Genomic DNA, 57,671 nt, shown 5'->3' with positions numbered 1-57,671 from the left:
CGGGCGATATTAACGCACATAAAGAATTATTAAGCGAAGTGCAAGAGATTTGTGGCCGTTTAATATTTAACAATGTGCCAACAGGTGTAGAAGTTGCCTTGGCAATGCATCACGGTGGTCCTTTCCCGGCAAGTACCGATAGCAGATTTACCTCTGTTGGTGCCGATGGAATTAAGCGTTTTGCTAGACCATTATCTTTCCAAAATTGGGATAACGAATTTTTACCAGATGAGTTGAAGAATGAAAATCCTTTGAATATTTGGCGCACAGTGGATAACGAATTAACGAAGGAAAAAATTTAATGAAAAAGACTTTCAGCTGTATAGATGCGCATACTTGTGGCAATCCGGTGCGTGTTGTGGCCGGTGGCGGACCATTGTTGCAGGGCAACAGCATGATGGAGCGCAGGTTGCATTTTCTAAAAGAATACGATTGGATTCGCAAAGGCTTAATGTTCGAGCCTCGCGGACACGATATGATGAGTGGCAGTATTTTATATCCGCCAGTAGACCCAACAAATGATATTGGCGTACTTTATATAGAAACCAGTGGATGTTTGCCTATGTGCGGACACGGAACCATCGGTACGGTAACTATCGCTATCGAAGAAGGATTAATTATACCTAAAGTTCCTGGTAAACTAAGGTTAGAAACTCCAGCTGGTTTAGTGTTGGTAGAATATCAGCAAGAAGGCAAAAAGGTAAAATCGGTTAAATTGATTAACATAAAATCATATTTAGCTGCCGAATCACTTGAAGTTGATTGCCCAGATTTAGGTAAAATTACGGTTGATGTAGCTTACGGTGGTAATTTTTATGCCATAGTAGATCCGCAAGAAAACTTTAAAGGCCTAGAGCATTACACAGCAGATCAATTAATCAGTTGGAGCAGGGCTTGTCGTAAACAGATGAATGAGAAGTATACTTTCGTTCATCCAGAAGATGAAAACATTAATGGCTTAAGTCATTTTTTATGGGCTGGCGCAACGCTTTCTGAAGAAGCTACTGCCCGTAACGCTGTTTTTTATGGTGATAAGGCAATAGATCGTTCGCCTTGCGGAACCGGCACTTCAGCCCGTATGGCCCAATGGTATGCTAAAGGAAAACTAAAAAAAGGCGATAAATTTATACACGAAAGCATCATTGGTTCTAAGTTTATAGGCACTATTGAAGAAGAAACCACAATAGGAGGCAAGCCGGCAATTGTTCCAGGCATAGAAGGTTGGGCAATGGTTACAGGCTACAATACCATTTTTATTGATGATGATGATCCATATGCGCATGGCTTTCAGGTAATTTAAAAAGCTGAAAGCTTAAGAGCGCAGCCAGAAAGCACTTTTATCCTGAGCTTGTCGATGGATCAAAAAATATTAAACTTATAATCATTTTTCCGTAAGCTAAGCAAACGGAATAATTTAATGAACAAATGACTGATAAACCAGTGAACCAATCTTCATCTAAAGGCAACGTAACCATTATTGGTGGTGGTATAATTGGTCTTTGCAGTGCCTACTATTTACAAAAAGAAGGCTTTAAAGTTACTATTTTAGAGCAAGGCGATTTATTTAACAACTGCTCTTCGGGTAATGCTGGCATGATTGTTCCTAGTCACTTTGTGCCCTTGGCCGCACCGGGCATGATTAGCAAAGGCATAAAATGGATGTTCGACAGCAAAAGTCCATTTTATGTTAAACCTGCACTAAACTCCTCATTAATTTCTTGGGGATTAAAGTTTTGGAAGTATGCCAACGATAAACATGTTGATGCATCTGCACAGCCATTAAGAGATTTACATTTGCTAAGCAAGCAATTGTATGATGATTTGGCTGCACAACCCGAGTTAAATTTTGGTTTGGAGAAAAAGGGCATATTAATGCTGTACAAAACAAAACCAACAGGCGAGGAAGAAATTCATTTAGCCAAAAAGGCGCAACAATTGGGTTTAGATGTAGAACCTTTAAATGCAAAACAAACACAAGATTTAGAGCCACATACCGCTTTAGATGTTTTAGGTTCTGTGCATTATCGTTGCGATGCACACCTCTATCCAAATGATTTGGTTAAACAATTGGTAAGTTATTTAAAACAAAATGGTGCCGATATAGAAACCAATTGTAAAGTAACAGGCTTTAAAACAGAAAACGGAAAAATTACTTCCTTAACCACCGAAAAAGCAAGTTATAACGCAGATTTAGTGGTAATGACAGGTGGCGCTTGGTTGCCAGAAATTGCTAAAAAAGCCGGATTAAGTATTCCGGTAATGCCGGGTAAAGGTTATTCTTTTATGGTAGAGCCTGAAAAGAAAATCATTCATCCCTCATTACTATTAGAGGCAAGGGTTGCAGTAACACCAATGAACGGCCAAGTAAGATTTGGTGGAACAATGGAAATTGCGCCAATGAATAATAAGGTTAATATGAATAGGGTAGAAGGGATTGTAAACTCCATTCCGCAATATTATCCAGAGCATCAGGTTGCTATACCGGCAGTAGACAAAATTTGGTACGGCTTTAGGCCTTGCTCGCCAGACGGATTGCCGTATTTAGGTTACAGCCAAAAATTAAACAATTTAATTATTGCAGGTGGCCACGGAATGATGGGGGTAAGTCTTGCGCCCGCAACCGGCAAATTAGTAGCAGAGTTAGCCAACGGTCAAAACTTAAGTACCAGTATTGGCATGTACAACCCAGAAAGATTCAACTAAAATACTAATGCCGCTCTCTCCGTACATCTTTGTACGTTTTATTTGTTTCCTCCTCAATTGGCATAAGATCAATTGAAGAGGAAACATTGAAATTTTTGTGGCTGTTATACATCTTCCAAATTTTTATTAGCTTTGTTGTATATGCTATCAAAGAAAACAAAGTACGCTATCAAGGCATTGGTAATATTGGGAAAAAACATAGACCAACCCCCAATGCAAATTGCTCGTATTGCCGAAGAAGAGCATATTCCTAAAAAATTCTTAGAACAAATTCTGCTCGATTTACGTAATGCAGGTTACCTATACAGTAAAAAAGGTGCCGGTGGCGGTTATAGCTTAAATAAAAAACCAGAAGAAATTTTCTTGGTCGATATCTTACGCATTACCGATGGCCCTATTGCCATGGTACCTTGTGCTAGTATTAAGTTTTACCATAAATGTGACGAGTGCCACGACGAAGTAACGTGTGGTATTAGAAAAGCCTTTATAGATGTTAGAGATGCATCGCTTAAAGTATTAGGCGAAACCAGTATCGCAAACATAATCGAAAGAGAAAATTCCTCAGTCGACTTAAACTAAGCGCATAAATATAATTAGAAAAGCATTTTCAGTGGGGCATCGGTTACGGTAGCCCCGCTTTTCGTTAAAATCTTTTACCTTAAAATCCCCTAAAGGGGCTTGGTAAAAGTATTTCCACTCCAATCGCGTTTAGTTAAATAAAAACAGTGCAATAATCACCAACCCATCTTGGCTAGGTGGAGCGCATAGCACATTTTTAAATAGCTATAATTTTCAGTCTGGGAAAAAAATATAAAATAAAAGACTACTAAGTCTATATACTTTATATATTTGCATAATATTATTTTGGTTTCAAGGGGTTTTTGTCCTCGTTAGCAAATTAAATATGGCAAAAGTAACAGGTTTGCTCTTGCAATTTTACAAAACAAATTATTGGTATGCAGAGTTTTAGAACAGAATTGGAGAATCCGGTTGTTGAGCGGGATATAATTGATCTTGAGAAAAAGATTAATGATTTCCGTTCTGGGAAAATTCATGAAGAACGTTTTAGAAGTTTGCGTTTAGCAAGAGGGGTGTATGGACAGCGCCAGCCGGGCGTACAAATGATCCGCATAAAACTTCCCTTTGGTAAGGTAACTTTCAAACAATTGTTACGCATTGCAGATATTGCCGATGAATATGGAAGTGGCAATTTGCACTTAACCACTCGTCAGGATATTCAGCTTCACTATGTGAGTTTAGATAGAACACCAGAGCTTTGGGCAAAGCTAGAGCAAGATGATATTACCCTAAGAGAAGCCTGCGGAAATACCGTTCGCAACGTTACCTCTTCGCCAACAGCTGGCATTGACCCCGACGAGCCTTTTGATGTTTCTCCTTATGCGCATGCAGTTTTTGCATACTTTTTGCGTAATCCAATTTGCCAAGAAATGGGCAGAAAGATTAAAATCTCTTTTTCTTCGAGTACTAAAGATACGGCCTACAGTTATATACACGATTTAGGTTTTATCCCTAAAATAAAAGAGAATGGCGAACGCGGTTTCAAGGTCTTATTTGCAGGTGGACTGGGTGCGCAACCATTTCTAGCTAATGCCATTGACGATTTTCTGCCCGAAGATCAGCTAATCCCATTTACAGAATCGGTGCTTCGAGTTTTCGATCGCTATGGCGAACGCAACAATAGAAACAAGGCTCGATTGAAATATTTGGTGCAAAAATTGGGGTTAGAAGAAGTTTTAAGGCTAGTTGCCGAGGAACGAATTGCCAATAAGGTAAAAACTTATAAAATTGATTTAACTACTGTTCCGCTTCCCAGTTATCCGCTTAACCATAATTATGTTGATGTTAAGCTTGAAAATGAAAATCATTATCAACATTGGTTGGCTACCAACGTTTTTGAACAAAAGCAAAGCGGGTTATTTGGTGTTTACGTAAAAGTATTAGTGGGCGATATTAAAACCGTTAACGTAAGGGCTTTTGTTAATGCCGTGCGACCTTTTATTGCCGATGAAATCCGCATTACCCAGAACCAAGGCTTGTTGCTAAAGTTTGTTCAGGAATCGGCTTTGCCATCTTTATATAAAGCTTTATCAGACATCGGCTTTGCCAATGCAGGTTTTGATAGTTTGGCAGATATTACTACTTGCCCCGGAACCGATACTTGTAATTTGGGCATATCTAATAGCATGACCTTGGCCGAAGTTTTGGAAGAAACGATTTATCAGGATTTTCCGGAATTTATCTACGAGAAAAACATCAAAATTAAAATTTCTGGTTGTATGAATTCTTGCGGTCAGCATGGTTTGGCAGAAATTGGCTTTCATGGCAGTTCTGTAAAAGCTGAGGGCAAAGTTGTGCCAGCGGTACAGGTAATGTTAGGTGGCGGTACGGTAGGCGATGGAGTTGGCCGGGTTGCCGAACGAGTGATTAAGGTGCCTTCAAAAAGGGCAACGCAGGTTTTGCACTTCTTGTTAAACGACTTTAAGGCTAATAACTTGGCCGATGAGAATTTCCACCAATATTATGATAGAAAAGGCAAAGATCATTTTTATCAGTTATTAAAGCCATTGGGCGATTTGACTAATCTGAAAACCGAAGAATTTGTAGACTGGGGCCACGAAGAAACTTTTGTTACTGCGATTGGTGTAGGTGAGTGTGCCGGCGTAGTGATTGATTTGGTAGCCACTTTATTATTAGAGGCAGAAGAGAAATTAGGATGGGCAGATGAGGCTTTGCAAAACGGTGCTTATGCCGATTCGATTTACCATAGTTACAGTACAATGGTAAATGCTGCAAAGTCTTTATTGTTAGATAAAGGCATTAACAGTAGCACGCAAGTTGGCGTAATTAAAGAATTTGATAATCACTTTGTGGCAACTGGCGAATTTAATTTCGCCACATCTTTTGCTGATTTGGTGCTTCAAATTAATAAAAATGAACCATCTGCAGATTTCGCTAAACAATATTTTGATGAGGCAAATCAGTTTTTGAAGGAAATAAAAGTATTAAGGGCAGTAGTATAATGGCAGAGAGAAATTTACATATAGAACCAAAAATAACCTTGTTAGGTGCTGGTCCAGGTGATCCGGATTTGCTGACTTTAAAAGGAGTTAAAGCCTTGCAAACGGCAAATGTTGTGCTTTACGACGCGTTGACTAATGAAGCCTTGTTAAGCCACGCTCCAACAAACGCTATAAAAGTTTACGTGGGCAAGCGCTCTGGCGAACATTCTTTTGGACAAGATGCGATTAACAAGTTAATGGTTGATTATGCTTTAAACTATGGTCATGTAGTACGTTTAAAAGGCGGCGATCCCTTTGTTTTTGGTAGGGGATATGAAGAATTGGATTTTGCAGATTCGTACAATATTCCGGTTAGCGTAATTCCCGGTATTTCTAGTTCAATTGGCGTTCCGGGTTTACAGCAAATTCCAGTCACCCACCGTGGATTAAGTGAAAGCTTTTGGGTAATAACCGGCACGGTTTCTAGTGGCGCAATATCTGATGATATTTATCAAGCTGCAAAATCTAATGCCACCGTTATTATTTTAATGGGGTTGAAAAAACTACCAGAGATAGTTGAGGTTTTTAAGACCGAAGGCAGGTACAATCTACCTGCTGCGGTAATTCAAAACGGTTCATCAGACGATGAGCGGTTGGTAATAGGAAAAGTAGATACAATCTTAGGGCTCGCAATAAAAGAGAAAATAGAAGCGCCAGCTTTGCTAATTTTTGGAGAGGTTGTGTCACTTCATCCATCATTTAAAGCATTAATCAAATCTTATGTTGCTATCTCCTAAAATAGATGATTTAACGCCTTTAGTGAAGGAGGAGAAAGGGAACGAACTATTTCCGGTTTTTATAAAACTAAATAGTTTGCGTACGTTATTAATTGGTGGGGGAAGTGTTGCGCTCGAAAAACTTACCGCCATTTTAAATAACAGTCGCAATGCAGATGTTACCTTGCTTGCCGAAGACATTAGCCCGGAGATAGAGAAACTTGCGCTAGATTTTCCATTATTAAAGCGAAAACAAAAGTCTTTTGAAATTGATGATTTAAGCGACGTAGATATTGTTTTTGCAGCCACAAGCAATAATTTGTTAAACGAGTTTATTAGAGCCCAGGCACACGAAAAAGGACTGCTCGTTAACTTTGCAGATAAACCAGAATTGTGCGATTTCTACTTAGGTTCAATTGTGCAAAAAGGAGATTTGAAAATTGCCATTTCTACAAATGGTAAGTCGCCAACGCTAGCAAAGCGATTAAGGGAGGTTTTAAACGACGGTATTCCAGCAGAAATTGATGAATCGATAGGAAATTTGAACCTGATTAGGAACAAACTTAAAGGTGATTTTAAGCATAAAGTTTCCGCACTAAATCACCTTACAGCATCATTGGTAAAACAAGAAGACCCGCAGTGGCCAATTAAAAAAATTAGCATATATACTGTTTCTGTAATAGCGCTAATGGTTTTTGGGCACATTTTTTTTTCGTTTATCCCTTTTGAAACTTTAGGTGCTTGGGGAAGCGGAGTAATAGCTCAAGTTGATAGCACCATTATTTATTTTATTATTGGAGGGTTTTTAGCACAATTGGTTGATGGCGCACTTGGAATGGCTTATGGCGTTAGTGCTACTACTTTTCTGTTGTCTTTTGGGGTAAGCCCTGCTGCCGCAAGTGCGAGTGTACATGCTTCAGAGATTTTTACCAGTGGTGTTTCTGGTTTAATGCATTTAAAGTTCGGCAACGTTAGAACAAAGTTGTTTAAAAAATTATTACTGCCGGGAATTTTAGGGGCAATAGCCGGAGCTTACATTCTATCTTCTTTAGAAAACTACGGCCACATTATTAAACCCATTGTGTCTGCATATACTTTGTTTTTAGGGGTTAAAATACTTTTAAAAGCGGTGGCAAAAGCTAAAACTGTAAAACCTTTAAAACGGGTTGGCCCGCTGGCTTTTGTGGGCGCATTTTTAGACTCTATAGGTGGCGGTGGCTGGGGGCCGATTGTAACATCAACGCTTATTTCTCGTGGTGGAAATCCGCGTTACACCATTGGTTCGGTTAACCTTACCGAGTTTTTTGTAACGTTAGCCAGCTCTATCACTTTTATTACCATGATTGGCTTAACCCACTGGCAAATTATAGCAGGTTTGGTAATTGGAGGATGTATTGCTGCGCCTTTTGGAGCTTATATAACTAAAAAATTGAATGTAAAAACCATTATGATTATGGTGGGAACCATCGTGATTATAACCAGTTTAAGAACAATTTATGTGTTAATAACTAAATTGTAAATGGAAGAATTAGAAATTTTAAAGCAAGAGTTACTCGCATTAAGTGCAATAGATAAACTATGGTATTTGAGTAAAAAATACGCAGGGCGAATTGTGTTTAGCACAAGTTTTGGATGGGAAGATCAAGTAATAACAGATTTAATTTTTGCTAACAAAATGCCCATTAAGGTTTTTACGCTTGAAACCGGAAGGCTTTTTCCAGAAACTTACTACGTGTGGAACAGGACTTTAGAAGTTTATCAGCAAACTATTCACGCTTACTATCCGCAAGCAGATTTGTTGCAGAATATGGTTAATGAAAAAGGACCAAACAGTTTTTATGAATCTGTCGAAAATAGAAAAGAGTGTTGCTATCTACGCAAAATAGAACCGTTAAAACGGGCTTTACAAGGTAACGATATTTGGGTAACCGGAATTAGAGCAGACCAAAGCCCAAATCGGGAATATATGCACGATTTAGAATACGACGCTGGCAATCAGCTCATCAAGTTTCATCCTATTTTCGAATGGACATTGGACGAGGTGAAAAAATATATAAAGGATAATAATATAGTGTACAACACTTTGCACGATAAGGGTTTTCCTAGCATTGGCTGTGCGCCATGTACAAGAGCCGTACAGCCCGGAGAAGATTTTAGAGCAGGCAGATGGTGGTGGGAAGACCAAAGTAAAAAAGAATGTGGATTGCATAATACGGTTGAAGGTGTGATGGTTGAAGGCGGAGCGTGAACAGCCTAAAGCTAAAGGCCAAAGAAGTGCTTAGCGCTGTCATTCCAGTGAGCAGGGAATCGTAAAGCTTTGAAAATGTTTGCAGTGCGATTGCCAGTCGAGCTGGTGATATTGCAACAGCACCACTACAAAAAGTAAAATAAACCCGATAGGAGTGGAACCCGATTTTTCATCGGGAAAAACGTATAGCGGGATTGGACTAACCGAAGAGCTACTAAATGTGCTTTTCAAAAAAATATTAAAATGCGTGGAATTTGAAAGACTGATATTCCAACTTTTAAACATTAGAACATTTACAAATGAGCGAATACAATTTTGATTATTTAGATGAATTAGAGGCTGAGGCTATTCACATTTTACGTGAAGTAGCAGGGCAATTTGAAAAACCGGCATTGTTGTTTTCGGGTGGTAAAGATTCGATAACCTTAGTGCGTTTGGCCGAAAAAGCATTTAGGCCAGGTAAATTTCCGTTTCCGTTGGTGCATATAGATACTGGGCATAACTTCGAAGAAACCATTAAATATAGAGATGAAATGGTAGCCAGAATTGGCGAAAAGCTAATTATAGGTTCGGTGCAGCAATCTATTAACGAGGGAAAGGCTATTGAGCAGACTGGTAAAAATGCAAGTAGAAATGCCTTGCAAACGGTTACACTTTTAGATACTATTTTGGAGCACAAATTTGATGCTTGTATTGGCGGAGCGAGGAGAGATGAAGAGAAAGCTCGTGCTAAAGAACGCATTTTTTCTGTTAGAGACGAATTTGGGCAGTGGGATCCGAAGCGCCAACGCCCAGAATTATGGAATATTTATAACGGTAAAATACACAAGGGCGAAAACGTTAGGGTTTTTCCGATTAGCAACTGGACAGAGCTTGATGTTTGGAACTACATCCGTAGAGAGAACATTGCTTTGCCAAGCATTTACTTTGCGCACCAAAGAGATTGTATTACAAGAAATGGTCAGCTAATGGCGGCTTCGCCGTTTTTAAATATGGATGATGATGATATTGTTGTGAGCAAAAAAGTTCGTTTCCGAACGGTTGGCGATATGTCTTGTACTGCTGCGGTTGAGTCTGATGCCGATCTGATAGATGATATTATACAAGAAATAAGCGAATCTAAAATCTCAGAGCGTGGCGCCCGCATGGACGATAAAGTTTCTGAAGCAGCAATGGAGGATAGGAAAAAGGGAGGATATTTTTAAACTTGATAGTTAGTTGTTTTGTGTATAGTTGGTTAGAATCTATTCTCTACCAAACAACCAAACAACCAATTATCTAAACAACCAAAACATGAACATACTTAAATTTTTTACAGCTGGCAGTGTTGACGATGGAAAAAGCACACTCATTGGCCGTTTGTTATACGATACAGATTCCATTTTAGCAGATCAGTTAGAGGCTTTACAAACTTCTAACAGAAAAAACGACGATGGAACAATAGATTTAGCTATTTTAACTGATGGTTTACGTGCCGAACGCGAACAGGGAATTACCATTGATGTGGCCTATAAATATTTCCAAACCGAGAAACGCAAATTTATTATTGCTGATACTCCAGGGCATATTCAGTACACCAGAAATATGGTTACAGGCGCATCTACGGCAAGTTTAGCTATTATTTTAATTGATGCACGAAATGGGGTAGTAGAGCAAACTATTCGCCATTCATATCTAGTATCGCTATTGGGCATTAAACATGTTGTTGTGGCGGTAAACAAAATGGATATGATGGATTATAGCGAAACTGTTTTCGATGCGATTAAAGAAAAATACAAAGCATTGGCGCAAAACCTAAATCTAAAAGACGTAAGCTATATTCCTGTTAGTGCTTTAAAAGGCGATAATATTGTGCAAAAATCTGAGCGAATGGCGTGGTTTGAGGGCGAAAGTCTATTGCACTTTTTAGAGCAGGTTGATACCGATTTACAAGATAAAACTACCCAAGCTCGTATGCCGGTTCAATGGGTAATTAGGCCACAAACAGATCAGTTACATGATTATAGAGGTTATGCAGGAAGGGTATTAAGCGGTACTTTTAAAGTAAATGATCGTATTACGGTTTTGCCAGCTGGCACAAATTCTACCATTAGCAAAATAGAGTTCTTTGGAAATGAATTGTCGCAGGCCCAAGCCGGTCAGTCGGTAGTTATTCATTTAAAAGATAACATCGATATTAGTCGTGGTGATACAATTGTAAATTCTTCGGCTTTGCCAATTGAATCTAAACTTATAGAAGCCGATTTATGTTGGATGGACGGGCGTGCTTTGGACAGTTCCATAACCTATTTACTGCAGCATAATAGCAAAACTACCAAATGTAAAATCAGCGAAATTTTGTACAAAGTAGATATAAATACCTTAGAAAAACATGCTACAGAAGAGTTTAGGTTAAACGATATTGGTAGAGTAATTGTAAAAACCGCCGACGCTTTAGCATTCGATTTATATGGAGATAATAAAGCAAATGGTTCGGCAATTTTAATAGATGCTCGTACGAATTTAACAGTAGGAGCGCTAATGTTTAGAGCATCGGTAGAATAGGGTTAAATCAAAAGTCCTCATTAGGGGATTTAGGGGTTAAAAAAGCAAATTCAGCGGGGCATCGGTTACGGTAGCCCCGCTTTTCGTTTCTGCCGATGAAAAATCGGCATCCACTTCAATCGGGTTTATGTATTAAAGGCTTGTGCTGCAAAACAATTGTAACAAAAACACTTTCAATTAAAATAAAGTCTATAGATTAAGTAGTCTTTATTTTAATTTTGTTACTTTTGGTTACTTACATCAATTAAATTATAAATTTTCATTTTATGCAAGTACAAGTTGGCAAGCTTACCGAGCAATATATAGGGCATTGTTTAACGCAAACCCGCGATGTAATTTTACTTCATGGCTTATTTGGTAATTTAAGTAACTGGAAAGAAACCCAACAGCATTTGTCGGTAACGCACCGGGTTTTTTCTCCAGAATTACCGCTTTTCGAAACTACAATTGGTGGAAACCATTTAGGCAGGCTGGTGGGTTTTTTAGAAGGCTATATCAACCTAAATCAAATTAAAAATCCTGTTTTAATAGGTAATTCCTTAGGTGGTCATGTTGCACTGTTGTATACGTTAAAATATCCCGATAGGGTAAGCAAGTTAGTGCTAACAGGTAGCTCTGGTTTGTACGAAAATACTTTTGGTGGCACGTTTCCTAGGGTAAAAGACTATGATTACATCCGTAGCAAAGTTAGCGAGGTTTTCGACAGAAAAGAGGTGGTAGATAATGCCATGGTAGATTACGTTTTTGATATCGTAAAGCATAAACTAAAAGTTCTGTCTATCATCGGCCTTGCCAGAGATGCGCAAAAACAGAACCTAGCGAGCCATTTACCGCATATTCAGATTCCCGTTTTACTAATTTGGGGCTTGCAAGATATTGTTACGCCACCAGCGGTAGCCAATGAGTTTAATGCCTTACTGCCAAACGCTACTTTGCATTACATAAACGAATGTGGGCATGCGCCAATGATGGAACAGCCAGCTTTGTTTAACAGTTACGTAGCCGATTTTTTAGCCGCATAAAATGGAAGATATTAACTATTTAGCATTTGCCATTCCTGCTTTTTTCTTGTTTTTATATATCGAATATGCTATAGCGTTAAAGCTAAAAAAACAACATTTGTTTAAATACGAAAGTTCGGTGTCTAATATTAGTATTGGTATTGCAGAGCGATTACTAAACCTTTTTATTGCCGCAAGCTTTTTCGAATTATTCAATTACATCTATCAAAATTTTGCACTGTTTAACATTCCGAATAGCTGGTGGGTGTGGGCATTGCTAATCTTGGCAACAGATTTTGTTTGGTACTGGTACCATAGGCTTGGTCATGAAGTTAATTTCTTTTGGGCGGCGCATATTGTTCACCATCAATCTGAAGAATTTAATTTAACGGTATCTGCTCGTATTACTACGTTTCAAGCATTAATAAGGAGTATATTTTGGTGCGCCCTACCTTTGGCTGGTTTTCATCCGGTAATGGTGCTTAGCATTTTGGTGGTGCATGGGGCTTATTCTTTTTTTACGCATACCCAGCTAATACCAAGAGTTAAATGGTTAGAGCATATTTTGGTTACGCCGTCTATCCACGGTGTACACCACGCAAGCGACGAAAAATATTTGGATAAAAATTATGGAGATGTCTTTGTGTTTTGGGACAAGATTTTCGGAACTTTTCAGCGAGAGGAAGAAGCGCCTAAATATGGTTTAACACATCCAATAAAGAGTTATAGTTTTTTATGGCAACATTTTCATTATTACCTGGAAATTGCCGAAGCAGCAAAACGTGTAAAAGGTTTTGGCAACAAGCTTAAAGTTGTTTTTGGGCATCCGGCAGTGTTAGATCAGGATATTAGGCCTATGTTAGAGCGTAAATACCTACAGCACAAATCTAAAGATACTTACCGTTTTAAGTTTAAAAAATACCTTAATGTTCAAGTATTAAGTTGTGTAATCATGCTTACTTACTTAACCGCTTTTTTTACCAGCTTAACAACAATCGATCATTTATTTGTATTAGCTTTTATCATCATCACGCTGATAAACTGTGGGGCCTTAATGGAGCAAATTAGATGGATCTATTATCTGGAATGCTTGCGGTTAATACTGGTATTCGGTTTTGTTTTTTATAAGTTACAATGGATTGAACTTATTTTATTGCCAACCTTAACTTTAATTATTTTAGAAAGAGTATTTACATTAAGTAGCGTGTATAAACATTACGTTTTACGTTACGAGAAGGTAAAATCGTAATGTCTATTTGTTTTTAGTAAAGCAATTTCTGTATTTCATCGGTCCTGGGTAGCCCCGCTTTGCGTTTCAATCTTTTACCTCTAATCCCTAAAGGGAATTAGGTAAAAGGATTTTACTGCAATCGGGTTTAAAACGCAGGTTTCTTTTTGCTATTTGCGTAAGTTCCCGCATTCGTACCAAGCAATTGATGTCAGCCGTCGTGTAGTTGAAAGCCAACTTCTAATTTACGATGTTAAACTAACTTTAACTATAAGCCCGATAGTAGCGAGCACGGATCCCGATTTTTCATCGGGAGGAGTAAAGCGAATAGCGGGAGAGGTGTTTCCTAAGCGTTACAGAACCTCACACTTACAAATAGATTAAAAATGTAATTCAAGTACGAATTTCCATCTTCATGGTTGAAGGTATAAATGCTAGAAAATCCGATTATTCTAAAAAAAAATTGGCTAAATAAAATTATTTAAAATAAATTCTACTAATTCTATAGATATTATATATATTTGAACGCTACAATAATTTAATACCTAGAACTATGATTGTTAGAACCACCGAAAAAACCACCATCGAACCAAAAATCACTTTAGTAGGCGCAGGTCCGGGAGACCCGGATTTGCTAACGCTAAAAGGGGTTAAAGCGTTAAAAAGCGCAGCTGTAGTTTTGTACGATGCTTTAGTAAATGAAGCACTCTTAAACTATGCGCCAGAAAATGCAATTAAGGTTTACGTTGGTAAACGTTCTGGAGACGAATCTTTTTCTCAAGAGCTGGTTAACAAGTTAATGATCGATTACGCATTAAATTACGGCCATGTAGTGCGTTTAAAAAGTGGAGATCCGTTTGTATTTGCTCGTGGTTACGAAGAAATAGATGTAGCAGAATCTTACAGTATCCCTACTGAAATTGTACCAGGAGTATCAAGCGCTCTGGGTGTACCAGGTTTGCAAAAAATACCTATGGTTTATGGTAATTTGAGCGAAAGTTTTTGGGTAGTAACGGGTACAAATGCAAAAGGCGATATATCTCCGGATTTGTACGTGGCGGCAAAATCTAATGCAACCATCGTAGTGTTAATGGGTATTGAGAAAATAAAAGAGATAGCCCAAATATTTAAAGCAGAAGGTAAAGAGAATTTACCGGTTGCGGTTATAGAAAATGGTTCTTCTACAGACGAAAATGTTGTGGTAGGTATTGTAGATACCATTGAAGAACTTATAGAAGAGAAAAAATTGGCATCGCCGGCTCTATTGGTATTTGGAAATGTTGTTTCTCTTCATCCGCAATTTAATGCGATAAAAGACTTTTTTTACATACTATCCGAAGAGTAGATCTTAGGATTCATATTTTTTATTTTTTTGTTTGGTTGTTAGCCCCGTTCGTCGGGGCTTTCATTTTTAACTAAAAGTTAGTTTTTGTCGTTATTGGATAATGTGCTTTGGTAAAACTCTCAACATAAATTATTTTTCTTGTAAATGTTTGCAATACTCAATCTAATGCCTATTTTGAGTAAGTTTTTACAGGATACTTTTTATGGAGATTATACATTTTAGTGCCGAGTGTTACCCAGTGGCCAAAGTTGGCGGCTTGGGCGATGTTGTTGGCGCTTTACCCAAATATCAAAACAAGCTTGGACATGTTGCAAAGGTGGTTATGCCGGCGTACAATACCAAATTTTTATTCGAAAACGAATTTGAAGTTGTTTATGATGGTTGGGTACGTTTAGGCTATAATAATTTACCGGTAAGAATTTTTAGAGAGAAAACTAACAAGCTCGGTTTCGATCTTTTTCTAGTTCATATTGCTGGTTTACTAGATAGGGATAAGGTTTATGGTTATGATGATGATACCGAACGTTTTATTGCTTACCAAATTGCTTCATTAGATTGGATTGCCCAATGGGAACATAAACCCGATGTTATACACTGCCACGACCACCACACCGGATTGATACCGTTTATGGTGGCCAATTCTCATAAATACAGCCACCTAAGTTATGTGCCAACCGTTTTAACAATTCATAACGGACAATATCAAGGTCAGTTTGGTTGGGATAAACTACATTATTTACCAGCGTATGATTTAAGAAATTCGAGCAAATTAGATTGGGCAAGTGCAATAAATCCCTTAGCATCGGCAATTAAATGTGCATGGCGAGTAACAACCGTTTCTCAAAGTTATTTAGATGAAATTAGCCATAAAGCTAATGGACTAGAAAGTTTATTGGCGCAAGAAAGAGGCAAGTCTGTTGGTATTTTAAACGGCATTGATAATGAAGTTTGGAATCCGCAGAAAGATGCGATGCTTACCAAAGGATTTAACAACAGAACTGTAGAAAGTGGTAAAAAGGCGAACAAAGATCAGCTTTGCGAAATTTTCAACTTAGACAAAAGTAAGCCATTGTTCACATTTATTGGCAGATTGGTAGGCGAAAAAGGAGCGGATTTATTGCCAGACATTTTTCATAATGCATTGTATCAAAGCGATGGTGAGCTAAATATTTTGGTTTTAGGTTCTGGCGATACGCATGTTGAAGATAGACTTAATGACATTACCAATCATTATCCTGGTAAATACAACGCTTACATCGGCTATAACGAAACACTTTCTCACCAAATTTACGCAGGGGCGGATTTTTTGCTAATGCCCTCAAGAGTTGAGCCTTGTGGTTTGAACCAAATGTATGCGCTTCGATACGGAACCATTCCGATTGTTAGGCGTATAGGTGGCTTAAAAGATACCGTAATAGATATTGGCGACGGTGGCTTTGGTATTTGCCATGACCAAACTAGTGTTTGGGATGTTGGAGATGCCATTGGTAGAGCTTATCATCTTTATCAAGATCAGAAAAGAATGAAGGAGATAAAGAAATTTATAATGGGCATAGACCATTCGTGGGACAGCGCAGCCCAACAATACATCAACTTATACCAAATGTAAAACTAAATATATATGACCGATAAAGTATTGGGTGTAATCCTTGGCGGTGGCCAAGGATCTAGGTTATCTCCGCTTACACAAACACGCTCTAAACCTGCTGTTCCAATAGGTGGTAAATATCGCTTGGTCGATATTCCCATCTCAAATTGTATGAACTCAGGCATTCACCGAATGTTCGTTTTAACGCAATTTAACTCAGCTTCGCTAAACAAACACATTAAAAACACCTATCATTTTAGCCATTTTTCTAAGGCTTTTGTTGATATTTTGGCAGCAGAACAAACGCCAGAAAACCCTACTTGGTTTCAAGGTACGGCAGATGCGGTAAGGCAGTGCATGCACCACATCATGAACCACGAATTTGAGTATATTTTGATCCTTTCTGGCGATCAGCTTTATCAAATGGATTTTAGCGAAATGTTAAGCGCCCATATCGAAAAAGGTGCCGAGATTTCTATTGCTACCATTCCGGTAAATGCAAAAGACGCTACTAATTTCGGAATTCTCAAAACCGACGAGGAGAGTTTCATTTCTTCATTTATCGAAAAACCAAAATCTGATTTATTGCCAGAGTGGGTTTCTGAAACAGGTGATGAAATGAAGTCTGTTGGGAGAAACTACTTAGCTTCAATGGGTATCTATATTTTTAATAGAGAACTGTTGGTTAAAATGTTGAATGAGAACCCAGAAGAAAAGGATTTTGGTAAAGAAATTATCCCTCGTTCTTTAGCTGGAAGCAAAGTTTTGAGCTACCAATACGAAGGTTATTGGACTGATATTGGTAATATTTCTTCGTTCTTCGAAGCTAATTTAGGCTTAACGGATGATATTCCGCAGTTTAATATGTTTGATAGCGCACATACTATTTTTACAAGAGCTAGGATGTTGCCACCGTCAAAAATATCGGGTACTACTTTAGAGAAAACAATAATTGCCGAAGGTTGCATTATACAGGCAAGTAGGGTAGAAAGAGCTGTCTTAGGTATTCGTTCTAGAATTGGTAAAGGTACAACCATTGCAAACTCATACATTATGGGTAGTGATCATTATCAAACACTTGCGGATATACAGCATGAATCTAATGCCGGTAAACCGTTATTGGGAATTGGCGATAGGTGTTACATTAACAATGCAATAGTTGATAAAAATTGCCGTATTGGTAACGACGTAAGGATTAATGGCGGAAACCATTTAGCCGAAGGCGATTATGGGCTTTACGTAGTAAAAGATGGAATTGTAGTAATTAAAAAGGGTGCTACTATACCAAATGGAACTGTAATTTAAGTAATCATATAATTTATAAAAAACCGTCATTTACTCAATGAAATGACGGTTTTTTTTTATTTATCCTGCACTAACCAAGCTCCAAAGTAGTTTTCTTACCTCTTTGTAATCGTTTAAGAAGTATTTGGCTGCCGAGATATTTCCTCCAATTTTTATAGAGATGGCGTCATCTGGCAAAACCTTAAATATATCCTCATCGGTATGGTCGTCGCCAAGCGCCATAATAAAATCTGGATTTTTATCATGCAACCAATTTAAAGTTGCTTTTCCTTTGTTAACCTCCACGTTTTTAAACTCAATAACTTTATTGCCGGGCATTAATTGTAAGCCTTTATCTGCAACTAACATTCTAAGATTACTATCAATTTCGTTAGCCCTTAAATCACCCAAACCTTCTTCAACTTTTCTATAATGCCACACCAAGGAATAGCTTTTCTCCTCGATAAAAGAACCTGGAGTTCTATCAACATAAGTTTCTAATATCGATTTTATTTCCTGTTTCCATTGATCGGTAAGTAAGGGAAGAGAATTCCATTTTTTATCGCCATTACGTTGCCAAGCGCCATGTTCGGCTATTAAATCCACCTGTAAATGGCCAAACCATTTCTCTAAGGTCTCGTGCCTTCTTCCACTTACAATTACAACCTTATTCGCTTTATCAGCAATTAACTTTTGTAATAAATCATATAATTCCTCGTCAGGAGAGGCATCGTCTATATTGCCTGCAAATCCAACTAGCGTGCCGTCGTAATCTAAAAACAAGACCCTGTTTTTGGCTTGTTTATATTTTAATGGAAGCGCAGATTGTAAACTGTTTATTGCATGTTTAGTTAGCAATGAATTTTGGTGTTCTTTTACTTCGTTTAATTTTAGCATAAAATTGTTAACCCAATGTTTAACGTTAAATTTTTCGACTGTAGCCCGCATGGTTTTCATGCGTTGTTGCTGTTCTGCAATAGGCATAATTAATGCATCAACAATTGCTTGCATAATATCTCCCAAATTATTTGGGTTTACCATTACCGCATCGGTAAGTTCTTTAGATGAGCCTGCCATCTCACTTAAAATAAGTACGCCCGTATTTTCCGTTCTACTGGCAATGTATTCCTTACTTACCAGGTTCATCCCATCACGCATAGGTGTTACCAAGCAAATGTCTGATGCGCTGTAAAAAGCCGACAAAGTTTCTACCGGAAAAGAGCGATAGAAGTAGTTGATCGGATTCCAATTTACTGTTCTATATTTTGCATTAATGCTCCCTACAAGCTGGTCTATCTGTTCTTTAAGCTCTTTATACTGAGGTACAGTGTCTCGAGAGGGTACCACAATCATATTTAGCAAGATTTTTTCTATGTACTCCGGATGAGTTTCCAATAATAGCTGAAACGCCTGCAAGCGTTCAAAGATCCCTTTACTATAATCTAATCTATCTATAGAAAGGATAGCGGTTACGTCTCTATATTGCTCCTTAAATTGTGTAGTTTCTGCCAAAACAACAGGCGATTTTGCCAAATCGTTGAACTTATCAAAGTCTATGCCCATCGGAAACGCTTCTACCACAATTTTCCTATTTTCGGTTGTAATTACATTTGCACTGGTATTAACGGGTAAAAGCCTGCTGGCTGTACTCAGAAAATGTCTAACATCATCGTAGGTATGGAAACCGATTAAATCCGATCCAATCAATCCGTTAAGTAATTCTTCTCGCCAAGGTATTAGTCTAAAAATTTCGTAAGACGGAAATGGTATATGTTGGAAAAAGCCAATGGTTGATTTATCGTTATGCTTTCTTAAAATACCAGGCAGCAATAACAACTGATAATCCTGAATCCAAACTGTGTCGTCTGCCTGAATAAATTTCGATGCAGCTAATGCAAATTTTTCGTTTACTTGTTTATAACAATCCCAATAAGATTGCTCATAGTTTGCGTAAGTAACCAAGTAATGAAATACAGGCCAAAGCACTTCGTTAGAGAAGCCTTCGTAATACAAATTGATTTCAGTTTGTGTTAAAAAAACGGGGTAAAGGTTTAATTCCGCTAGTTTTTCTATTACTTCGTCTTGGCGTTCTTCCGGAATTTCCATTCCGGGCCAACCTATCCAAAGGGAGTTTCCACTTTTATATACATCTCCAAGTCCGGTGGCTAAACCGCCTTCGCTTGGCAAAAAATGGTATTCGTTGTTTTCTTCGATTATTTTAACGGGAAGTCTATTCGATATTATAATAGTTTTCATGTGTTTTTAAGAATGGGACACATTAATAAGGATTTTTACGATGTTTTTGTTTCAATTTTCCCATTTCCGTACATTAATATGATTTAATGCTAAACATTAAAAAATGATTTTTTATCTTGTGGTTTGCAATATCTATGAGCATTCCGTATCTGCTAATTCTGTTTAGATTTTTACTAGCTCCAACCATTTTATGTTTGGCTTGGGTAATGAAAGAACAGGCAACACAGCTTGTTTTAATTCTGATGTTTTTAGGGTTATTGTCTGATATTTTTGATGGAATTATTGCCAGAAAGCAAGGAGTTTCTACAGAGAGAATGAGAAGATTAGATAGTCAAACTGATTTGATTTTTTGGCTAAGCGTTGCTGTTGGTTGTTATCTTATTTATCCACATCTAATTATTGCTAGTAAATATGGTGTAATGTCATTGCTAGCAATGGAAGCGCTTTGCTATTTAGTTAGTTTGTTAAAGTTTGGAAAAGAGACTTGCACACACGCATTTCTATCTAAAATATGGGGCTTAACTTTACTGGCAACTTTTACTTCTTTATTAGGTTTCGCCTTCGGCGGATGGATTTTGGCAACTTGTATTGTTATTGGATTAATTTCTCAGTTAGATGTGGTTTTAATAGTGCTGATCTTGCCAAAATGGACACATGATGTGCCTAGTTTTTATCATGCTATTTTAATTAGAAAGGGGATAGCTTTTAGGAAGAGTAAATATTTGAATAGTTAAACCAGTTTTTTATTGCGTTATCGCCCGCTCGACCGTAAATTCGAAGCTATGTTTTTCTTATGCATTACGATTCCTGGATTCGCGGGAATGATGGATTTGATATAGCTGTAGATGTTTTATTGTACTCGGTTTTGTTTAATAAGCCCGATTGAAGTGAAAAGCCCCCGATTTTTCTTCGGGGCTTGTAACAAAAAGCGGGGCAGAATTGACCGAAAAGCTACAAACTTTCGCTTTCTAAAAAAAAACAACTAAGCTACAAATGGATTTACGCATAATTAAAAACCAGCGAAAAAGTTGTTTTAACGTTGGGCTCAGAATCGACCTCTAAATTACCGCGATGCATTTTCATAATGTTGCGAGTTATGGTTAAACCAATACCTGAACCATTTTTTCTGGTTGTGTAAAAGGGTACAAAAATCTTGTCGAGGCTTTCGCTGTCTATCCCTTTACCATTATCGGTAACATCTACATAAACTTTATTGTGGGCCAAACGGTAGCTAACTTCTATTAACGGTTTTTCGGTATCTTCTACCGCGTACATGCTGTTGGTTATCAAATTAATTAGTGCTTGTTCTACCAATTTAAAATCGAGGCTTAACGAAATTTTCGAGGCAGTTTGCAATACTTCTAACTTAATATGTTTAGCGCTAACCATGGGTTGCATTAAAATTTTAATGTGCTGCAAAATTTCTCCAACGCTATGCTGTGTAACATTTGGGGTGGGCAACTCGGCAATTAGCCGATAATCCTTTACAAAATCCAATAAGCCATCAGAGCGGCGTTTAATTGTTTGCAATGCGGGTTTTAAGTCTTCTAAATCCTCAATATTCAAACTTTCCTTGTTGCTAATCATTTGGTTTACTGTGTCGGAAAGTGAACTGATTGGCGTAATGGAATTTAAAATTTCATGAGAGATCACACCGATTAATCGGTTCCAAGCCTCGGTTTCCTTTTGCTCAATCTCATCTTTAATATTTTGGAAAGAGATGATGTTGTAATTAGCGCCGTAAAGATTTAAGGGAATAACTTCTATAGAAAGTTGCACGAATTTCTCTTGGATTTTTAACTCGAAAAAACGTTTTCCGCCATCTTGAATCTTTTCAATTTCTTTGGTGAATAATGGTAAATGATCTTGAAAACGGTGCCAATAACGATATGCAGGTACATTTAACAAGTTGCTTGCGGCATTATTAAAAAAGGAAATTTCTGATTTTTGAGCTAAATCCTTTTCGCGTTTAACTACAATTACACCAACGGGAACCTGCGCCAGTATATTTTTGATGAGCTGAAACATGGCATCCTGTTCTAGCTGTATATCTTTATGGATCTGGATAATGTCGTTAAATGACTCGTAAAGTTCGGGGAAACTGCCTTTGGTAGCTTTGTTTTTGAAATTTAAGGTATGATCTCTGGTTTTAACCGCTAAAATGAATCTTTTAATGTCTTCTCTTATTTGGTTGATATAAAAGTAGAGTGAGAAAATACTACCTAAAAGAATAAAACTTACCCCTGCAATAGTAAACCATAATTCGGTTTTTACAATTAGATAGGCTAACAGCAAAGCGAGTACGTTAACTATAACGAGCCGAAAAATTAATCTAAAGGTAAATCGTTGGTAAAACATGTTGTAATTGTAAAGGTAATTGGTTTGAGAATTTTAATCTTTGCTCTTTAATCTTTTCTCTTTGCTCTTTATTCTTTGCTCTTTAATCTTTGCTCCTTATCCATTTAAAGCCCAAATTTTTCAATTCTTCTGTAAAGTGCGGCTCTGGTTAAGCCAAGTTCCGCAGCTGCTCTGCTAATATTTCCTTTATGCTTTTCAATAGCTTTGTTAACCATCATTTTTTCCATTTCATCTAAGGGCATATCGGTTTGCAATACATTTTGAGTACCAAATTTTTGTGGCGATAGCTGTAAATCTTCGGATGAGATTTCTATTCCATCGGCCATAATTACCGCTCTTTCAAGCACATGTTGTAATTCTCTAATATTACCGGGCCAGCCGTAATTGAGCAACGTTTGCGATGCTTGTGCTTTAATGCTTAAAATGTTTTTGTGGTACTTAGCATTAAAGTTTTGTAAAAAATGGTTAGCGAGTAGCAAAATATCATTTCCACGTTGGCGTAAAGGAGGTAAAATTAGCTCAACCGTATTTATTCTGAAAAGTAAATCTTGTCTAAAGGTACCTTTAGCAACCATTTCGTTAAGTGGCATATTGGTAGCACTGATTAAACGTACATCAATTTTTCTAACTTTACTTTCGCCTAGCCTGGTAACGGTTCTGTTTTGTAAAACCGATAATAATTTAGCTTGTAATGGAAGCGATAGATTTCCTATTTCATCTAAAAAAATGGTTCCACCTTCGGCCATTTCAAACCTGCCTGGTTTATCTTCTTTAGCATCGGTAAAAGCACCTTTGGCATAGCCAAAAAGTTCGCTTTCAAAAAGGTTTTCGTTTAACGAACCTAAATCTACGTGCATAAAAATTTGCTTGTGCCTAAGCGAATTTTTGTGCAGTTCTAATGCAAAAACTTGTTTTCCTGTTCCATTTTCGCCCAAAATTAATACGTTGGCATCGGTAGGAGCAACCTTAACCAATGTTTTTTGTAACTGCTGCACACTTTCGTGATTGCCCACTAGATTTTCAAACTTCCTGGCCATATCGTTTTGCATGGATGTATGAATTTTCTCTAGTTTTTTAACTTTTTTGTTTGACTGGCGAAGTTTTGAAGCCGCAGATAACGTGGCAAATAACTTTTCGTTTTCCCAAGGTTTAAGGATGAAATCTGTGGCGCCTTTTTTAATGGCTTGTACTGCAAGTTCTACGTTGCCAAAAGCCGTCATTAAAATAACCACGTAATCTTTATCAATAGATAAAATGTGTTCTAACCAATATAATCCTTCTCTGCCATCATTTGCACCTTTTTGGTAATTCATGTCTAGCAGGATAATATCTATCTCGTTTCTACTGAGTAACACATTAATTTCTTTAGGCGATTTACAAGTTAATACCTGATTAAAGTGCTGTTTTAAATACAGTCTTGCACTTAACAGGATGTCATCGTCATCGTCTATTACAAGTATGTTTGCTTCTGTCATAACCTAAATTTGGCTTATCATTGGGAGCATTGCGAAGAATCTAGGGAACAGATTCTCACTTACTCGGAATGACAAATGGTTTACTGTTGAAGCCCAAAAATAAAGCTAACTGTTCGATGCTGTACATCTACTGTCCGTAAATGAACAATTAAAAATGAAAATATATTTTAAATATCTGTAAATCAATAATTTAAAATTATTTTGCCGATTGGCATAAAGTTGGCAAACGTTGCTGCATAGAATATCAGGTAAATGGACAAAGTAATTGAAAAGAAAAGGTTTAGTAAAAAGACAATTATCATAATTGTTGGTGTAATTGCCTTTTTAGGATTGGTTGGTTATGGTTATAGCTTATCGCTTAACAAGGTTTTTAAAGTTGAAGCAGAAAAAATAACCGTTAGTAAAGTAGCTTATGGCGATTTTGAAGATGTGGTTTTACTTAATGCAAGTGTTGTTCCGCTTACTTCGGTAATTGTAAGTTCTTCTGAGGGTGGTACCGTTGCTCAAATTTTTACCGAAAATGGCGCTTCTGTAGTTGCGGGTACTCCATTGTTAAGGATAGCAAACCCAAATGCACTTTCTAGCTATACATCTAGCGAAACCAGTATTACCGAACAAATTAACCAGTTACGCAAGTTGAGGTTAGATTTGGAGCAAAACCAAAGGGTAATGAGCCAAGATATGATGGATATTGAGAACAATTTGCGCACTGCTAGCCGTAAGTATAAGATAGATAGCACTTTGTTTGATAAAAAAGTTATTACCAGAGAGGAGTTTAATATCTCTAGTCAGAATTACGAATACTATCAAGGACGTAAAGGTTTATTAAAACAAGCTGTAAAACAAGAGAACCAAAGTAGGATAATGCAATTGCAGCAGATCGAAATCTCTATCGCTAGGATGAACGAAAGTTTGCAAACCATCCGCCAGAACATAGAAAATATGACCATTAAGGCGCCAGTTTCTGGAAGATTATCGTCTTACGATCCGGTAATTGGTAAATCGTACAATGCAAATGAAATGCTAGGCAAAATTGATGTGCTGCAGGGTTACAAATTACAAGCTGGTGTAGATGAATATTACATCAACCGTGTTAAAGAAGGACAAACTGCACAATGCGAATTTAACGGACAAACCTATGCTTTAAGAGTAAGCAAAGTAATTCCAGAAGTTACGGCAGGGCAATTTCAGGTTGAAATGGTTTTTGAAGCTAAGGCACCAGAAGGCTTAAGGAGAGGTTTGTCTATGCAGGTTAAACTTACCCTGTCAGATAACAGCAAATCGCTATTGCTTAGCCAAGGACAGTTTTTTCAAAGTACAGGCGGAAGTTGGGTATTTGTAGTAAATAATGGCAAAGCAACAAAGAGAAACGTAAAAATTGGTCGTAAAAATTACTTGTACTACGAAGTGCTGGAAGGTTTACAAAAAGATGAGGAAGTGATCACTTCATCTTACGACCAATATAACCAGTATGATATTGTAGAGATTAGTAAATAATTATCCATCAGATTATTATAAGCGCATCAAAACACTAAATAATTGATATATAAGTTAGTAATGAAAAATATAATACTGATTTCCTTTCTTCTTTTATCATTAAATGCTTATTCGCAAAAAAAGGCAAAGAACAGTGAACGTGTTAAAAAACAGGAAACTGTTGTAAAACAGAATAGAAAGGAAACAGCGTTAGTTTATATCAATCAAATTGATTCGTTAATTAGAATATCCTACGAGAGAGGGTTATTTAATGGCAACGTCCTCGTCTCTAAAAACAATGAAGTCGTGTATCAAAAATCATTTGGTTTTACTGATGAAACCAGACAAACCGCTTTAAATGATCAATCAATATTTAATATTGGCTCTATTGCGAAGGAATTCAACGCTGTTGCGGTAATGATTTTAGTTGAACGCGGACTTGTGAATTTAAATGATACGATAGCTAAATTTGATTTAGGATTGCCAAAATGGTCAGAAAAAGTTACTATAAAACAGCTTCTTAATTACGCAAGTGGTATTCCTAGTATTGAGCCAGCACTGCCTAAAAATGACGAGGAGGCTTGGCAAATTCTGAAAAACTTTGATAGTTTACTGTTTGAGCCAGGAACGAATTATAGCTATAATAATAGCAATGTTTTTTTGCAGAGGAGAATTATTGAAAAGTTAACAGGGGTAAGCTACCAAGAATTTGTTTCCAAAAACATAATTGGGCCTTTGAAAATGACCAATTCTGTATTCGATCCGAAATTTGGTTATAAAAATCGAACTTCTTGTTACGATATGGACAATGTAAGATGCCAAGAATTAAATTTTATAAGTGGGTGGCTTTGGGTTGATATCAACGACATGTATAAATGGATTGAAGCCATGAATTCTAATCGTTTAATATCTAAAGAATCTTTTCAAACTTTATTGAACAACCCATACGCAAAAAACGAAGGTGGATCACTCGGTAGGTATCTTGAAAAAGAAGAATTACAAAGACATAATGGTGTATCGTATAAATTTGAGTCCATCTTTTTAAACGATTTTAAAAATGATATTACTATAATTCTATTGTCTAACAATCTAAATAGAGTTTGGGATTTAGGCTATACAATCCATAATTTAATGTTAGGAAATGCATATGAAATCCCAAAGAAATCGATTTATCAAGCAATAAGAAAAGAAGCTCATAACGACATAGGTAAAGCTATGGAGACGTACAATTTGCTTAAAGAAAAGTGTGAAACAACATACAGTTTTGAAAACCCAGGCGAACTAAATAAATTAGGATATGAGCTGTTAAGAGATCAAAAAATAGAATCAGCCATCAAAATTTTCAGTTTAAACATTAATAGATTTAAAAATCTGCCAAATCCTTACGATAGTCGTGGTGAAGCCTATTTTACAAAAAAAGCCTATTTATTATCCAGAAATGATTATTTAAAAGTGCTAGAATTAGATTCAACAAATCAAAATGCAAAGAATATGCTTTTGAAAATTGATGAATTACTGAAAAATTAAAATTTAAGAAGGCTTTACAAAATAACTTAAAAACCAAACAAATAAACACATGAAAAAACTAATAATTGCCATTCTTCTCCTAGCGGTATCAGCTACCGTTTCGGCACAAGAAAAAACTAAAAGCCACTCGAAATGGAAGGAAACCAAAGATGGTATTACCTATGAAATGGAAGCATCTATGACCGGTGTGTCTACAAAAAATGTAGAGAAACCACACATTACCTTAAATTTTGCCGGCGATACAAAAGCGCTTACGAAAGTTGCTTTTAAAGGAGAGGAGTTATACGTAACTATTCCGGTAGTTAAAGGCGGACAAAATATTAATGTAGCACCAGGTTTTTACAAACTAAAACTTACGCATGAGAAATTGGGTGAACAAGACTTTGATATCGAACTGAAAAAGAACGATTATAAAGAAATTGTATTAAAAGTAAAATAAAAAATTAGGTTGGTTATGCTCCGTATCAGGTGCGTTGATCGGGGCGCCAACTTTTTAAAACAACCTTCTAACCTCACCAAAAAGGGAGCCAGGAGATAAAACATTTCAACTTCACAAAAATATTATGATTACGATAGAAAATCTGGAGAAAGTTTACAAAACCGAGGAAATAGAAACTACGGCTTTAAACGGAATAAATTTACATGTAGCTACCGGCGAATTTGTTTCAATCATGGGACCGTCTGGTTGCGGAAAATCAACTTTGTTAAACGTTATGGGTTTGCTGGATAAGCCAGAAAGCGGTAGTTACAAATTTATAGATACCGAACTTTTAACCTTAAACGATAGAGAGCGGTCGAACTTTAGAAAGAGAAATATGGGTTTCGTCTTTCAAAACTTTAATCTTATTGACGAATTAACCGTTTTTGAAAACATAGAACTGCCTTTAATTTACAATAAAGTACCGGCGGGCGAACGTAAAAAGCTGGTAAATGAAATTATCGGCAGAATGAACATCGTTAATCGTTCTGGTCACTTTCCTCAACAACTTTCTGGTGGTCAGCAACAGCGTGTTGCGGTTGCAAGAGCATTGGTTACCAAGCCAAAATTGGTCTTAGCCGATGAGCCTACCGGAAACTTGGATAGTACGCACGGTAACGAAGTAATGGAGTTGCTTTGCGAATTGAACGAAACCGGTACAACCATCGTAATGGTAACACACTCTAGCCATGATGCAAGCTTCTCGAACAGAATCATCAACCTCAAAGATGGGCATGTAATTTCTGAGAAGATTAATAAAGGAAAAACTGAAGAATTGATTTAGTTACGTAATAAGTTGTACGTTTTAAGTAGTAAGTATAGCACTTATAGCTTAAAACTTACCACATAAAAACTCCGAAGATGTTCAAACTCAACTTAAAAATCGCTTTGCGAAACTTGTGGAAAAATAAAGGAATTACCGCTATTAATGTTGGTGGTTTGTCTATCGCGTTAGCGGCCTTTATTTTAGTAATGATGTATTTTACTTATGAAACCAGCTTTGATAAGAAAAACCCTAATTACGATAATATTTATGTGGTTGGAAGAACGTTTCCTGATTTTAAGACCAATTTTACTCCACCACCTTTAGCTAAAGCTATTAAAGAAGCCTTCGCAGAGGTTGTTGCTGTTGGTAAAATGAAGCCTAGCGGTTTTGAATTTGCTGCATTTACCGATCAAGGTACAGTATTTACCAAAAAACAATTGTTTATGGAATACGAGGCGGCGAAGATGTTTAATATTATTCCCGAAGGTGGACTAGAAAAGCCAAATGGCACGGAAACGTTTTATTATTTGAGCAAGCCTTACATGCAAACGCTTTATCCAAATAAAACCGATAACAAGCCAGAAATTGTATCTTTTGGTAGCAAAGCAGAACCGATGTCTGGTCAGGTTAAAGGAAGCATTGTTCCCAACCCACATTCAAACATCAGTTTTGATGCTGTTTCGATCGTAAATGAAATTGGCGCCGGCGAGAGTTACGGTTATCCTAATTACTACACTTATATTCAAGTAAAGCCGGGTACTGATATAGCTACGTTGGAAAGTAAGATCAATACATTGTATCAAGCAGAGCTGAAAAAAAATGGCATGATTGAAGAAGGGGAAAACGCAACTGTGACTACAGCCTTTCTAGACCCTTTAAAAAATCAGCACCTAAGGCCAAAAGCAGGAAACGACGCCAATTATAAAGTATTAATTGCTTTGTCGCTTTTAGGATTTGCGATCCTTATCATTGCCTGTATCAATTTTACTAATTTGAGTATTGCCCAAGCTACAAAAAGAGCTAAAGAAGTTGGTGTTAAGAAGGTTATGGGCGCTTTCCGTTATCAGCTTACTGCACAATTTTTAATAGAGATTTTGGTGCAATGTTTTATTGCAACTTTGTTAAGTTTGGTTATTGCAGAAATTATCTTACCTCAATTTAATCGCTTGTTCTTGGTAGATTTAACCATTTGGCAAATAGATAATGATCTGATTTGGCAATTGCCGATTATTTTAGTTTTCATCACCTTAATTGCCGGTTACTATCCAGCTATGGTTTTATCTGGCTTTAAACCCGTTGCGGTTTTAAAAGGCAACTTTCAAACTAGCAGACAAACCTATTGGTTAAGAAATAGCTTGTTGGTAACTCAATTTAGCGTGGCGGTTATATTTATTACAGGTTTACTAATCATCAACTCTCAATTAAAATACATGCGTACGCAAGATGTGGGTTTTAATCCCAATCAAGTACTTCGTGTAAAAAATATCGTCTACTTTAACGATCCCGAAAAGTTTGCTCCTATTAAAGAAAAAATATTAAAAGTACCTGGTGTTAAAGCTACAACAGTTGCTAACATTTTACCAGATGGATCCGAAACAGGAAGCAATGGATACACTGCAAATGGAACCCAGGCAAGTTTAGATTTTATCGATGTAGATTATGATTATTTCGAAACCTTAGACATTAAACTAAAAGAAGGCAGACTATTTTCTGCTGAGTTTAAAGGAGATGCGCAAAACGCAGCTATTTTGAACGAAGCTGCAGTTGCCAGATTCGGATTAAAAGATCCTATAGGAAAAGTTGTTAGGGGTTGCAATACTGACTACACCATTGTTGGGGTAATTAAAGATTTTAAAGCTAACGGATTCGAAAAAGCGGTAGAACCAAGTATCTATTCTATCAATAACCCTTGCGGTAATGGTAAAACCGAAATTATGATTAAGGTTGATGAAAATCAAATGGCTGCAGTTTTGGCTACCTTAAAAGCTAATTGGAAAGACATCAACAAGCGAGATGGCGATAATTTCAGATACGAATTTTTAGATGAAATGTATGGCAAACTCTTTAAAAAACAAGAGCAATTACAGTCGGTGTTTTTTGCGGCAGCCATGCTAACTATATTGATCGCCATTTTGGGTTTGTTCGCTTTCGCGAAATATATTACCAACGGAAGAATTAAAGAAATCGCTGTGCGTAAAATACTAGGGGCAAATGATCTGCAGATCTTCAAATTGCTTAATACCTCTTTCTTTTACATGGTGATGATTGCCAATATTATATCGTGGCCTTTAGCTTATATTTTAACCAAAAAGTGGCTCGAAACTTTTGTTTACCGTGTAGATATTTCGGCCCTGCCATTTATAATTAGTGGCTTAATTACGGTTTTGTTAACTATTGTTACGGTAACATTACAAGCAAGAGCTGCGGTAAAAGCCAATCCTGTTAATGCGCTTAAATACGAGTAAGCTGAAAGCTTATAGATCAAAGATTAAAGAACAAGGATTAAAGATTAGACGAAAAGTCTAAATACTTATATCTAAATACTAAATACTCAAAACATGTTCAAACTCAATTTAAAAATAACGCTAAGAAACCTTTGGAAGAATAAAGGCTTTTCACTTATTAATATTGGCGGATTAGCTATTGGCTTGGCAAGTTGTATGATTTTATTGTTGTACGTAGCTTACGAATTTGGTTACGATAAACAATTTAAGAATTACAACACCACTTATGTAGCCCATACAAATATGACGGCTAACGGTAAAGTGCATAGCTGGGCTTGGACACCAGGTAAGCTTGCACCAGAACTTAAAGCTAAGTATCCGGCCATTGTAAACACCTCTAGATCTTCTTATCCGTTTGAGCAACTGATTAGTTATAACGATAAAAAAATAAAAAACAGAGGTTTGTTTGCAGACCCATCGTTTTTACAAATATTAGACTACGAGTTTTTAAATGGCAATGCTACTGAACCGTTAAAAGATATAAACAGTGTTGTTTTGACTCAAACTTTAGCAAGTAAGTTATTTGGAACCGAAAATCCGATTGGTAAAGTAGTAAAACTTGATAATAAAGAAGGCTTAAAAGTAGAAGCTGTAATTGCAGATTTACCTGCAAATAGTAGCATTAAGTTCGATTACATTATGCCATGGAAATTAAATGAACAAAGGCAAAAATGGATAAAAGAGCAAGGCTGGGGCAGTAACTTTTGTTTAACTTTAGTGCAGTTGCAAAAAAGTAGTCTGTTAGACGAAGTTAATGCTGCAGTAAAAGGAATTTATCAGCGTAACCAAAAAGGTTTAACAAATGAAATGTTTTTGCATCCTTTTTCAAAATGGCATTTGTACAACGAGTTTGAAAATGGTAAATCCGTAGGAGGTAAGATAGGACAATTAAAAATTTTCTTACTACTGGCAGTTTGTATTCTTCTTATTGCCTGCGTAAACTTTATGAATCTTTCTACCGCCAGATCGGAGAAACGAGCAAAAGAAGTGGGCGTTCGCAAAGCGATTGGATCTGATAGAAAGTCGTTAATTATTCAGTTTATTTTAGAAAGTACTACGTTAGCATTAATAGGAACCATTGTAGCCTTTATTTTGGTTGAAGTTAGTTTGCCGTACTTTAACAATTTGCTGGGTATCAGCCTTACAATAGATTATAACGATTGGCGTAGTTGGGCTACGCTCGTAGGCCTTGTTTCATTTACAGGATTACTTGCAGGAAGTTATCCAGCCTTTTATCTTTCGTCTTTTGATCCTGTTAAAGTGCTCAAAGGTTTTAGCCTTAAAACCGGCTCAGCAATCTCGATACGAAAAGTGCTCGTGGTTTTTCAATTTTCATTTGCAGCTTGCTTAATTGTGTGTACCGCAGTAATTTATCAGCAATTAAACTATATTAAAAATAAACCCATAGGTTATAACCAAGGTAATTTAATACAAATGGCTGCAATGGGTAATTTAATGAGCACTAACAAAATCGAATTGTTAAAAACACAACTCATAAAATCGGGCGCCGCTAAAAATGTTTCTTTGTTAAGCATGAATATTGACGAAGGTGGAAATAATACTTCTGATATTAATTGGCAGGGCAAAAAGCCAGACGATAAGGTTTTGTTTAACCAAAGAGGCATTGGATATGATTTCGTGAAAACTATTGGTAGCGAAATGATTGAAGGAAGGGAGTTCTCTGCAGATTTTCCAGGCGATTCTAATAAAGTTGTTTTAAATGAAGCTGCCATAAAAATAATGGGACTTAAAAATCCTATAGGGACGGTAATAGATTATGGAGAGTATAAAGCTACCATTATTGGTGTGATGAAAGATTTCGTAGCCGAATCTCCTTACCAAAAAGTTGCCCCGATGATTTTTAACAGAGCCTACAAAGATGAAGGTGGTGTACTATTGGTACGCTTAAACGAAGCACAAAACATCAGCACTTCTTTAGCACAAATTGATGCATTGGTAAAAGAAATTAATCCAGATTACCCGGTGGATAGAAAATTTGTAAGCGATTCTTTTGAGGAAAAATATGATGATGAAAAACTACTAGGCACACTTTCTAACTGGTTTGGTGGCTTTGCGATATTTATTTCTGCCTTAGGTTTATTAGGCTTAGCCTTATTTATGGCAGAGCAACGTAAAAAGGAAATTAGCATTAGAAAAGTTTTAGGTGCAAGTACAGGCAACATCCTAACCTTGCTAAATAAAGATTTCGTAAAACTAGTTGCTATATCAAATATTATCGCGTTCCCGCTGGCTTACATCGTAATAGAAAAATGGCTCTCAGCGTACGAATATCGAACATCTATATCTGTACTGCCATTTGTAATTGCCCTCGGCCTATCGGTATTAATCGCCATATTAACTGTAAGCGTACAATCTATAAAAGTAGCGAAGGCTAACGCGGTAGATGCTTTGAAATATGAATAAGTCTAAGTAATAAGTTATACGTTTTAAGTTGTAGGTTGATTTTACTTAGAACTTAAAACTTACCACGTAAAACTCTAATATGTTCAAACTCAACTTAAAAATCGCATTGCGAAACCTTTGGAGAAATAAAGGCTTCTCTTTGATAAATATTGGTGGCTTGGCTATTGGCCTTGCAAGCTGCATGGTACTGTTGATCTACGTAAGCTACGAATGGAGTTATGATAGACAATTTACGAATAATGATAAAACCTATATCGTTTATCAAAATGCCCCTGCAAGTGGAAAAATCTTTAGTTGGGCATGGACACCAAATGTGATGGCGGGCGAGATTCGGGAGAAAATTACAGGTGTAAAATATGCTTCTAAATCGTCTTATCCTAGTCTTAAATTAATTACCCTCGATGATAAAAAAGTTAATGGTAAAGCAGTTTTTACCGATCCGTATTTTTTAAAAATACTCGATTATAAATTTATTAAGGGCAATCGCGAACAAGCTTTAAATGGAGTAAACACGATTATTCTGACGCAATCTTTTGCCAAAAAACTTTTTGGAGATGCAGACCCAATTAATAAAACTGTAAAACTCGATAATAAGAATACTCTAAAAGTAGAAGCTGTAATAGAAGATTCGCCTGCTAACAGTAGTATTGTATTCGATTATCTCATGCCCTGGGCACTGTTTGCCGAACGAGAGAGTTGGATACGTGAGATAAATTGGGGCAACAATATGTGCCTAACAATGGTACAACTAAAAGATAATAAATACCTAACAGAAACAAATGCACAAATGTTAGGCATTTACAAACGCAATCAGAAAGGAAACACCGCAGAAGCCTTTTTGCATCCTTTAAATAAATGGCATTTATACGGCGATTTTGAAAACGGAAAATCTGTAGGCGGTAAAATAGATCAGCTTAAAATCTTTGTTTTATTGGCATTCTGTATCCTTTTAATTGCCTGTGTAAATTTTATGAATTTGTCTACCGCCCGCTCAGAAGGAAGAGCTAAGGAAGTTGGGGTACGCAAAGCGATTGGATCAACCCGTAAATCACTAGTAAGCCAATTTTTTATAGAGTCTGCATTGCTAACCTTTATTTCTACCGTTTTTGCTTTTATTTTGGTAGAAGTAAGTTTGCCTTATTTTAACAATCTGTTAAATATCGAATTATTTATAAATTATCATAATCCTGTATTTTGGTTAACGCTTTTGTTTTTAATGACATTTACAGGATTAGTTGCAGGCAGTTATCCAGCGCTTTATTTGTCGTCTTTTGAGCCAATAAAAGTGCTAAAAGGCTTAAAAATTAAATCTGATTCATCAGTATCTGTAAGGAAAGTATTGGTAGTAGTACAGTTTGTATTTGCAGCCTGCTTAATCATTTGCACTGCGGTTATTTATCAACAACTTAATTACATCAAAAATAAACCCATAGGTTACGATAAATCTAACCTTTTACAAATTGCCATACAAGGTAAAATGGCTAATGCCGAAAAGCTAGAACTGCTAAAAAGTCAACTGTTAAAATCTGGTGCCACTGTAGCAATCACATCTTTTAGCATGGATATTACCGAAAATGGCAATAATACTACGGATGTTTCTTGGCAGGGAAAGACGCCAGGCGAATCTATTTTATTTAATCACAGGGGAATCGGAAGCGATTTTATAAAAACCATAGGCACAGATTTGATTAGTGGAAGAGAGTTTTCTAAAATCGCCGTAAATGATAGCAACAGTATCATGTTAAATGAAGCAGCAGTTAAAGTGATGCGGTTAAAAAATCCGATAGGTGCAAAAATTAGTTTCTGGGGAGAGGAAAAAACAAACGTAGGGGTAATTAAAGATTTTGTAATTGAAAGTGCTTATCAAAAAGTTGCACCAATGATATTTTTTACCAGTGCCCGTAATGGTGCCGAAGTAATATTAGCTCGCTTAAACCCCGATCAGAATATCAGTTCCTCTTTAGCTACCATTGATGATATTGTAAAACAAATGGAGCCTAATTACCCCGTTAACAGAAAGTTTGTAGACGAATCTTTCGAGATAAAATTTCAGGATGAAAAACTGTTGGGAACACTTTCTAATTGGTTTGGTGGTTTTGCCATATTTATCTCCTGCTTAGGTTTATTAGGTTTGGCTTTGTTTATGGCAGAGCAACGCAAAAAAGAAATCAGCATCAGAAAAGTTTTAGGTGCAAGTACCGGAAACATCCTAACCTTGCTAAATAAAGATTTTATAAAGCTTGTGGCTATTGCTAATTTAATCGCCTTTCCTTTGGCTTATGTTATCATTAATAAATGGTTAGCAACTTTCGAATATCGTGTGGGTATCTCTTTTGTTCCATTTGCACTTGCCATAACAATTTCTGTTATAATAGCTGTATTAACGGTAAGTATACAATCTATAAAAGTTGCAAAAGCTAATGCAATAGATGCTTTGAAATATGAATAAGTCTAAGTAATAGGTTATACGTTTTAAGTTGTAGGTCGATTTTACTTAGAACTTAAAACTTACCACGTAAAACTCAAATATGTTCAAGCTAAACCTAAAAATCGCATTGCGAAACCTTTGGAAAAACAAAGGCTATACCTTTATCAACGTTATCGGTCTTTCCATCGGAATGGCAAGTTGTATTCTGATATTTTTATTTATCCGTTACCAATTGAGTTTTGATGAAGGTATTAAAAATGAAGATCGGATTTACCGTTTTGTAACGGAATGGAAATACGATGCATTTGATGACTATTCGAACGCGGTTGCAATTCCAGCAGTTAAAGTTGCAAAGAATGAAATCGCTGGAATAGAAAAATCAGCTGCGATTTTCAGAAGGTGGAGTATTTTACGGGTTAAAGATGCGAGTGGTAAAGATTTGTTTAAACAAGACGAAACGATTTACTATGTAGAACCCGATTTTTTTGACATTTTTGGCATGCGATGGCTAACAGCGAAACCAACACAGGCGCTTAGTCAGCCAAACACTGTAGCGCTTTCTGAAACTGCGGCTCAACAATATTTTGGTAATGCACAAACTGCGATAGGTAAAACTGTTACGATGGCTAATAATACACCGTTAAAAGTTAGTGGTGTATTTAAAGACATGCCAAAAAACAGCAGTTTTCCATTAAATATAATGGTTAGTTATGAAACCTATCCAGATAAAAACGGTGATTGCTGGGATTGCGTGAGCTCTGGTAACGAATTTTATGTATTGCTAAAAGAAGGCTTAACAGCTAAAGACATTGAAGGTTCATTAGCGCAGTTTAACAAGAAGAATTATGCCGATAGAAAAGTTGCAGGCAATCAGGTTAATAAAATGGAAGCCTTGCGAGATATTCATTTTAGCGAGCATTACGATAATTTTTCTTACAACACGATTAGTAAGACCGAAATTTACGGTTTAGCCATTATTGCTCTTTTTTTAATTGTAACGGCGTGCATCAACTTTGTTAATTTAAGTACTGCTCAAGCAATTAATAGAGCTAAAGAGGTAGGCGTAAGAAAGGTAATGGGAAGTTTGCGCAAACAGTTAATGCTACAATTTTTAACTGAAACTTTTTTGGTAACACTTGCTGCAATGCTTATTGCTTGTGTATTGGCAGAGTTGGCCATTCCGCAAATGGAAAATCTTTTCAAGGGTACAGTTTCTATCGGTTTGTTTCAGCATCCGGTCATCTTTGTATTTATGTTGTTGCTGGTATTGTTTGTAGGCCTTTTGGCGGGCTTTTATCCAGCCGTTGTTATGTCGGGTTTTACACCTGCATTAGCAATTAAAAACAAAATAACACTAAACACCGGCGGTTTAAGCTTGCGTAAAATCTTGGTTGTGGTACAATTTTCAATCGCCATCATCTTAATTATAAGCACCATTGTTGTTATGCGCCAAATGCAATATGTGCAACAAAAACAACTTGGCTTTAATGCAAATGAGGTAATGATGATTAGCTTGCCAAACGATAGTTTAAGTAGGCTAAAACACGAAAGTTTTAAAGAACGATTATTAAAAATCCCCGGTGTAAATAAGGTTAGTTTTTGTCAGGATGCGCCTTTATCACCTAATATAAATTCATCCGACTTTGCTTTTAATGGCATTAAGAATAAAGATTTTGAGGTAAGGAGAATGAAAGCGGATGAAGACTATTTTGATTTGTTCGATTTAAAACTAATAGCCGGAAAATTATTTGCTAAAAGCGATACGGCAAATGGTTATGTAGTTAACGAAACCTTTTTGAAGAAGGTTCATATTACTAATCCGCAAGATGCGCTTGGCAAGATGATAAATTCTACCGGTCAAAACATTCCAATTATTGGCGTAATAAAAGATTTTAACGACTTATCGCTGAAAGAGAATATATCTGGCCTAACTATTTCTGCTGGTAAAACCAGTTATTGGAGAGCAGCCATAAAATTAGATACAAAACAGTTGTTTGTAGCTGATAAGAAAGTAGAAGCATTGTGGAATAGTATTTTCCCAAATTATATTTACTATTCGAAGTTTGTAAATGAAAACATTAACGGCCAATATGAAACCGAAAAAGTAATGGGTATTCTCTTTAAGGTATTTGCCGGGGTAATTATTTTTATCTCATTTATCGGTTTGTTTGGGTTGATGTCTTTTGTAGCTACGCAACGTACCAAAGAAATGGCAATTAGAAAGGTGTTAGGTGCTACTACGTTTGAGCTGGTAAAGATGTTAAATGGCTCTTTTTTATTGATGGTATTTATTGCCAATTTAGTGGCTTGGCCAGTTGCATATTTAATTGTAAATGGTTGGTTAAACGGATTTGCTTACAGAATGGAGCTTAACGTTTGGCCTTTTGTCTTGGCTATGTTAATTACTATGTTCATCACTTTGTTAACTGTTAGTATTCGTTCTTACAAAGCTGCCGTTGCCAATACAATTGATGCTTTGAAATACGAATAAGTGACACGTTTTATGTGATAGGTTTTTAAGTTGCTGAGAACGTAAATTAATCTAAAAAAATCCCGTTCGATTGCGAACATAAAATGTTCGATAATGAACATCTATTTGTTTGCTTATGTGTTTAATCTATTGATAATCAGTTATTTTATTGTTTATGTTAATATGGTATAATATTGGCACAACTGAAATAATAATGAGGTTTTTAAGTACTACTCGTTAACTTATTACTTAGAACCTAATACTTAAAACTCCAAAAAATGTTTAAACTCAATCTAAAAATCGCCTTGCGTAACCTTTGGAAATATAAAGGGTATACCGCCATAAATATTTTTGGCCTTTCAGTTGGATTAGCTAGTTGTATTCTCATTTTTATATTTGTGCGTTATCAATTAAGTTTTGATAAAGATTACGCGAACGATGATAGGATTTACCGCGTAGTTTCGTCATGGGAGTATGCAGATGGTAACCAATTTAAGTCATCGGGCGTACCGCTTCCATTGGCACCCGCAATGCGGAACGATTTTTCTCAATTCGAAAAGGTATCCGCTATCCAACAAAGTGGAGGAATTGTTAAAGTTAAAGCACAGGCGGGCAAAGCAGAAGTTAAAAATTCTGAGGATATTTACTATGCCGAACCATCATTTTTCGAAATTTTCAATTACAGTTGGTTGTCTGGTAATCCAATCCAATCATTGTCAAGCCCCAATACGGTTGTTCTATCAGAAAAGATGGCCAAAAAGTACTTTGGCGATTGGCGTAATGCAATAGGTAATAGCATTAATTTTGATGCGGAGAAAGATTTTAAAGTAACAGGTGTTATAAAAGATAATCCTCAAAATAGTAGCTTCCCGCTTGGAATTATTTTTAGCTATGCTAGTTATAGCAGCAGAAATATGAAAAGTTGGGGCTCGGTATCGTCTAGTTCAGAATGCTTCGTGTTACTAAAAAAAGGAGTTACATCGGCAGATTTAGACAAGCCATTGCAACAGTTTATTAGAAAATACTATGTAGAAAAAGGTCCTGGAAAGGAAAATCATCATTTTCAGCCTCTAAACGATATTCACCATAATGAAGATTACGGCAATTTTTCAAATCAAATTACGCCTTACAAACAAATTATTGGTTTAGCTATTATCGGGCTCTTTTTGTTGCTAACCGCCTGCATAAACTTTATAAATTTGGCTACTGCACAGGCAATTAGCAGAAGTAAAGAGGTAGGTGTACGCAAAGTAATGGGTAGCAGACGTAAGCAATTAATTTGGCAGTTTTTAAGCGAAACAGCTTTGATTACAATAATTTCCCTTTTGTTGGCATGTGTATTTGCAGAGTTAACTCTGCCCAAAATGGAAAATCTTTTTGGTGGCGATGTTTCTTTTAGTCTGTTCGGGCATCCAATTATTTTTGTGTTCCTTTTCGGTCTATTAGTTTTGGTGAGCTTTCTAGCAGGTTTATATCCAGCATTAATCATGTCTGGTTTTAGTCCGGCATTGGCGATTAAAAATAAAGTTGCAGCAAATGCTGGAGGTGTAGGTTTGCGCAAAACATTAGTTGTGGTACAGTTTGCAATTACTGCCATTCTTATAGTGAGCACCTTAGTTGTAATGAAACAAATGAGTTTTATTCGTGATAAATCCCTAGGTTTTGATACGGATGCAATAGCTATGATAGGTTTGCCAGCGGACAGTGCAAGTTTGTTAAAACATAATGGTTTTAAAGAAAGATTATTAGCCATTGATGGTGTAAAGAGTGTAAGTTTTAATGGTGGTGCACCTTCTTCGGGCAATAACAACGAAACCAGTTTTACCTATAACAGTTCTAAAAGTGCCGATTTTCAGGTTAATGTTAAAACTGCAGATGATGCCTATTTTAAAACTTTTGGTTTAACACTTATTGCCGGTAAGGCCTTAAGTAAAAGTGATACAACTAAAGAGTTTGTAGTAAACGAAACTTTGCTAAAAAAACTGAATGTTAAAAATCCGGAAGAGGCAATAGGCAAAATAATGAGGATTTGGGGAGCTTCGGGTCCGATTGTTGGTGTTGTAAAGGATTTCAATAACTATTCTTTACATGAAGCAATTGCGCCAATCGCTATATTTTCACGTAAAACAAATAACACTAGAGTTGCTCTTAAACTTGACAAAAAAGAAATGGCTGCTACGTTAAAAGACGTAGAAGGCGCCTTTAATGCATCATTTCCGGATTACGTTTACGAAAACCGATTTTTCGACGAAAGCTTACAGGGCTACTACGAAACAGAACGCATTATGGGGGCACTCTTTAAAGTTTTTGCAGGTGTAGTAATTTTCATCTCATTTATAGGCTTATTCGGGTTGATATCATTTGTGGCTACACAGCGAACCAAAGAAATAGCTATCAGGAAAGTTTTAGGTGCTTCAAATTTCGAGTTGGTTAAAATGCTTAACAGTTCCTTTATGTGGATGGTATTAATTGCAAACGTTGTTGCATGGCCGGTAGCTTACATTCTAATTTCGAAATGGCTTACTGGCTTTCAATATAGGATAGAATTAAGTGTTTGGCCGTTTTTAATCGCCATGTTTATTTCTATTATAATAACACTAATAACCGTTACTTTAAGAAGTTACAAAGCGGCTAGAGCTAATACCATTGATGCCTTGAAATACGAATAACGGTTGAAGAGTTAGATAAAGATAAAGGAGCAAAGAGTAACGGCTGGTTATTTATCTAAATACTTTGTACTAACTACTAAATAATCGATAATGATAAAACTACAAAACATAGAAAAATACTACGCCAATAAGGGTGTTAAAAGCTACATTTTACGTCATGTAAGTACCGAAATTAAGCAAGGAGAATTTGTTTCAATCATGGGTCCATCGGGAGCGGGAAAATCAACTTTGCTGAATATTTTAGGTATGCTGGAAGAACCCACTTATGGAGAGTATAATTTTATGGGCGAAGATGTAACCGCTTTAAAAGAACGCCAAAGAATAGAACTTTACCGTAACCACATCGGTTTCGTATTTCAGGCTTATCATTTGATTGATGAAATGACAGTTGCCGAAAATATAGAAGCACCACTGTTGTACAAAAAAATACCGGGATCGGAGCGTAAAAGTCGCATAGCGGATGTTTTGGATCGCTTTAATATGGTGGCTAAAAAAGATTTGTTTCCAAATCAGCTTTCAGGCGGACAGCAACAGTTGGTGGGCATTGCAAGAGCATTAGTGGCACAGCCATCAATCATTCTGGCTGATGAACCTACTGGCAATTTACAATCTGCACAAGCAGAACAAATAATGGAATTATTTAAAAAGCTAAATGAAGAGGATGGAATTACCATTATACAAGTTACCCACTCAGAAAAAAACGCACAATACGGAAGTCGCATTTTAACTATAGAAGACGGAGTAATAAAAGAGGATATTTCGGTTAACGGTCTTTAATTGTTGTACTGTGTCTCAAATCTCACATCTCATTTCTCAAATCTAAAAGCATGTTCAAACTTAACCTAAAAATCGCTCTGCGTAATTTATTTAAAAATAAAGTTTATGCGGCTATAAATATTGGCGGACTAGCACTTGGTTTAACCGCTTTTGTGCTATTGCTGTTGTTTGTAAATCACGAAACTAGTTACGATAAATGGAGCCAGGAGTTAAAGAATGTGTACCAGTTAAGAGAATACCATGATTATGCTACACCAGACAATAGACAACATTGGATGGAAGCAAACGAATCAAGAATTGGTGCTTTGGTAACTGATAAAATTCCGCAATTTAAATACGTAACTAAACTTGGGCAGGGTTGGGGCGATGGTTTTTCTGTTAAGCCAGATAATGCAAACCCAGTAATTGTAGAAGATGTTAGAGATGCCGATTCGCTATTTTTTAAGGTTTTTCCTTATCAATTTATTCAAGGCGATAGATTAACGGCGATTAGTAAACCCAACACCATAGTGTTAAAGGAAAGTTTGGCGCTTAAAATTTTTGGTACCGATAAAGTTTTAGGCAAACGCTTAAATATTATAATGTGGAGGGATGATCCTGGAACAATGATGACAGTTACAGGCGTTGTAGCAGATCCAAAAACGCCCGAAAGCGTAAAGTTTACTGCCATTACACATACTGGAGATAGAGAGAAAGATCCAGACCACATCAACAGTTCTAATCATTGTGAGATTTATGCTTTAGCAAATGAGCAATTAGATACCTTGCAAATGAACAAAACCTTGCAAAAGGTTTATGTAGATTATAAAAAATCATCTTTTGCAAAGCGAAAGATCACCTTCGATGATTATTATAAAAATGGTAAAAGACCTGGTTTAAAAATCATTCCGCTAAAAGATGCTTACGCTACGCCTTCATTCGATAAAAATTGGATGGACAAAATTAAGCCTATCGTTGCGCTGTCTGTTTTTCTATTATTAGTTTCTATCATCAACTTTGTTAATTTGGCAACGGCACAATCTGTACAAAGAGCTAAAGAGGTAGGTGTTAAAAAAGTATTAGGCGCTTATAAAAAACAATTGATAATTCAGTTTTTGATAGAAGCTGTTTTACAAACTTTGGCAGCACTATTTATCTGTGTTATTTTGGTAGAGGTTCTTTTGCCAACATTTAATAACCACTTCGATGTTCAGTTAACTTTTTGGCATAGCGAACAATTGCCAAGTTTGGTTCTACAATTATTTGGTGTGTTTGCTTTGGTCAGCCTCTTGGCAGGATTTTATCCTGCATTAATATTATCGAAATATAATCCTGTTAAGGTTTTGAAAGGTAATTACGAAACCGGGTTCAAGGGCATCGCTTTGCGAAACGGATTAGTTGTAATTCAATTTATAATTGCAGTAACTTTTATAATTGGAATTGGTGTAATGTACAAGCAAACTAGTTATGTTGCTAATAAGGATTTGGGCTTTAATAGAGATAGATTACTTAATATCTCTGCGAATTATAATGTAGGCGATCCGCTTGTAGAGCGAATAAAAAAGATAACGGGGGTAAAATATGTGGCTACTACCACACAGGTTATGGGCAATTCATTTAATGTTCCTGGAGAAATTACCTATAAAAACAATGATGTTGAGGTTAACACAGTTACGGTAACAATGGATGCCTTACCTGCTTTAGGTGTGCAGGTTTTAAAGGGCAGGATTTTTTCTCCAGAATATAAACAGGATACTGTTAATACAGCGGTGTTAAACGAAACAGCTGCTAAGTTGCTGGGTAAAAATTTAGTTGGTGAAAAATTTAATCAGGGTAAAAATATCTTTCAAATTGTAGGTATTATTAAAGACTATAACAACGAAGGTTTCGACAAAGCGGTTTTGCCAACGGTTTATAGGGTAACTCATTTAGGAGGGATGTCTAGTACAAATAACATGTTAATTAGATTTGAAAGTGATAATTATACATCCGCTCTAAAGGCCGTAGAAGCTGAGTGGAAAAGAACCTACCCTAATTTTCCAATGATTTACACTTCAGTAGAGGATGCGTTTCAAAAATCGATGGAAGCAACCCGCAAACAAATGCAGATTATTGGTCTTTTTAGTGTTATTTCCATTGCGCTTTCGCTCTTGGGGTTATTTGCTTTATCAACCTTTATGGCAAAGCGAAGAACGAAAGAAATTGCCATCAGAAAAATTTTGGGCGCTTCAGATTTTCAGATTATAAATATGCTAATCCGTTCTTTCTTGGTTTTGGTAGTTGCAGCAAATTTAATTAGTTGGCCAATAGCATTCATCCTTACCAGATCATGGTTAGAAGGATTTGCATATAGAATCGATATGCCCTTTTGGCCATTTTTAATTGCTACCGTTGTTTCTGTCGTTATCGCTGTATTTACCGTAAGTCTACAAGCTCGAAAAGCTGCGGTTAATAACCCTGTTGATGCTTTGAAATATGAATAAGCTTAAAGATCAAAGATAAAGGAGCAAGGAATAAAGACTGGACTTAATCTAAATACTTCTAGCTAATTACTAACCACTAGCAAAAATGTTCAAACTAAACCTAAAAATCGCTTGGCGAAACCTTTGGAAAAACAAAGGTTATACATTTGTTAACGTATTGGGGCTTGCTTTGGGTTTGGCAGGTTTCATTTTCGTACTGCTATATGTAAACCACGAGCGGAGTTATGATCATTGGAATCCGCAATTGGAAAGTGTATATCAGGTTCAAGAGCAGGATTTTTGGGCCATTAAAGAAGGTAAGGAAGAGTGGATGGATAGGGCTGATGTGCGAATAGCTGATATTATCAAAAGTGAAATACCTCAACTAGAGGATGCAACCTATATCAATGATTATAAGCCACAATCTATTCTTTTAAAACATAACGTTCCATTTTTACAAGATGGAATTATAAGCACAAATGATGGGTTTTTCAATGTGTTTCCTTTCGAATTTATTTATGGTACGCCAGAAACTGCGTTAAAAGAACCCGGGAATATTGTACTTAAAGAAAGCACTGCGCTACGTTATTTTGGCAAAATTAATCCAGTTGGCAAAACCATAAACATAAATGAACAAAACTGGACCGAGCCCGAAACTTATTTGGTTACAGGAGTAATTAAGGAACCCGAAACACCGAGCAACGTAGAATTTAAATTGGTTAAAAGAAATCTTAAAACCTATCCACGAAACGACCAATTTTATTTTTTTACCAACATTTTTGTTAAAGTGAAAGGGCAACAGTCAGCCGAGTTGTTAAATAAGAATGTGCAAAGTGTTTATTACGATTTTAAATTGGCGCTATTTAAACGACAGAAACAAGCTGTTGCCGATTATTTGAAAAACGGCCTGAAACCCTCGGCCAGATTGGTACCTATACAACAAATTCACCAAAAACCTTTAGCTGGCAAAAGTTGGTTAGACTTGATTAAACCAGTTGTTCTATTGTCTGCATTACTACTGCTTATTTCAATAATCAATTTTATTAATATGTTTACTGCTCAGGCCGTATCGCGTGCTAAAGAAGTAGGAATTAAAAAAGTAATTGGGGCGCAGAGAATATCACTTATAATTCAGTTTTTAATTGAAACTGCTATGCAATGTTTAATCGCAATGTTATTAAGCGTTATTTTAATAGAGGGTTTTCTGCCTTATTTAAATCAAGTCTTTAATCTCAATTTGTCATTCGGTATCGATCAAAAGAGTATTGTGATTTTGAGCCAACTCGCTAGCTTGCTTTTGCTAGTTACCTTAATGGCTGGTATTTATCCGGCATTTTTTCTTTCCGCTTATCTTCCTCAAAATGTGCTAAAAGGTAATTTCGGGCATAGTCATAAAGGAAAAACACTACGAACTTTATTGGTTGGAATCCAATTTGTAATTGCAGTCGGCTTTTTTATAGGAATTTGGGTTATTTCTAAACAAATGGATTATATGGAAAATAAAGATCCTGGTTTTGGCGCTAAAGCAGTAATTCATATAAAAGCGTCATTTGACAAAAAAGTAGCTAATCAGTTCAAAAATATCGACGGAGTACAATACGTCGGAAGTAATGATGGAATGATTAGCCTAGATCACAAATTAACAGGGAAGTATAAATATAAAAATGAATCAAAAGAAATAAATACGGTTCTGGTTAATTTTGAAGGCTTACAGGCCTTGGATGTGAAATTGCTTAAGGGTAGACTTTTTGATGCAACTAGAGTACAAGATAGTTTAAGTAGTGTTATTCTTAATGAAAGCTTGGAGAAAGCTTATGGGGGTAATATGGTAGGGAATTTTATTTACGTAAACGACAGTTTACCGGCTCAGGTAATTGGCATAATTAAGGATATGCAGGTTGCAGGTTTTGAGACATTAATAAAACCTACCGTCTACACGGCGTCAACCAATAACGCAACGGGCTATCCAAACCTAGGGGTAAACTACATCATCAAGTTCGATCAACAAAAACAAAAGACAGTGCTTGGAGAAATTAACGAAGTCTGGAAAAAACACTATCCTGCGTTTCCTTTAACTTATAGTTTTCTTCAAGACGATCTGAGTAAAGTTTTAGTAACTCATAACCGTTTTAAAGAAATGGTAAAACTATTTTCTTTTTTATCTATCTCTTTATCGCTAATTGGTTTATTTGCCCTAGCAGCATTTTTAACTAGGCAACGCACCAAGGAGATTGCAATTCGGAGAGTTTTGGGTGCCGATCTTTGCACACTTTTTCTACTGTTAAACAAAAGTTATTTTTGGCTGATATTGGTGGCAAATGGGGTTTCATGGCCAATTATATATATATCTGTTGGTTATTGGCTAAATGGTTTTGCATATCGGATAGACGTCCCTATACTGCCTTTTGTACTCGCCTTTATTTTTTCAATTATAATAACAGTTGTTACTGTAAGTTTTCAGGTTAAAAAAGCAATTCAAGCTAACCCTGTTGATGCTTTGAAATATGAATAAGCTTAAAGATCAAAGATAAAGGAGCAAGGAATAAAGATTGGACTTAAATCTAAATACTTCTACCTAACTACTAAACACTAGCAAGAATGTTTAAACTAAACCTAAAAATCGCTTGGCGAAATCTTTGGAAAAATAAAGCTTACAGCGTTTTCAATATTTTTGGATTGGCAGTTGGCTTAGCTGGTTTTATCATCATTCTGCTTTATATAAATAGAGAGCAGGGTTTTGATAAATGGAACCCGGCATTGAACAGAACCTATATGGTGGCAGCCGATTTTACGCAAAATGGAGCGGAAAATAAAGGGTCTAAAATAAAAGCATTGTTTGCTAAGACTATAGAAGCAGAATTTCCATCGGTAGAAGCTATAAGCATTGGTTGGTTAAACGGTAATGCAAATCTAAGGACAGAAACTAACGGAAAAGTTATAAAAGAAAAGCTATCGTCGGTGTCAATGGATGATAAATTCTTTGCTGTTTATCCGCTAACAGCGATAAATGGAAGGATGCAAGATGTTTTTCGCGATAAAAATGCAATTGCGATCAGCAAAACTGCTGCACTTAAAATGTTCGGCGAAGAGAATCCTATAAACAAAGTATTAATACAAAACCGCGGCTTAAACGAAAAAGAGCAAGAATTAGTTGTAAAAGCGGTTTGGGACGATAAAAAACAGCCTTCTTATTTTGGGTTTGATGTATTTTATGCAGCAGATTTTTCCATTTACGGAGGCGAATTTTTATCCCGAACGTTTTCTACTATGTTAACTTTTAGGGATGGCGTAGATGCAGAAAGCGAATTAAGTAAAATGAATGATGCCTACACCATAGCATTGGCTAAATTTGTGGCAAATAATAGTGATGTAAATTTCAAGCCTTCTAAGCAACAAGCTTTAGCTATTTTAAAAGATAAAGAAGGTATAACGTCTTTTAAGCTAATTTACGAACCGGTTTCGGATTTAAATCTAGGAACTTTTTATAGCACACAAGCTAAGCGAACTACCATTAATATTTTGTTGGCGTTAGCATCCTTTTTAGTTATTATTTCTTGTATCAACTATACCAATTTATCGTTGGTGTTAGCGCAAAAACGTGCTAAAGAGGTTGGTGTTAAAAAGGTTTTAGGCGCTCAGAAAATAAACTTGTTAAAACAGTTTTTTGCCGAAACAGCGCTACAGTGTATCATCGCCTATTTGTTTGCATTAATAATTGCCGAGCTTTTAGTACCTAAAGTAAACAATTTGTTGGATACGCAGTTATCACTCTTTTCTTCATCTAATATTAGCTTGGTGTTGGGGCAGGCGCTACTTATTTTGTTAGCGGTTATTGCTATGGCAGGTGCATATCCGGCATTTGTGCTGGCTGGTTTTAGACCTGTAAAAGTATTAAAAGGAAATTTTAACACGGCAAAACATATAGGAAGTTTGCGTAAGGTGTTGGTCGTTTGTCAGTTTACCATTGCCATAGCGCTAGTTATTAGTTTTATGGTTATGCTGGCACAATTAGAATTTATGCGAAATAAAGATTTAGGTCTTAACAAATCGCAATTAATGACATTGGATATTGGAAATTTTGCAAAGCGAAATCTAAGTCCAGCTGCGTTTCAAAGTATTAAAGATAGACTGCTGGCAATAAGTGGGGTCGACGATTTAACGCGAGCAACAGAGGAACCTATAAATGATTCTGGTTTTAATAACGATCTGAGCTTTGCGGGTAAAAAACTCAACGTCGAATCTCGTTTTGTAGACGTAAATTATTTAAAAGTCATTGGCGGTAAAGTTGTAGAAGGAAGAGATTTTTCAACAGATTTAATTGCTACTGATTCGGTTCAAAGTATTTTACTGAACGAAACTGCATTTGCAAAGCTTGGCTTAACAAGCGTAAATCAGCAAATTGGCATCGACCATGGCGACGATATCAAACAGTTTAATGTAATAGGTAAAGTAAAGGATATTCAAGCTTACGGATTTGAACACGAAGTTGTGCCGACTGTATATTTGGTAGCCGATTACCAGTTTCATTGGCGAAGAAATATTATTTTAAGGTTAAAACCTGAAAATATTGCAAGCACCATAGAGGAAATTAAAAAGACTTGGATGGAAATTGAGCCCGGTAGAGACCCAATTTATTCGTTTGCCGACGAAACATTTCAAAAAATGAACAAGGCATATGAAACGAGCAATAAAGTAATTTTCTATTTCGGCAGTTTAACCCTTATTATTTCCTTGTTCGGTTTAATCGGCTTTGCCGCCTATAGTGCCGAAATTAGAACTAGAGAGGTTGCTTTGAGGCGAATTTTAGGTGCTACAACGGCAAATTTGCTAAATATGCTAAATAAGGATTTTTTATGGTTAGTAATTATAGCCAATATCTTTGCAGATGTTTTAGCCTACGTTTATATGAATAAATGGTTTGCTGGTTTCGCGTACAGGATACCGATGCCTTTTGAAATGTTCTTTACGGCCAATCTATCCATTATTGTAATTACAATTTTAACGGTCAGTTGGCAGAGTTTAAGAGCGGTTAATAGTAATCCGGCTAGTGTTTTAAAAGCAGAATAGACCTTTCTTATGAGATATTTTTTTGCCTTATTAATATTGATGTTTAGTTGTTCCGTATCGTTGGCACAAAACTGCAATTGCAAGCTAAATTTTGAAGCGGTTGTTAGCCAGGTAAAAAGTAATTATGCTGGCTATAACGATAAGGTTAATCCGAAGAACAAAAAGTCATTTAATAGATTTACAAATAATTTAATGCAGAAAGCACTAAACTTAAATTCGATAGACTCGTGCTATGTTGTTTTAAAAACATTTACTAACTACTTTAAAGATCAGCATTTACGTGTGCAATTAGGGTGGCGATATAGAGAGAAATTTCCAGAAAAGGTTATCGCTATCAATAAACAATTTCCTAAAAAAATAGTCACCTCAGCTCCCGCAGAAAAATTAATTCAGTTCACGAGTATATCAGAATTAGACGCTGAAACAATGTTGTTGCGGTTGCCTTCTTTCGAATGGTCGGAAAAAAAGAAATTAGATAGTTTGCTTTATACCTATCAAAAACAAATTAAACAAAAACCTTATTGGGTTATAGATTTAAGAGGTAATACTGGAGGAACAGATTATGTATTTAGCGCACTTTTGCCATTTTTATATACAAATCCTGTAGAAATTCTGCCGGACGAATATTGGTCTTCTGTAGGAAATATTGAAATTCTGACAGAAAATTTAGCCGATGAAAATACTTCTGCCAGCTCAAAAGAGTTTTTAGCAAAGCTGATTAATTTAATGGAAGCTAATATTGGAAGCTTTGTAAATCCATCTGGCAAAGATTCTTTTACTTCAAAACTAGATTCGGTTTATCCATATCCAAAAAAAGTAGGAATTTTAATTGACGGAAATGTAGCAAGTTCGGCAGAATCTTTTCTCTTGCTTGCAAAGCAAAGTAAAAAGGTTAAAATTTTCGGCGAAAATTCTGCAGGGGTTTTAGACTATGCCAATACCCAGTTTTTTGACCTTCCCGAGCCTGAGTTTAAATTGGTGGCAGCCATCTCCAGGTATAAAAGACTACCCAACAATCCTATAGATAATATTGGCATAAAGCCGGATGTTAAAATTAACAATGAGCAGATTAATAAGGTTATAGTGGTAGCAGAGAAATTGAAGCAGATAAAATAAGCTACTTTTTAATTAACAATTTGCATTTTTGCTTTATGCAAAAATCTTTTACCGATCAGTTGGGGCACAACATTACTATTAATTATCCACCTAAAAGGATTGTTTCTATTGTACCCTCACAAACTGAATTGTTGTTTGATTTAGGTTTGGATGATGAAGTAATAGGTATAACCAAATTTTGCATACATCCGATAAAAAAATTTGCAGCTAAAACTAAGGTAGGCGGCACAAAAAAACTGCTGATAGAAAAAATTAGAGATCTGCAACCAGATTTGATTATCGGTAATAAGGAAGAGAATACACAACATGAAGTAGAGTTGTTAATGCAGGAATTTCCGGTTTGGATGAGCGACATTAGCAATTTAGAAGAAGCGATGACCACCATTGCTCAAATAGGGGAGCTGGTTGATAGGCAACCGGAGGCAGCTTACCTAAACCATTTAATTAATGCAGGTTTTACCGATTTGCAAACACTTGCGCTAACCAAAGGGATTGATAAAACAGTTGCCTATCTGATTTGGAAAGATCCATATATGGTTGCGGGCAGAAATACTTTTATAGATGATATTTTAAGGAAAATCGGCTTAACTAACGTAGTTAAACATAGTAGATATCCTGAAATTGATATCGAACAATTGAAAACAACAAATTGTGAACTGGTTTTTTTGTCTTCAGAACCTTATCCGTTTAAACAAAAACATATTGAAGATATTCAAGCCAAATTGCCAAATGCAAAGATTATGTTGGTTGATGGCGAGATGTTTAGCTGGTACGGTAGTAGATTGGTAAAGGCAGTTCAATATTTTTTCGAGTTTCAGGATAAAATATAATGCTGAGATCTGTTATTTCTAGCTAAATTGCACAGTTAAATAATCAACCCTTATAAATGAAAAAAGTATTAACATTATCGTTATTTGTAGCGGTTCTTTCTGGATGCACGTCTATGAAAGATTCGGTTACAGCAAATCGCATTACTGCAACCGGAACAATCGAAAAAATCGGGATGACTACCTTCCAATACGGTACACATATTTTAAAAGCCGGAGAAAAATCTTACGCCTTAAAAAGCGAAAGTATTAAGCTAGATGACTATATGAATAGACCAGTTACTGTTAAAGGAAAAAAAGTTAAAGGTTATCCTCTTTCGGGTGGGCCAGATCTTTTAGATGTTACCTTGATTAAGTTCTAATCTGTTGGTTTTTTCTTTTTTTAGTTTTTTAGCATCATTACAAACGGAAGCATTTGGGAATGGCGTTAGAGTGATTAATCTATTGCTTTGCTATTTGCAACTGTTATTAATTGCACAGCTTTTGCCAAATAAACGGGATTGCAACGAAAATCCTTTTGCCGAATCCCCGCTTTAGGGGGATTTTTTCGGTAAGAGATTGAAGTGTAAAGCCCGACTGATTTTTTTGTAGTGCATCTGTTCTTGCTTTTCTAATTCTTTAACTCCTCAATATTAGTTAGATAGCTTTGTTTGATTAATTAGCCCGATTATTAACTTTAATTTTTTTAAAAATAATTGCTTTTACTTTTTGAAAATTGATTGTAAACGCTATCTTTGCAGTCCTTAATACATCCTAACTGCGGAAGTGGCGTAATTGGTAGCCGCACCAGACTTAGGATCTGGCGCTTCACGGCGTGGGGGTTCGAGTCCCTTCTTCCGCACAATAAGGTAAAGGCCGTCCTGATGCAAATCGGGACGGTTCTTTTTTTAAAAAGACATTTGTAAAGAAATTAAATATAAATCGATGTGTTGTTTGAGCGGGGTTACAAGCCTCTTTACTCATTACTCATATCTCATATCTAAATAGAAATGAATATCACACAGGACAAAATTGACGATTTAAATGCAGTAGTAAACATTACTATCGCACCTGAAGATTACAACCCAAGAGTAGAAAAATCGCTTAAGGAGCAGGCTAAAAAGGCAAACTTACCAGGTTTCCGTAAAGGAATGGTGCCAGTTGCGCACATGAAAAGAATGTACGGCAAAAACATTTTGGTAGAAGAAATTAACGCTTTACTTAACGAGACCTTATCTAAACATTTAACTGATAACAAAGTTGAGGTTTTAGGTCAGCCTTTACCGGTTTTAGACGAAACAAAAGAGTTTAAATGGGATAATACAGATACGTTCGAATTTCAATATGAGTTGGGTTTAGCGCCTAAAGTTGATGTTGAAGTAACTTCTAAAGATAAATTTACTAAATACAATGTTAAAGCCGATGCAGAAACTTTAGAGTCTCGCATTAAAAACATTCGTAAAAGCTATGGCAAAATGACAAATCCAGAGGTTGCAGCCGAAGGCGATGTAATTTATGCTGAGTTAATACAACTTGGTGCTGATGGTGCTGATTTTGAAGGCGGAATTAACGCAACGGGTTCAATTCGTTTAGATTTAGTTACGGATAAAAAGATTTTAAAATCTTTAGTAGGCTTAAAGAAAGACGATGTTGTAGAATTGGATGTTCAGAAAGCTTTTGATAACAATGAAGCGGTAATTGCTAAATTGTTAAACATTAACGAAGAAGATGCTAAAGAACTAAAATCTAAATTCAAGGTAACGGTTAAAAACGTTAATCGTTTAGAAGAGTCTGAATTAAACCAAGAGTTTTTTGATAAAATTTTTGGTGCAGATGTAGTTACTGATGAAGCTGGTTTTAGAACTAAAATTACTGAAGAGGTAGAAAGCATGTTTAAGCAAGATGCAGATCGCAAATTGCAAAACGATATTTACACGCAATTAACTGAGCAAACTAAGATGGAATTGCCTGATGAGTTTTTGCGTAGATGGTTAAAGGCTACTAACGAAAAGTTAACAGACGAGGAATTGGCGCAAGGTTATGATGATTTCGCTAAAAACCTTAAATGGACACTTATCGAAAACAAAATGATTGCCGATAACGAAATTAAAATTGAATATAAAGACGTTTTTGAAACTGCAAAACAACGTTTAGATGCGCAATTTAGAATGTATAGCCCACAACCAATGCCAGAAGATCAGTTAGCACAATACACCGCCAACTTCTTGCAAGAAAAAGAAAATGCGAATCGTATTTTCGATGAGGTTAAAGCTTTAAAAGTTTTCGAACACATTCAAACAATTGCAACTATCGACGAGAAAGATATTGATTACAACAAGTTTGTTGAGTTGAAATAACCAGGTCGATAATATATTTAATTTGTCATCCTGAGCTTGTCGAAAGATCTCACTATTGAAATAGTTAAATCTGACAAATAAGGTAATTTAAATATTGTTAAAAGCAGCTTTACGCTGCTTTTAACTTATACAATACATTTTTTTAGTGGCCGATGTGCTATATTGTCATTAAAATCTGCTTGGTATGTTCTTTGATTATTAACAAATAGCAGTAGAGAGTAAGTGATTAATTTGTAATTTTTAACCCAAGATCAAAATATATTTTGATTTGATAATTAGAGGTTATAATTTACGCTATTGTTAAAAGGAAATATTAAAAGACTAATTCCCAAAACTCATTATGAAAATCGATAAAGAAGAATTTAGAAAATACGCAGTTAAACATCATAGAATTAACGGTTTAAATGTAGATAGATTTATTGGAGCTACTAACAATTCGCCAAAATCTATGACACCCTACATTATAGAAGAACGCCAATTAAACGTTGCGCAAATGGACGTTTTTTCTCGTTTGATGATGGACCGTATCATATTTTTAGGTGATGCAATTTATGATGGCAATGCAAACATTATTCAAGCACAGTTATTGTTTTTGCAATCAACTGATGCCAACAGAGATATTCAAATCTATATAAACTCTCCAGGCGGTTCTGTGTATGCAGGTTTAGGTATTTATGATACGATGCAGTACATCACGCCAGATGTGGCTACAATTTGTACAGGTATGGCAGCTTCTATGGGCGCTGTATTGTTGGTTGCAGGTGCAGAAGGTAAACGTGCCGCTTTAACACACTCTAGAGTAATGATACACCAACCAAGTGGTGGTGCTCAAGGTGTTGCTTCAGATATGGAGATTAACTTGAGAGAGATGTTAAAACTTAAAAAGGAATTGTACGACATTATTTCTAATCACTCTGGCCAGTCTTACGAGTGGGTAGAAAAAGCATCTGATAGAGATTACTGGATGAAAGCCGAAGAAGCAAAAAGCTTCGGTATGATTGATGAAGTGTTAGGTTCGACTAAAAAATAATTCAGTTAGCAGTTCTCAGTTGGTATTTAACAACTGAGAACTAAAAATTGAAAACTCAAAACTAGTGGGCAGTTCGCAATAGGATGTTATTAAATAACCGAAATTGAGAATTGACAACTGAAAATTGTAAAAATGGCTAAACAAAATAAAGATTCGCGTTGCTCTTTCTGTAATTCTCCAAAGCAAGAAACTTTAATGCTTATTGAGGGTATGGACGCATATATTTGCGATAAATGCGTAACGCAAGCTAATGTTTTGCTTGCCCAAGAATTAGGCAACAAAAAAACTAAGGCTTTTGATCAGTCGTTTAACCTTTTAAAACCGGCAGAAATAAAAGCACACATAGACCAATACGTAATTGGCCAGGATGATGCTAAGAAAGTTCTTTCTGTAGCGGTATATAACCATTACAAGCGTTTAAGTCAACACATTGAAAAAGACGAGGTCGAAATAGAGAAGTCGAACATTATGTTGGTTGGCGAAACTGGTACCGGAAAAACGTTATTGGCTAAAACCATTGCTAAAATTCTCCATGTACCTTTTTGTATTGTAGATGCAACCGTGTTAACAGAAGCTGGTTACGTTGGAGAGGATGTAGAAAGTATTCTAACCAGACTTTTACAAGCAGCTGATTATGATGTTGCAGCCGCAGAACGTGGTATTGTTTATATTGATGAGGTGGATAAAGTTGCTCGTAAAAGCGACAACCCTTCGATTACAAGAGATGTTTCTGGAGAAGGTGTGCAACAGGCTTTACTCAAAATTTTAGAAGGTACGGTTGTAAACGTTCCGCCTCAAGGTGGCAGAAAACATCCAGACCAAAAAATGATTCCGGTTAACACCAATAACATTCTATTTATTTGTGGCGGTGCTTTTGATGGCATTGAACGTAAAATTGCCAATCGTTTACGTACGCAAGCTGTAGGGTATAAGGTTAAAAAAGACGATCAGGATTTAGATTTGAAAAATCTTTATAAATACATTACTCCGCAAGATTTAAAAGCATTCGGTTTGATACCAGAGCTTATTGGTCGTGTACCCGTACTAACACATTTAAACCCGCTTGATATTGAAGCATTGCGTAATATTTTAACAGAGCCTAAAAACTCGTTAATTAAACAATATGCTAAGCTTTTTGAATATGAAGACGTAAAACTATCATTCGATAATGAAGTTTTGGATTTTATTGTGGGTAAAGCAATGGAGTACAAGTTAGGAGCGAGGGGTTTGCGTTCTATTTGTGAGGCAATTATGCTCGACGCAATGTACGATATCCCGTCGGATGACAAGGTGAAAGAACTGCAAATTAATTTAGATTATGCGAAAGAGAAGTTTGAAAAGGCTGATTTTAAAAAGCTGAAAGCAGCATAAATTAAATCCTCTAGAATTTCTAGGGGATTTTTTTTAACTTAATATTTAATACAATTATAAAAAAGGAGTACAATATATATGAACGAAGAAAAAGACGTAAAAAAAGACGAAAAAATTGTAGCTAAAGCTAAAAAGGTTAAAGAGGTAGAGAGCCCGGTAAAATCTGGTTTAAAATCTAAAGAAGAAATTGTTAAAAATTGGTTGCCGCGTTATACTGGTCGCCCTTTAGAAGATTTTAGCCAATATATTCTGCTTACCAATTTTAGTAAGTATTTGTCTATGTTTTCTGAGTGGAACGATAATGCTCCGATTATGGGTTTAGATAAACCTATGCAAAGCTGTACCGCAAACGGTATTACTATCATCAACTTTGGTATGGGTAGCCCATTGGCCGCTACTATGATGGATCTTTTAACTGCTATTAAACCTAAGGCGGTATTGTTTTTAGGCAAATGCGGTGGCTTAAAAAAGAAAAATCAGCTTGGAGATCTAATTCTGCCAATTGCGGCTATAAGAGGCGAGGGAACTTCAAACGATTATTTACCTGCAGAAGTACCGGCATTACCAGCTTTTGCCCTGCAAAAAGCAATTTCTACTACAATTAGAGAGCACTCTAGAGATTATTGGACAGGAACCTGTTACACAACTAACCGCAGGGTTTGGGAGCACGATAAAGACTTTAAAAAGTATTTGAAAACATTACGTGCAATGGCAGTAGATATGGAAACGGCTACCATTTTTACTACCGGTTTCGCTAACAAAATACCAACTGGTGCATTGTTACTAGTATCAGACCAGCCGATGATACCAGAGGGCGTAAAAACTGCGGAAAGCGATAGCTCGGTAACAACAAATTACGTAGAAAGCCACCTTAAAATTGGTGTAGATTCGTTAAAACAATTAATTAACGGCGGATTAACAGTAAAACACTTACAGTTTTAATACAGCTTTTTAGCGTCTGCAGATTTGAAGAGGAACTCGAAAAAGTTTCTCTTTTTTATTTGAAAAGCAATTTCAGTGAAAATTTTTAAGATAGTCCTTCTTTTCGCTTTATCCCGATGAAGAATCGGGATGCCCGCTTCAATAAGGTTTATTTAACATTAGGCATTGGTTCTTTTTAAAATTTGCCTCCCTCATGTCTGATTCGAAATCATGTTAATTAAAAGGATTGTAATCCCTTAAATCTGACTAATTGCGCCAAAAGAATTACTTCCTTTAGATAATAAACCTTATTGAAGTGAAAAAGCTTTTTAGCCGAAGGCAAAGCTTTGAAGCGTAAAGAAGGGCAGGCTTCGCCAAAAGTCCCTTACATTGTTTTTCCGAAAAAAATTAAAGTTGGTCGCTTTTTGGGTAATCAAATAGTAATGCTTTTCCGGTACCATGCGAAAGCATACTCCAATTATCTATTGGAAACTGCAAATAGCAAACACCGCAGGTTGGCATTTCGTACACATGACCATTAAGGTAATTTAATAAATCTGTTAAACCGGGGTTGTGCCCGAAAACTGCAATTCTACTGTACCTATCGTCAAAATCGTTAATAATGTCGAAAAGGGTTTGTCTGCTTGCTTCGTATATATTTGGCTCAAGTTTAATTTCTTTATCGGCAATTTGCCAAGCTTGCGCAAAATGTTTTGCGGTTGTTATAGCTCGTAACGCGGGGCTACTTACTATTAAATCTGGGATGATGTTTTGTTTTACCAATCTGTTTGCCATTTCAGGCGCATTAGTCATTCCCCGTTTATTTAAAGGCCTGTCAAAATCTTTTAAACTAGAGTTTCCCCAGTCAGATTTAGCATGCCTAATGATAATGAGTTCTTTCATAAACCAATATTTAATATAAAACGGGCAAATGCAACTTAAGTTTTTGTACAACGTTAATTAGACCCATTTCAAATTGAAATATAAATTTAGTTAAAAGCTAACTTATTTTATATCAGTTGTATAACTATTTTAGCATGTGGCAAATTATTGTTGTTTAGACATAAAGTAAGACGATATTTCTTGCAAATTAAAAGCATTTAAACATTTTGATGCGCTAAGCCCGCCTTTACGTGCCACCATAACGCCATAACGCATATCATGGAAACCTTCTTTACGGTGCGCATCGGGATTTACTGCCAGCAAAACTCCCTTTT

At 36.2% G+C, this 57,671-nt stretch carries 41 protein-coding genes and 1 tRNA gene (2 of these 42 cut by a window edge); 37 read left to right on the top strand and 5 right to left on the bottom strand.

Annotated elements, in window-relative coordinates; genetic code table 11:
- The 15 genes from DUT69_RS13340 to DUT69_RS13270 form a co-directional block, all read left to right on the top strand.
- Nucleotides 1–302 carry the final stretch of an aldehyde dehydrogenase (NADP(+)) gene (locus tag DUT69_RS13340; RefSeq protein ID WP_113653743.1) on the top strand. 1,180 nt of this gene lie to the left of the window's left edge, so 302 of the gene's 1,482 nt are visible here — the last part of the coding sequence; its start codon lies beyond the left edge, outside the window; its stop codon occupies nucleotides 300–302.
- Nucleotides 302–1,300 (top strand): 4-hydroxyproline epimerase, encoded by a 999-nt coding sequence (locus tag DUT69_RS13335; protein WP_113653742.1) that lies wholly within the window; start codon nucleotides 302–304, stop codon nucleotides 1,298–1,300. Before DUT69_RS13340 ends, DUT69_RS13335 begins: the two co-directional genes overlap by 1 nt.
- 125 nt (nucleotides 1,301–1,425) lie before the next feature.
- Complete coding sequence (locus tag DUT69_RS13330) at nucleotides 1,426–2,703, top strand: NAD(P)/FAD-dependent oxidoreductase (protein ID WP_113653741.1); 1,278 nt, start codon at nucleotides 1,426–1,428, stop codon at nucleotides 2,701–2,703.
- 141 nt (nucleotides 2,704–2,844) lie between these two features.
- Nucleotides 2,845–3,282: an RrF2 family transcriptional regulator gene (locus DUT69_RS13325; protein WP_113653740.1), complete on the top strand. Its 438-nt coding sequence runs from the start codon at nucleotides 2,845–2,847 to the stop codon at nucleotides 3,280–3,282.
- 377 nt (nucleotides 3,283–3,659) lie between these two features.
- Complete coding sequence (locus tag DUT69_RS13320; RefSeq protein ID WP_113653739.1) at nucleotides 3,660–5,744, top strand: HEPN domain-containing protein; 2,085 nt, start codon at nucleotides 3,660–3,662, stop codon at nucleotides 5,742–5,744.
- Nucleotides 5,744–6,520, top strand: a complete 777-nt coding sequence (cobA, locus tag DUT69_RS13315; RefSeq protein WP_113653738.1) for a uroporphyrinogen-III C-methyltransferase — start codon at nucleotides 5,744–5,746, stop codon at nucleotides 6,518–6,520. The genes DUT69_RS13320 and cobA (DUT69_RS13315) overlap by 1 nt, the downstream gene beginning before the upstream one ends.
- Nucleotides 6,504–8,018, top strand: a complete 1,515-nt coding sequence (locus DUT69_RS13310; RefSeq protein ID WP_113653737.1) for a TSUP family transporter — start codon at nucleotides 6,504–6,506, stop codon at nucleotides 8,016–8,018. The genes cobA (DUT69_RS13315) and DUT69_RS13310 overlap by 17 nt, the downstream gene beginning before the upstream one ends.
- On the top strand, nucleotides 8,019–8,747 hold the full coding sequence (locus tag DUT69_RS13305) for a phosphoadenylyl-sulfate reductase (RefSeq protein ID WP_113653736.1): 729 nt from the start codon (nucleotides 8,019–8,021) through the stop codon (nucleotides 8,745–8,747).
- 299 nt (nucleotides 8,748–9,046) lie between these two features.
- Complete coding sequence (cysD, locus tag DUT69_RS13300; protein ID WP_113653735.1) at nucleotides 9,047–9,952, top strand: sulfate adenylyltransferase subunit CysD; 906 nt, start codon at nucleotides 9,047–9,049, stop codon at nucleotides 9,950–9,952.
- Between the two features lie 88 nt (nucleotides 9,953–10,040).
- Nucleotides 10,041–11,291, top strand: a complete 1,251-nt coding sequence (locus DUT69_RS13295) for a sulfate adenylyltransferase subunit 1 (protein ID WP_113654186.1) — start codon at nucleotides 10,041–10,043, stop codon at nucleotides 11,289–11,291.
- 266 nt (nucleotides 11,292–11,557) lie between these two features.
- Nucleotides 11,558–12,313, top strand: a complete 756-nt coding sequence (locus tag DUT69_RS13290; RefSeq protein ID WP_113653734.1) for an alpha/beta fold hydrolase — start codon at nucleotides 11,558–11,560, stop codon at nucleotides 12,311–12,313.
- Nucleotide 12,314: 1 nt separating this feature from the next.
- Nucleotides 12,315–13,541, top strand: a complete 1,227-nt coding sequence (locus DUT69_RS13285; RefSeq protein WP_113653733.1) for a sterol desaturase family protein — start codon at nucleotides 12,315–12,317, stop codon at nucleotides 13,539–13,541.
- A gap of 532 nt (nucleotides 13,542–14,073) precedes the next feature.
- Nucleotides 14,074–14,865 carry a uroporphyrinogen-III C-methyltransferase gene (gene cobA / locus DUT69_RS13280; RefSeq protein WP_113653732.1) on the top strand — a complete coding sequence of 264 codons (792 nt, stop codon included), beginning with the start codon at nucleotides 14,074–14,076 and terminating at the stop codon, nucleotides 14,863–14,865.
- A 202-nt stretch (nucleotides 14,866–15,067) separates the two neighbouring features.
- Nucleotides 15,068–16,474 (top strand): glycogen synthase, encoded by a 1,407-nt coding sequence (locus tag DUT69_RS13275; RefSeq protein ID WP_113653731.1) that lies wholly within the window; start codon nucleotides 15,068–15,070, stop codon nucleotides 16,472–16,474.
- A gap of 12 nt (nucleotides 16,475–16,486) precedes the next feature.
- Nucleotides 16,487–17,758, top strand: coding sequence for a glucose-1-phosphate adenylyltransferase (locus tag DUT69_RS13270; RefSeq protein WP_113653730.1), 1,272 nt, complete (start codon nucleotides 16,487–16,489; stop codon nucleotides 17,756–17,758).
- A 60-nt stretch (nucleotides 17,759–17,818) separates the two neighbouring features.
- On the opposite strand, the gene DUT69_RS13265 is transcribed toward DUT69_RS13270, so the two are convergent.
- Nucleotides 17,819–19,993, bottom strand: coding sequence for a bifunctional alpha,alpha-trehalose-phosphate synthase (UDP-forming)/trehalose-phosphatase (locus tag DUT69_RS13265; RefSeq protein WP_113653729.1), 2,175 nt, complete (start codon nucleotides 19,991–19,993; stop codon nucleotides 17,819–17,821).
- A 116-nt stretch (nucleotides 19,994–20,109) separates the two neighbouring features.
- On the opposite strand from DUT69_RS13265, the gene DUT69_RS13260 reads away from it, so the two are divergent.
- Nucleotides 20,110–20,727 carry a CDP-alcohol phosphatidyltransferase family protein gene (locus DUT69_RS13260; RefSeq protein WP_205314273.1) on the top strand — a complete coding sequence of 206 codons (618 nt, stop codon included), beginning with the start codon at nucleotides 20,110–20,112 and terminating at the stop codon, nucleotides 20,725–20,727.
- A 265-nt stretch (nucleotides 20,728–20,992) separates the two neighbouring features.
- Here the strand turns inward: DUT69_RS13260 and DUT69_RS13255 are convergent, their stop codons facing one another.
- Entirely contained in the window at nucleotides 20,993–22,351 is a 1,359-nt protein-coding gene (locus DUT69_RS13255) for a sensor histidine kinase (RefSeq protein WP_113653727.1), read from the bottom strand.
- A 104-nt stretch (nucleotides 22,352–22,455) separates the two neighbouring features.
- Entirely contained in the window at nucleotides 22,456–23,826 is a 1,371-nt protein-coding gene (locus DUT69_RS13250; RefSeq protein WP_113653726.1) for a sigma-54-dependent transcriptional regulator, read from the bottom strand.
- Nucleotides 23,827–24,078: 252 nt separating this feature from the next.
- Here DUT69_RS13250 and DUT69_RS13245 point away from each other — a divergent pair, with 252 nt between their 5' ends.
- The 21 genes from DUT69_RS13245 to DUT69_RS13145 all read left to right on the top strand — a co-directional run bounded on the left by DUT69_RS13245 (nucleotide 24,079) and on the right by DUT69_RS13145 (nucleotide 56,475).
- Entirely contained in the window at nucleotides 24,079–25,323 is a 1,245-nt protein-coding gene (locus DUT69_RS13245) for an efflux RND transporter periplasmic adaptor subunit (protein ID WP_113653725.1), read from the top strand.
- Between the two features lie 60 nt (nucleotides 25,324–25,383).
- Nucleotides 25,384–26,829: a serine hydrolase domain-containing protein gene (locus DUT69_RS13240; RefSeq protein WP_113653724.1), complete on the top strand. Its 1,446-nt coding sequence runs from the start codon at nucleotides 25,384–25,386 to the stop codon at nucleotides 26,827–26,829.
- 49 nt (nucleotides 26,830–26,878) lie between these two features.
- Nucleotides 26,879–27,268 (top strand): hypothetical protein, encoded by a 390-nt coding sequence (locus tag DUT69_RS13235; RefSeq protein ID WP_113653723.1) that lies wholly within the window; start codon nucleotides 26,879–26,881, stop codon nucleotides 27,266–27,268.
- A gap of 124 nt (nucleotides 27,269–27,392) precedes the next feature.
- Nucleotides 27,393–28,091 carry an ABC transporter ATP-binding protein gene (locus DUT69_RS13230; RefSeq protein ID WP_113653722.1) on the top strand — a complete coding sequence of 233 codons (699 nt, stop codon included), beginning with the start codon at nucleotides 27,393–27,395 and terminating at the stop codon, nucleotides 28,089–28,091.
- 77 nt (nucleotides 28,092–28,168) lie between these two features.
- Nucleotides 28,169–30,538, top strand: coding sequence for an ABC transporter permease (locus DUT69_RS13225; protein WP_113653721.1), 2,370 nt, complete (start codon nucleotides 28,169–28,171; stop codon nucleotides 30,536–30,538).
- A gap of 93 nt (nucleotides 30,539–30,631) precedes the next feature.
- Complete coding sequence (locus tag DUT69_RS13220; RefSeq protein WP_113653720.1) at nucleotides 30,632–33,001, top strand: ABC transporter permease; 2,370 nt, start codon at nucleotides 30,632–30,634, stop codon at nucleotides 32,999–33,001.
- A gap of 79 nt (nucleotides 33,002–33,080) precedes the next feature.
- The gene (locus DUT69_RS13215) at nucleotides 33,081–35,450 is read left to right on the top strand and encodes an ABC transporter permease (protein WP_113653719.1); all 2,370 of its coding nucleotides are present in this window, start codon (nucleotides 33,081–33,083) and stop codon (nucleotides 35,448–35,450) included.
- A 79-nt stretch (nucleotides 35,451–35,529) separates the two neighbouring features.
- Nucleotides 35,530–37,920: an ABC transporter permease gene (locus DUT69_RS13210; RefSeq protein ID WP_113653718.1), complete on the top strand. Its 2,391-nt coding sequence runs from the start codon at nucleotides 35,530–35,532 to the stop codon at nucleotides 37,918–37,920.
- A gap of 257 nt (nucleotides 37,921–38,177) precedes the next feature.
- Nucleotides 38,178–40,568, top strand: a complete 2,391-nt coding sequence (locus tag DUT69_RS13205) for an ABC transporter permease (protein WP_113653717.1) — start codon at nucleotides 38,178–38,180, stop codon at nucleotides 40,566–40,568.
- A 90-nt stretch (nucleotides 40,569–40,658) separates the two neighbouring features.
- Nucleotides 40,659–41,345: an ABC transporter ATP-binding protein gene (locus DUT69_RS13200; protein ID WP_113653716.1), complete on the top strand. Its 687-nt coding sequence runs from the start codon at nucleotides 40,659–40,661 to the stop codon at nucleotides 41,343–41,345.
- Between the two features lie 50 nt (nucleotides 41,346–41,395).
- Nucleotides 41,396–43,807, top strand: a complete 2,412-nt coding sequence (locus tag DUT69_RS13195) for an ABC transporter permease (RefSeq protein ID WP_113653715.1) — start codon at nucleotides 41,396–41,398, stop codon at nucleotides 43,805–43,807.
- A gap of 85 nt (nucleotides 43,808–43,892) precedes the next feature.
- On the top strand, nucleotides 43,893–46,298 hold the full coding sequence (locus DUT69_RS13190; protein ID WP_113653714.1) for an ABC transporter permease: 2,406 nt from the start codon (nucleotides 43,893–43,895) through the stop codon (nucleotides 46,296–46,298).
- Between the two features lie 86 nt (nucleotides 46,299–46,384).
- A complete protein-coding gene (locus DUT69_RS13185) occupies nucleotides 46,385–48,853 on the top strand; it encodes an ABC transporter permease (protein WP_113653713.1) in 2,469 nt (822 codons plus the stop codon).
- Nucleotides 48,854–49,045: 192 nt separating this feature from the next.
- Nucleotides 49,046–49,969 (top strand): S41 family peptidase, encoded by a 924-nt coding sequence (locus tag DUT69_RS13180; protein ID WP_162796312.1) that lies wholly within the window; start codon nucleotides 49,046–49,048, stop codon nucleotides 49,967–49,969.
- A 35-nt stretch (nucleotides 49,970–50,004) separates the two neighbouring features.
- A complete protein-coding gene (locus tag DUT69_RS13175; protein WP_113653711.1) occupies nucleotides 50,005–50,799 on the top strand; it encodes an ABC transporter substrate-binding protein in 795 nt (264 codons plus the stop codon).
- 56 nt (nucleotides 50,800–50,855) lie between these two features.
- Nucleotides 50,856–51,158, top strand: a complete 303-nt coding sequence (locus tag DUT69_RS13170; RefSeq protein ID WP_162796311.1) for a hypothetical protein — start codon at nucleotides 50,856–50,858, stop codon at nucleotides 51,156–51,158.
- Nucleotides 51,159–51,555: 397 nt separating this feature from the next.
- Nucleotides 51,556–51,637 (top strand) — tRNA-Leu (locus tag DUT69_RS13165).
- A gap of 148 nt (nucleotides 51,638–51,785) precedes the next feature.
- Nucleotides 51,786–53,132: a trigger factor gene (gene tig, locus DUT69_RS13160; protein ID WP_113653709.1), complete on the top strand. Its 1,347-nt coding sequence runs from the start codon at nucleotides 51,786–51,788 to the stop codon at nucleotides 53,130–53,132.
- Nucleotides 53,133–53,472: 340 nt separating this feature from the next.
- Complete coding sequence (gene clpP, locus DUT69_RS13155; RefSeq protein WP_113653708.1) at nucleotides 53,473–54,162, top strand: ATP-dependent Clp endopeptidase proteolytic subunit ClpP; 690 nt, start codon at nucleotides 53,473–53,475, stop codon at nucleotides 54,160–54,162.
- A 132-nt stretch (nucleotides 54,163–54,294) separates the two neighbouring features.
- Nucleotides 54,295–55,533: an ATP-dependent Clp protease ATP-binding subunit ClpX gene (gene clpX, locus DUT69_RS13150; protein ID WP_113653707.1), complete on the top strand. Its 1,239-nt coding sequence runs from the start codon at nucleotides 54,295–54,297 to the stop codon at nucleotides 55,531–55,533.
- A 78-nt stretch (nucleotides 55,534–55,611) separates the two neighbouring features.
- Nucleotides 55,612–56,475: an AMP nucleosidase gene (locus DUT69_RS13145; RefSeq protein ID WP_205314272.1), complete on the top strand. Its 864-nt coding sequence runs from the start codon at nucleotides 55,612–55,614 to the stop codon at nucleotides 56,473–56,475.
- Between the two features lie 387 nt (nucleotides 56,476–56,862).
- Here DUT69_RS13145 and DUT69_RS13140 read toward each other — a convergent pair whose 3' ends face one another.
- Entirely contained in the window at nucleotides 56,863–57,357 is a 495-nt protein-coding gene (locus DUT69_RS13140) for a SixA phosphatase family protein (RefSeq protein WP_113653706.1), read from the bottom strand.
- A gap of 144 nt (nucleotides 57,358–57,501) precedes the next feature.
- Nucleotides 57,502–57,671, bottom strand: partial view of a DNA polymerase/3'-5' exonuclease PolX gene (locus DUT69_RS13135; protein ID WP_113653705.1) — the 3' portion only. It continues 1,510 nt past the right edge of the window; only the last 170 of its 1,680 coding nucleotides appear in the window; its start codon lies off the right edge, out of view; it ends in the stop codon at nucleotides 57,502–57,504.

This window comes from Pedobacter namyangjuensis (genome assembly GCF_003313325.1).
GTDB classification, from domain to species: Bacteria; Bacteroidota; Bacteroidia; order Sphingobacteriales; family Sphingobacteriaceae; genus Pedobacter; species Pedobacter namyangjuensis.
Note: the sequence above shows the minus strand (reverse complement) of the source record. Positions and strands in the feature narration are given on the sequence as shown.

What these genes read in the sequence shown, in the direction of transcription:
- DUT69_RS13335 (WP_113653742.1), top strand. Translation starts at nt 302, where the DNA reads ATGAAAAAGACTTTCAGCTGTATAGATGCGCATACTTGTGGCAATCCG.
- DUT69_RS13330 (WP_113653741.1), top strand. Translation starts at nt 1,426, where the DNA reads ATGACTGATAAACCAGTGAACCAATCTTCATCTAAAGGCAACGTAACC.
- DUT69_RS13325 (WP_113653740.1), top strand. Translation starts at nt 2,845, where the DNA reads ATGCTATCAAAGAAAACAAAGTACGCTATCAAGGCATTGGTAATATTG.
- DUT69_RS13320 (WP_113653739.1), top strand. Translation starts at nt 3,660, where the DNA reads ATGCAGAGTTTTAGAACAGAATTGGAGAATCCGGTTGTTGAGCGGGAT.
- cobA (WP_113653738.1), top strand. Translation starts at nt 5,744, where the DNA reads ATGGCAGAGAGAAATTTACATATAGAACCAAAAATAACCTTGTTAGGT.
- DUT69_RS13310 (WP_113653737.1), top strand. Translation starts at nt 6,504, where the DNA reads ATGTTGCTATCTCCTAAAATAGATGATTTAACGCCTTTAGTGAAGGAG.
- DUT69_RS13305 (WP_113653736.1), top strand. Translation starts at nt 8,019, where the DNA reads ATGGAAGAATTAGAAATTTTAAAGCAAGAGTTACTCGCATTAAGTGCA.
- cysD (WP_113653735.1), top strand. Translation starts at nt 9,047, where the DNA reads ATGAGCGAATACAATTTTGATTATTTAGATGAATTAGAGGCTGAGGCT.
- DUT69_RS13295 (WP_113654186.1), top strand. Translation starts at nt 10,041, where the DNA reads ATGAACATACTTAAATTTTTTACAGCTGGCAGTGTTGACGATGGAAAA.
- DUT69_RS13290 (WP_113653734.1), top strand. Translation starts at nt 11,558, where the DNA reads ATGCAAGTACAAGTTGGCAAGCTTACCGAGCAATATATAGGGCATTGT.
- DUT69_RS13285 (WP_113653733.1), top strand. Translation starts at nt 12,315, where the DNA reads ATGGAAGATATTAACTATTTAGCATTTGCCATTCCTGCTTTTTTCTTG.
- cobA (WP_113653732.1), top strand. Translation starts at nt 14,074, where the DNA reads ATGATTGTTAGAACCACCGAAAAAACCACCATCGAACCAAAAATCACT.
- DUT69_RS13275 (WP_113653731.1), top strand. Translation starts at nt 15,068, where the DNA reads ATGGAGATTATACATTTTAGTGCCGAGTGTTACCCAGTGGCCAAAGTT.
- DUT69_RS13270 (WP_113653730.1), top strand. Translation starts at nt 16,487, where the DNA reads ATGACCGATAAAGTATTGGGTGTAATCCTTGGCGGTGGCCAAGGATCT.
- DUT69_RS13265 (WP_113653729.1), bottom strand. Translation starts at nt 19,993, where the DNA reads ATGAAAACTATTATAATATCGAATAGACTTCCCGTTAAAATAATCGAA.
- DUT69_RS13255 (WP_113653727.1), bottom strand. Translation starts at nt 22,351, where the DNA reads ATGTTTTACCAACGATTTACCTTTAGATTAATTTTTCGGCTCGTTATA.
- DUT69_RS13250 (WP_113653726.1), bottom strand. Translation starts at nt 23,826, where the DNA reads ATGACAGAAGCAAACATACTTGTAATAGACGATGACGATGACATCCTG.
- DUT69_RS13245 (WP_113653725.1), top strand. Translation starts at nt 24,079, where the DNA reads ATGGACAAAGTAATTGAAAAGAAAAGGTTTAGTAAAAAGACAATTATC.
- DUT69_RS13240 (WP_113653724.1), top strand. Translation starts at nt 25,384, where the DNA reads ATGAAAAATATAATACTGATTTCCTTTCTTCTTTTATCATTAAATGCT.
- DUT69_RS13235 (WP_113653723.1), top strand. Translation starts at nt 26,879, where the DNA reads ATGAAAAAACTAATAATTGCCATTCTTCTCCTAGCGGTATCAGCTACC.
- DUT69_RS13230 (WP_113653722.1), top strand. Translation starts at nt 27,393, where the DNA reads ATGATTACGATAGAAAATCTGGAGAAAGTTTACAAAACCGAGGAAATA.
- DUT69_RS13225 (WP_113653721.1), top strand. Translation starts at nt 28,169, where the DNA reads ATGTTCAAACTCAACTTAAAAATCGCTTTGCGAAACTTGTGGAAAAAT.
- DUT69_RS13220 (WP_113653720.1), top strand. Translation starts at nt 30,632, where the DNA reads ATGTTCAAACTCAATTTAAAAATAACGCTAAGAAACCTTTGGAAGAAT.
- DUT69_RS13215 (WP_113653719.1), top strand. Translation starts at nt 33,081, where the DNA reads ATGTTCAAACTCAACTTAAAAATCGCATTGCGAAACCTTTGGAGAAAT.
- DUT69_RS13210 (WP_113653718.1), top strand. Translation starts at nt 35,530, where the DNA reads ATGTTCAAGCTAAACCTAAAAATCGCATTGCGAAACCTTTGGAAAAAC.
- DUT69_RS13205 (WP_113653717.1), top strand. Translation starts at nt 38,178, where the DNA reads ATGTTTAAACTCAATCTAAAAATCGCCTTGCGTAACCTTTGGAAATAT.
- DUT69_RS13200 (WP_113653716.1), top strand. Translation starts at nt 40,659, where the DNA reads ATGATAAAACTACAAAACATAGAAAAATACTACGCCAATAAGGGTGTT.
- DUT69_RS13195 (WP_113653715.1), top strand. Translation starts at nt 41,396, where the DNA reads ATGTTCAAACTTAACCTAAAAATCGCTCTGCGTAATTTATTTAAAAAT.
- DUT69_RS13190 (WP_113653714.1), top strand. Translation starts at nt 43,893, where the DNA reads ATGTTCAAACTAAACCTAAAAATCGCTTGGCGAAACCTTTGGAAAAAC.
- DUT69_RS13185 (WP_113653713.1), top strand. Translation starts at nt 46,385, where the DNA reads ATGTTTAAACTAAACCTAAAAATCGCTTGGCGAAATCTTTGGAAAAAT.
- DUT69_RS13180 (WP_162796312.1), top strand. Translation starts at nt 49,046, where the DNA reads ATGCAGAAAGCACTAAACTTAAATTCGATAGACTCGTGCTATGTTGTT.
- DUT69_RS13175 (WP_113653711.1), top strand. Translation starts at nt 50,005, where the DNA reads ATGCAAAAATCTTTTACCGATCAGTTGGGGCACAACATTACTATTAAT.
- DUT69_RS13170 (WP_162796311.1), top strand. Translation starts at nt 50,856, where the DNA reads ATGAAAAAAGTATTAACATTATCGTTATTTGTAGCGGTTCTTTCTGGA.
- tig (WP_113653709.1), top strand. Translation starts at nt 51,786, where the DNA reads ATGAATATCACACAGGACAAAATTGACGATTTAAATGCAGTAGTAAAC.
- clpP (WP_113653708.1), top strand. Translation starts at nt 53,473, where the DNA reads ATGAAAATCGATAAAGAAGAATTTAGAAAATACGCAGTTAAACATCAT.
- clpX (WP_113653707.1), top strand. Translation starts at nt 54,295, where the DNA reads ATGGCTAAACAAAATAAAGATTCGCGTTGCTCTTTCTGTAATTCTCCA.
- DUT69_RS13145 (WP_205314272.1), top strand. Translation starts at nt 55,612, where the DNA reads ATGAACGAAGAAAAAGACGTAAAAAAAGACGAAAAAATTGTAGCTAAA.
- DUT69_RS13140 (WP_113653706.1), bottom strand. Translation starts at nt 57,357, where the DNA reads ATGAAAGAACTCATTATCATTAGGCATGCTAAATCTGACTGGGGAAAC.